Source organism: Mesorhizobium sp. WSM4312 (assembly GCF_002294875.1).
In the GTDB taxonomy this organism is placed as follows: Bacteria; Pseudomonadota; Alphaproteobacteria; order Rhizobiales; family Rhizobiaceae; genus Mesorhizobium.
This window is the reverse complement of the sequence record NZ_NSFU01000029.1, coordinates 1-57671: the sequence shown is the minus strand read 5'-3', so window position 1 is coordinate 57671 and position 57671 is coordinate 1. Positions and strand designations below refer to the sequence as shown.

Genomic DNA, 57671 nt, shown 5'->3' with positions numbered 1-57671 from the left:
GACATCGCGGAGCACCGCACGGACCCCAGCTCTATGGAGCTTGCCGGCGACTATTTGCGTATTGAGCCATTCTCATAGTCTCATTCATGAGCAGTCCTGTGCGCAAGCATTGCTTTGCTAAATTCCCACCACAAGCGCGCCGCCGCTGAGACCCGCACCCGCTGCCGCCAAGAGGACTTTCTCGCCAGGCCGAAACGGCTGCGCCCGATGGGCCAGCGACAATGAGAGCGGGATCGTCGCGGCGGAAGAGTTGCCATATTCGGCGATCGTCTTGACGATCGAGTGATCAGCGATGCCGAGGTTCCTGCCGACCGCGTCGAAAATGCGCGCATTGGCCTGATGCGGCACGAAACGATCGAGGTCTTGCGGCCTCAGTCGGGCAGCAGTGAGCGCATCTCTCGAGCAGGCGGTCATCATCTCCACGGCCTTGCTGAATACTTCACGGCCGTCAGTGATCGTCATCCGTGTCTGCGCGAGGTCGAGGTCGGCATGGAACGGAGTGTTGCTTCCCCCGGCGGGAATCTGGATTAGCCCGTAGCGCGAGCCGTCGGAATCCACCGAAGCGCCGAGAATGCCTCGATCCGGGTCATCGCAAGGACTGATCACCATGGCGCCGGCGGCATCGGCAAACAGCACGGCGCTGGCGCGCTCGGCCAAATTGATGCGGTGGCTGAGGATGTTGGCGGCGATGACAAGGCTCGCTTTGCCGTGCAGGCGGGTGAACCCGTCGGCGAACATCAGCGCATAGATGAAGCCGGCGCAGGCGCCGGTCAGGTCGATCGCTCCGGCGCGGCCTAGCCCCAGCCGATGTGCGACCAGCGGCGCGCTTGGCGGCAGAAGGTGATCGGGCGTCGACGTGGCGAGCAAGAGTAGACCGACGTCGCCGCGGTCGATACCGGCATTGGTCAGCGCCATGTCGCCGGCAGAGGCGGCAAGGCCCGACAGCGTGTCTTCGTCTGTTGCCCAGAAGCGCGAGCGAATTCCGGTGCGCCGCTCGATCCAGCCGGGCTCAAGCCCGAGCCGGTCTTCGATTTCCGGGTTCTCGACCTTGCGCGTCGGCGCATGATGGCCGAAGCCGAGAACGCGCGACGATAGGTTCATGGCCGCGAGCCGAAGCGTTCGCCGGCCTCCTCTATCGCGTCATAGAGCCCGTCCAATTCGTCGCTGGTGATGCAATAGGGCGGCAGAAGATAGAGGACATTGCCGAGCGGGCGCACCAACAGGCCGCGCTCAAGGAAAAAAGCGCGCAGTTTTGGCCCGATCTCGGCCAGATAACCGGCTGAGCCGGTGCGTAGGTCGAGTGCCGCGATGGTGCCGGTTGTCCGGCAGTCGGTGAAATATGGATTGTCCCGGAAGCGTTGCAGCCCCGCGGCCTGCCTCGCGCTCAAGACCGCGATCCGCTCGGCCACCGGCTCGTCACGCCAGATCTCGACATTGGCAAGTGCTGCCGCGCAGGCGATCGGATTGGCGGTGTAGGAGCTCGAATGGAAAAACGTCTTCTTGCGATCCTCCGAAAAGTGAGCGTGGAAGATGGCATCGGTGGCGATCGTGGCGGCCAGCGGGATGGTACCACCGGTCAGACCTTTCGAGGTGCACAAGATGTCGGGCGAGACGGACGCCTGTTCGCAGGCAAACATGGTTCCGGTGCGCCCCCAGCCGGTCATCACTTCATCGGCGATCACGAGCGTGCCGGAGGCTTCGGCGATCCTCTTCAATTCGGCAAGAACCCAGGCCGGATACATCAGCATGCCGCCGGCGCCAAGCACCAGCGGCTCGACGATCAGCGCGGCTGCGCGCCGGTCGCGGCTAACGGCCTCGAACCGATCCAGCGTTTCCTGCTCGCGCCCGGCGGCCGGGAAGGGGATGGTGTCGACCTCGAACAGCAAAGGCTCATAGGCGGCGTTGAAGACGCCACGGGCGCCGACGCTCATCGTGCCGATGGTGTCGCCATGATAGCTGTGCTCCATGACGGCGATGCGCGAACGCGACGCGCCGATGTTACGGAAATAGCCGAGCGCCATCTTCAGCGCGACTTCGACTGAGGTCGAGCCACTGTCGGAATAGAACACCCGGTGGAGGCCGGCGGGTGCGATGCCTACAAGCGCCTCGGCCAGCCGTTCGGCCGGCTCGTGGGTGAAGCCCGCGAAGATGATCTGGTCGAGGCTCGAGGCGGTCGTCTCGATGGCCTTCATGATGCGGGGGTGGCGATGGCCATGGGTGACGACCCACCAGGAAGAAATCGCATCGAGGATGCGGAAGCCGTCGGCCTTGTGGAGATAGGCGCCTTCAGTCAGCACGATTTCAGGGAGCGAGGGCTCTAGCGCGTGCTGCGTGAACGGATGCCAGACTCGAGACTCCGCCATCAGTCGCCTCCGGCAATCATGGCCAGGTCGAAGCCGGAAATCATTGCATCTCTCAACGTTTCACCCGTCAGCGGACCGAGGTGCGGCAGCCTGCCCAGCTGCGGCACGCCGCCGAATTCCACGATTGTCCTTTGTGTATCGGCCACCTCTTCGCCAATGAAGGCAATGCCGATGAGCGGGATGGAGCGGGCTCTCAGGGCCTCGATCGACAACAGCGTATGATTGATGGTGCCAAGCGCGGTGCGGGCGCACAGTATGACCGGCAGCCGCCATTGTTCGAATATGTCAATGAACCTTGTCTGTCGATTGAGCGGCACCATCAGCCCGCCGGCGCCTTCGATGACGAGCGGTGTCGGCAGGACCGGAAATGAAAGATCGTCGGCCTCGATCGCGACGCCGTCGATTTCGGCTGATCGATGCGGCGACAGCGGCATCGTCAGTCGATAGACTTCGGGCAGCACGCGTCCGTCGGGCAAGCCGGAAAGCCGGGCGACGACCTCGCTGTCGGTCTCCTCGTTGAGGCCCGATTGCACCGGCTTCCAGTAGAAGCCGTCGAGCAGCCCGGCAAGTCCGGCCGAAAACACTGTCTTGCCAATTCCAGTGTCTGTTCCGGTGACGACGATGCGTTTGGTCATGCTGTGGCCAACACTCCGACGAGAGCCTCGACCATGGCGGAAATGTCGGCTTCGTCGACGTTGAGAGTCAGCGAAATGCGCAGGCGCGACGTACCCTCAGGCACTGTCGGCGGGCGAATGCCGCGTATGTCGAAGCCGCGTGCCTGCAGTCCTGCCGCCACCGCCATGGTGCGGCTGTTATCGCCGATCACAAGCGGCTGGATCTGCGAGCCGCTGGGCATCACGCCGCAGCGTTCGGCCAATTGCCGGCTCGCGAAAGCGACACGCTCGTGCAACTGAGCACGACGCATAGGCTCGTCAGACAGAATAGTCAGCGCCTCACGTGCCGCGACTGCCATCAGCGGCGATGGTGCGGTCGCATAGATGAATGGCCGGCACCGGTTGATAAGATAGTCGCACAGTGTTCGCGGTCCGGTAACGAGCGCGCCGGATGCGCCAAGCGCCTTGCCGCATGTGTGGAGCGTGACGATGTTGTCGCGGCCTTCATACGCGGCGGCCAGTCCCCGGCCGTCCGGTCCCCAGACGCCGGTGGCATGCGCTTCATCGACGACGATGAATGCCTGGTACCGATCAGCCAGCGCGACCAGGCTCTCCATCGGCGCACGGTCGCCATCCATGCTGTAAAGGCTTTCGAAGGCGATCCACACCCGCCCCATGCCGCCTTCGGCGCGCCAGCGGGTGATTGCGTCCTCGACAGCGTCGACGTCGTTGTGCGCGGCCAGCTTGAACTCAGCGCGCCCGGCCTGGGCACCCTCATGCATGCTGGCATGAGCGAGCTCGTCGAGGACCAGCAGGTCGCCTTTCTGCGGCAGGGCCGTCAGCAGAGCGAAGTTGGCGATATAGCCGCTGCCGAAGAACAGTGCACGCTCGGCTCCGAAAAATGCCGCTGCGTCCGCCTCCAGTTGCTCATGTTCCGGTGCATTGCCGCGCAACAGCCGCGATCCGGTGGCGCCCACTGGCGTGCCCCGCGCAATCGCCGTCGAAACCGCATCGCCCAGTCTTTTGGAGGCGGCAAGTCCGATATAGTCGTTCGACGAGAAGTCGAGCCCGGCGCGCGGTGCGAGCGTCCGCAACCGGTCCTTGCGCCCCAGTCCCCGCAAGGTTGCGTCATAGCGGGCAAGAATTGCCTCCTTCATTGCGTGGCGAGTTCCATAGGCTCAATGCCGAGGCGCCGGAACAGAAGGGTATCCTTGTCCTCGCCGGGATTTCCCGCCGTCAGCAGCGTGTCGCCGACAAAGATCGAATTGGCGCCGGCAAAGAAGCACAGCGCCTGCGTTTCGTCGCTCATCGCCGTCCTGCCGGCGGACAGCCTTACATAGGATTTCGGCATCATCACCCGCGCGAGCGCAACGATGCGGACGAAATCGATCGGATCGATGGCGTCGGCCGCGGCAAGCGGCGTGCCTTCGATGGGAATAAGCATGTTGATCGGCACGCTTTCCGGCGGCTCGGGCAGGTTCGCGAGCGTGACCAGCATGTCGATGCGATCGGTCTTTTCTTCTCCCATCCCGACAATGCCGCCGCAGCAGACTTTCATCCCAACCGCGCGCACGTGCCCAAGCGTTTTCAGCCGGTCGGCAAAAGTCCTGGTTGAAATAACCTCGCCATAGTAGCGCTCAGAGGTATCGATGTTGTGGTTATAGTAGTCGAGACCGGCCTGCTTCAGGCGAGCAGCTTGCTCAAGATCGAGCATGCCGAGCGTCATGCAGGTCTCCATGCCGAGGGCCTTGACGCCCTCAATCATGGCGACCACAACGTCCATGTCGCGCTCCTTGGGACTTCGCCACGCCGCGCCCATGCAATAGCGCGTTGCGCCGCCATCACGCGCCTTGGCCGCTTCGTCGATGACATGCTTGACGTCCACCAGCTTCGACGCCTTCACACCGGTTTCGTAATGCGCAGACTGGCTGCAATAGCCGCAATCTTCGGGGCACCCGCCGGTCTTGATGCTAAGGAGCCGCGACAGCTGCACTCGGTTTCGATCGAAGTTCTGGCGGTGGATCGTCTGAGCCAGGAACAGCAGATCGTTGAATGGCATGCCGTAGATGGCCTCGGCCTCTTTGCGGTTCCATCGCGGAGGCGTTCCGTCGACCGATTGCATGGTCTGGTTCACGTCGAACTCCGAGTTCATTCCAATCGTCATCGTCAAACCTTTGTTTGCTAGTCCGGTACGCCTTCTTGGCTTTGGGGCGCACTCGCTAAAGGCGAGCTGCGGCACGTCTTTCCAGCACCTCCTACGCCTGCCGAGCTGATGTTGCTCCTCACGCCGTAATCCTCAGTTCAAGTGCTTGCAGATGTTCTGGTGGTCCGGCATGTCCAGGCCGATGTCGAGGATCGGGGCGCTGTGCGTCAGCCAACCCATGGAGATGAGATCGACACCGGTCGCCGCAATCGCCGCCGCCGTTTTCGGCATCACCCGACCGGACGCCTCGGTGATCGTACGGCCATCCACTATAGAAACCGCGCGGGCAAGATCCTCGACCGACATATTGTCGAGCAGCACCGCGTCAACACCAATCGCGAGCGCTGCATCGAGCTGCTTCAGCGTGTCGACCTCGACCTCGACCTTCACCATATGCCCTGCTGCGGCGCGCGCCCGCTCTATTGCTGTGCGCATATCGCCGGCGATCGCGATGTGGTTGTCCTTTATGAGCACGCCGTCATCGAGGCCGAACCGGTGATTGGCACCGCCGCCGACGCGCACGGCGTATTTCTCCAATGCCCGCAGCCCGGGCGTCGTCTTTCGCGTCGATACAATCCTCGCCTTGTGACCGCGCACGGCCTCAACCATGGCCGCTGTGGCAGTGGCAATGCCGCTCAGCCGGCATAAGAAATTGAGGGCCGTGCGTTCGGCCGTGAGCAGGCCTCGTGCGGGTCCGGACAATCTTGCAATGGTTTCCCCGGCCCCAACCTCGCTGCCATCAGGGCGCCAGATCTGGATGTTGATCGCCGGTTCCACGAGAAGGAAGGCATACGAGACCAGATCGAGCCCGGCAACGACGCCCGCCTGCCTCGCTTTGAGCACCAACGTGGCAGTGCAATCATACGGGATAACCGCATCGGTGGTCAGGTCGCCGGATCTGCCCAGGTCTTCGAGGAGCGCAACGCGCACAATCGGTTCGATCAGGGTCGCGGGGAGGGGGGAGAATGAAGTCATATCAAGTGCTCCGTATGGTAGCCCGGCAATCGAGTGCGGCCGCGGCCCGCATTGCGCTGTGCAGTGTCAGCCGTGATGGGCGCACGTTGGCATCGTGGAGCGGGAAATCGGACCGACAGTGCGCGCCTCGACTCTCTTCCCGCCTCAGGGCCGCCGCGGCGATCATCAGTGAGACCAAAGCCGGACCAGAGGCAGCGACACTATTGGCTGCGATCGGCAGCAGGGTCGCCACCGCTTCGCGCATTGCCTCGCCGTCGCGGATGATACCCAGGGCGGCGGAGACAATCGGGCGGACCACGGAAGCGTCTGGTCGTGGAGGGACGAATGTGGAGCATCTGCGCGGTCGCCGGGTATACGACGTGCCGGCAACGCTTTCGGCAACCCAGCTCGCGGTGACCGCCGCTTCGGTGAGCGAGTTGCTGGCCAGGCGGTTGGCGCCGTGCAGGCCGGTACAGGCCACCTCACCGCAGGCCCACAATCCCTCGATGGAGCTGCGGCCGGCGCTGTCTACGGCGACGCCGCCCATGTGATAATGTGCCGCCGGGCGCACCGGGATCAGGTCGGTCGCTGGGTCGATTCCTGCGCTCCGGCACAATTCGGCGATGCCTGGAAAACGCTTGCCAAATCTCGGGCCGAGACTTTGCCGTGCGTCCAGGAATACGCGGCGTCCAACGGCAAGCTGGTGCCAAATGGCGCGCGCTACGACGTCGCGAGGCGCAAGTTCACCGCCAGGTGTGTCGGCGAGGAAGCGCTCTCCTCGCTCATCGATGAGCACCGCGCCTTCGCCACGCACGGCTTCGCTCACCAGCGGCATCGGCCGGCGCGGACCGTCGAGCGCAGTTGGATGGAACTGTATGAATTCCAAGTCGGCGAGTTCCGCCCCCGCCCATGCGGCGAGCGCCAGCCCGTGACCCCATGAGCCAGCGGGGTTTGTCGTGTCGCAAAACAGCCCGCCGACGCCGCCGGTCGCCAGCACCGCGCGACGCGTGGGCAGAGCGAGCGCGCCGGCTCGTCCTGCTGCGACCACGGCGATGACCGACCCGTCCTGCACGACCAGCCGGCGGACCTCCACATTTTCGATAATGGTGATCGAGGCTGTACGCCGAACCGCGGCGACGAGCGCGCGCACCAACTCGCGACCGGTGGCGTCGCCGGCTGCATGCACAATCCGCCGTCGCGAGTGTGCCGCCTCGAGCCCAAGTCGCAACGCGCGGTCAGGGTGCTGGTCGAAGTCGACGCCGAACCTTTGGATCGTCCTAATCGCTTCGGGTGCAGCTCGTACCACTCGCCGCACCGTGGCCTCATCGCAGAGTCCGTCGCCGGCAGCTATCGTGTCGCAAAGGTGAAAATCTGGGCCGTCGTCGCCCCCGAGACTTGCCGCAAGACCGCCCTGGGCAAGTTCACTGCAGGCTCCGGTTCCAAGCGGCGCGTTGGTCAAAAGCACGACCGGTTCCGGCGCCAGATGAAGCGCCGTCATCAGGCCGGCAATGCCGCCGCCGATGACGACCGGCGCCCCCGCGATTTCGCGAACCTCCAGACTCATAGGGAAAGCATGCGCTCGACCGCGCGGCGGGCGGGGCCGGCAATTTCGGGATCAATCCGGACCTCATGCCGGTTCTGCTCGAGTGCGGCGCGAATGTTGGCCAGGTTGATGCGCTTCATGTGCGGGCACAGATTGCATGGGCGAACGAACTCGACGTCGGGATGCGCGACCGCGACGTTGTCGCTCATCGAACATTCGGTCAGAAGGACGACACGCTTCGGTTTCTCACGCTCGACATAATCCGACATCGCCGCGGTCGAGCCGGAGAACTCCGCCTCCGCGACAACGTCTGGTGGGCATTCTGGATGGGCCAGCACGATGACGCCTGGATGGGCATCGCGCAGTTCCCGGATGTCTGCTGCGGTGAAGCGCTCATGCACCTCGCAATGGCCTTTCCAGGCGATGATCTCGACGTCTGTATCGGCTGCCACGTTCCTCGCCAGATATTCGTCCGGGAGCATCAGCACACGCGCCACGCCAAGCGATTCCACCACCGCCTTGGCGTTGCCGGACGTGCAGCAGATGTCGGACTCCGCTTTTACGGCGGCGGAAGTGTTGACGTAAGTAACAACGGGGACCCCCGGATACCGCAGCCGCATTAGCCGCACGTCGTTTGCCGTGATCGATTCGGCCAGCGAGCAGCCGGCGCGGAGATCCGGGATGAGCACGGTCTTGTTCGGATTGAGCAGTTTTGCCGTCTCGGCCATGAAATGAACGCCGGCAACCACGATGATGTCGGCGTCGACCGTCACCGCCTTGTGGGCCAACGCCAGGCTGTCGCCGACGATGTCTGCCACGCAATGAAAAATTTCGGGCGTCTGGTAATTGTGCGCCAGCACCACCGCATTGCGCTCACGCTTCAGCGCTAAGATGGCTTCAATATCGCCGGCGAACGCGGGCCATTCAACGGGTGGGATCACCCGCCGGACACGCTCATACAAGGACGCAGCCATAGGTAACGCCCCAGTCATTGGCGCCTCGATTATATTCGGTTTGACAATAAGGGAATATATCTACCTTGACTATAAGTATGTCAAGCCCGCGCCAGCGGTAATTTTGTCCCGGCGATAGCCCTGTCGTCGAGGACGGCATGCCGGAAGCGATAAAGCTTCGCCGGTCGGCCGCCCGTGTCGAGGGAGGTCTCCCCGGTCTCCTCAACAAGTTCCTGCTGCTCGACCAATCTCCGGAAGTTCGGCTTGTTGATCAGCCTGCCAGCCAAAGCTTCCACGGTTCGCTGCAGTTGCAGCAGCGTGAAGGAAGGCCGCATAAGCTCGAACACGACCGGCCGGTATTTGATCTTCGAACGCAGCCGCGCGATCCCGGTTGCCAGAATACGACGGTGGTCAGCGACCATTGGTTTGCCAGCCGCGGCCGCAATCGCGTCCCTGCCGCCACCGGCCTCCTCAATCAGAGCAGCTTCATAGAGCAACTCGTAGCGTTGGAGCGTGAGTTCCTCGTTCCAATGGCGGTCGTCGAAGCCGAAGGCTATCGCAGCGCGCTGCCGGCGCTCGCGTTGAGTGGTCGGCTCGCTGGCGCCGCCGGCCCACTCAATCAGGCGGGGCCGCAATCTATCGAGCAGCACAGGCGGCGTGCCGAAGCGGTGGTCCTCCCAGGGAAAATATTCGTACCAACTTTGCCAGCCGCACGCGGCCGAGTTCGTTGCCTGTTCCTTCCTGGTCAATGCGAGATAGCTGATTGAGATGACGCGCTGGTGGCGCTCAGTGCCGATGCGATCGCGATCGGCGAAGGTGTAGAGTTGCTCGATGTATCCAAGTGCATGGCCGGTCTGCTGCTCCACCCACCCCCTCAAACCCGACTGCAGTGATCGATGCTCAAGGGCAAAAGGTCCAGAAGGGAGGGTGTCCGCATGACCGACTGTGAGGACACAGGGCTCACTGTCGTTTACGGCGACCACGACGGCAGTCAGGTCCACTTTGGCTTCGTCAGCTTTGACGGCGGCTTTGCCTTTCTTGGTTCTTCTTGTCTGAGGATCCATGTTTGCGAAAGCGGGTTGGCCCAACGGAGCGCCTTAATCGATTGAATGTAACCTTGGAAGCCAGCACGTCAACACCGGAGTACTCAAGCGCTGTTTTTAGCTCTTCGCAGTCGCACAAAAATATGCCAAACGCGACACCCGCTGTTGGTAACGTAAGGGAAGGGGCCTCGGTTGAGCGCGGCTGGTGAGATAAAAGGGATGACTCCTCCAGATATTCGATCGCGAAAAGGCCAGACGCCACTTGTATGCTTGACGGCCTACACCACGCCGGTCGCGAGGCTGCTCGATCGCCACTGCGACATCGTTCTTGTCGGCGACAGCGTCGGCATGGTGCTGCACGGCCTGTCGTCGACGCTGGGGGTCACGCTCGACATGATGATCATGCACGGACAGGCCGTTCGCCGCGGCCTTGAACACGCGCTGATGGTCGTCGACCTGCCCTTCGGTTCCTACGAGGAAAGCCCAGAGCACGCTTTCGGCAACGCTGCGCGCGTGATGGGTGAGACCGGTTGTTCAGCGGTAAAGATCGAGGGCGGCGAGACCATCGCGGAAACCATCCGCTTCCTTACCGCGCGCGGCGTACCTGTCATGGCCCATGTGGGCCTGACGCCGCAGGCGGTAAACACGTTTGGAGGCTATCGTGTGCAGGGCCGGGGAGCCGATGCAGAGCGGATCAGGCGCGACGCCAGGGCGGTAACTGAAGCTGGCGCCTTCTCCTTGGTGCTGGAAAAGATACCGGAGCAGCTTGCACGGCAGATAACCGCCGATATCGACATACCCACCATCGGCATCGGTGCCTCGCCAGCTTGCGACGGCCAGATTCTGGTGAGCCACGATATGCTCGGGCTCTTCACCTCATTTCGGCCGAAGTTCGTCAAACGCTATGCCGAGCTCGGTGAGCAGGCTGAGGCGGCAATCGCCGCTTACGCCACCGATATGCGGAACCGGCACTTTCCGGCGGTCGAACATCTCTATGTCAACGCCTTGAAGGCCGGTGACTTCACATGAGCGTGCCGATCGCTCGAACCGTGAGCGAGCTGCGCGGCGTCGTTGCGCAATGGCGTCGCTCGGGTGCCACGATCGGTATTGTGCCGACCATGGGAGCCTTGCACGACGGGCATCTGAGCCTCGTGCGGAAGGCGCTCGAAAGGGCCGAGCGGGTGATCGTGACGCTGTTCGTAAACCCCAAGCAGTTCAACAGCCCCGCCGACCTGATTGCCTACCCTCGGACGGAAAGCGACGATGCTGCCAAGCTCGCTCTGCTGGGCACGCATCTGCTCTATGTGCCGGACACAGAGGAAATGTACCAGGTGGGCTTCGCCACGGCCGTTTCAGTGTCCGGCATCAGCGAATGCCTTTGCGGCGCATTCCGGCTCGGCCATTTCAATGGCGTGGCGACGGTCGTGGCCAAGCTCTTCCTGCAGGCCGGCGCTGACTTCGCCTTTTTTGGCGAAAAGGATTTTCAGCAACTTCAGCTTGTCAGGCGCTTGGTCCGGGATCTCGACATTCCGATCACTATTGTGCCCTGTCCGACAGTCCGCGAAGCCGATGGTCTTGCGCTATCGTCGCGTAACGTGCGGCTCTCCCCAGCCCAACGCGCCATTGCCCCAAAACTAGCATCGGTCCTGCTCGATACGGCCGAGCGGCTTGCACGCGGCTCCCCCATCCTGCCTACGCTTGATGAAGCGCGTGCAGCAATTCTGGCTGCCGGCTATCGCGAGCTCGAATACCTGGAGCTTCGCGGAGAAACAGACCTGCAATCGTTAGCAAGCCTTGACCGACCGGCACGCTTGCTTGCTGCGGCTTGGCTTGGCGACACGCGGCTCATCGATAACGTCGCAATATCACCCATCGGTAGTTGGTCAGGTGGGCGGAGCTCTCTCCAATCGGAAGCAGCACAGCAATTGCGGTGATGACGGCGGCGCGTCGTATGCCCTGCAGGGACAGGCCATCATTTAGAACCACGTCTCCGTCGGCTTCCAGCAACCTCCGCGAGGTACGCTAAGCGCAGATGCATCGCGTATTTGAAACCTTGGTCGAGCAACTCTCTGCAAGCGTCGATGCCGTCGATCTCCATGAGGCAATGGCGTCCGCCGCAGCCGGGTTCGACTTTCCGCTCTTCGCTTATTTCACCTACCCATCCGCTTCCGGCGACAGGCCGCGATTGATCTCGAATTATCCATCATCATGGACATCACATTACCTGCAACAGCGCTACCACAGCGTGGATCCCGTGATCCTGCGGGGACTGCGGGGCTGGGATACCTTCGACTGGGGTGTGGACCGCGATCACCGTTATTTGCCGACCTCTCAGCAGGAAGTCCTGGAAAAAGCAGCTGAGTTCGGCATTCGCGGCGGACTGACCATGTCGATGCATGATCATCGCGGCCGGTTCGCCGCACTGACCTTCGCCTCCAACGAGGCGCATCCGCCATTTCTGAGGTCGCTGACGCGCTACGAAAAAGCAATGCAACTGGTTGCGATCAACGTTCATATCCATGCCCGGCGCAGGCTCGCCGAAGATTGCGTGGTAGATGGCATAATGCTCACCCGGCGGGAGTTCGAGTGCCTGAAATGGGCGGCGTGCGGCAAGTCGGCCTGGGATATCAGCCAGATTCTCGGTGTCTCGAAACGCACCGTGACCTTCCATCAGGAAAACGCCAAGGCGAAGCTTGGCGTGCGAACCATCAACCAGGCCGTAGTGCGGATGGCTGCTCGGGCGAGATCCTGATCCTCTCCAAGTCTAGCTGTAAAGGTCTACAGGCTGCATTCATGACGGCTTTGCCCTTCGATTGCGTGGACACATCCCGCACGGAGACGACAATGATGCAGCTGATAACACCCGACTGCTACGCCGAGTTTGCGAGCGAACTCAAGGAAATGCACGGACTTAGGTATCGGGTTTTCAAGAAGCGGCTCGATTGGGAAGTGCAGACCGAAGGCGAAATGGAAACGGACTCGTTTGACAGCCTGAACCCCGTCTACCTGCTTCTCAAGGGGTCCGATTGGCGAACTTGCGGCTGCGTCCGCCTTTTGCCGACCACCGGACCGACAATGTTGCGCGATACGTTTCCGACGCTGCTGGATGAGATGGTGGTCCCTGCGAGTGCCGATATCTGGGAGAGTAGTCGTTTCGCGCTCGATCTCCCTGCGACAGCGCCGAAGGCAGCTGGCGGCCTGGCCCAAGCAACCTACGAGCTCTTCGCGGGGATCATCGAATTCGGCTTGGCCAACAATCTCTCCGGGATCGTAACGGTGACAGATACGCGCATCGAAAGGATCCTTCGTCTCGCGACCTGGCCGTTGTCACGTATCGGACAGCCCAAGCAGGTCGGCAACACCGAGGCAGTCGCCGGCTTCCTCGATATTTCCTACGCCAGTCTCTTGCGCATCCGCTGGAGGGGACGCCTCAACGGGCCGGTGTTGTGGCAACCAGTTCTCATCCAATCGGCATAGCGCCTGCGGATGCTCAGCCGTGACTTGAGTTAAGTCTGCTCACGGCCGCCACCGCCGCCGTGAGGGTGAGCGGACCCGCCCCACGAGCTTTCGACTGTTCCGGTCGATTGGCTCGCGCGGCCGGACTTTGGATTTCCGTAGGCGCAACCCGCAGTCCAGCGTGAGCACGCCAAAATGGCGCCCCTCCGCTTCGTCCAAAGAAGCCAACGTGGCTTCTGAGGTCGTCTTAGAATATTGGACCGGCCGCCGTGAGCGATCGCAACCTCAAAGCTTTGCCGGTATGCCGGTTTGGCCGGACCGTCGGCCAGTCGGAGCAGTCCCCCGATAAGGACCCGAGCTGACGCGCGGTCCAACAGCGCCCGAGCCTATGCTTTGTGCATTACCGTTCGGTTGGCCATGTCGTCCAAGACCGCATGAAGAAGGCTTCCAACCTCCTGCGCAGCGAGCTCTGGCGCAATTCCTACATCGGACAATTGAATGAGCATTTTCTTGGCGGCACAGCGCCAGAACGCGCTCGCCGCCTCGCCGTTCTTGGTCTCGAGGGCCTGGGCGATACTTTCGACCAATATACGTCGCCGATGCAGCGGAAATACGCAAATGTTTGATTCATGCATCAATCACCTCACAGATTCAGTTCCACAAAGAAAAACACCGGCGTCTTCAAAAGAGCCCCGCTAGCGCGGTGACGGTTCGCGGCGACATGACGAGTTCCACTTCCCCATCGACAAGCCATTGGGAGATGAGCCGCCGGACCGCATATCCGGGACCGCACATAAGGTGAACCACCATTGCTCATCCGGCTGCATTTTCCTGGGCCGTTCGACGAGGCGTTCCAGCCGAATTGACGTCCAATGACTTGATCTCTGAAAGGGCAGGGCGGTACGAATCACCCGACTGTTCCGCTGCTTACATTCCTGCGAGCTTGTGTATGAACGATTAAAGCGTGCCCGAGCCGTTCTTGGTGGCCGCCGCAGAAGGGAATCATGTCATCCGCTGCCTATCGTAGGCGGCGCGACTTCTAGCATGACTGCACTGCCCCGACAGGGCTTTGCAATCGCGCGTTTCGAAGCCTATGCTTTGGCATCGGCCGGCATTTACTTCGGTGCAGCCGACAGTAAGACGTACGCGCTCTTGCCCCGTTGGAAGAGAGCCTTGCCCGATCCCTCTTTCGCGACCAGGTGCTGAAGCCCTCACCCCGCAGGACTTCGCGCTTTTGCGACCATCGCTGCATCACGTCGAACCGGGCATCAAGGACAAGTTGGAGGTCGCGCATCAGCCGATCAAGAACGTATATTTTCCCGAGAGGGGCATCGCGTCGGTGGTCGCCACCATGACCGGCGGGCGGCAAGGTGAAGTCGGCATTGTCGGCTATGACGGGATGAAAGGAATTGCCGTCATTCTCGGAAAGGAAAGCACTACCTGGCGCCTGCCGGTTGAAAACCTTCGCCCTGCGATTAGCCCGTCGCTTCGCACCTCAGTGCTGGACTATGCCCACGCGTTCCTCGTCCAATCATGCCGGACGGCACTGGTCAATGGCCACTCCAAGGTCGAAGAACGGCTGGCCCGCTGGCAGCTGATGGTCCACGACCGTGCGGAAGGAGATAAGATCCTCCCGACGCATGAATTTCTGGCGACCATGCTCGCGCCCACCGCCCGGGGTCACCACGGCCCTGCAAATGCTTGAGTATCGAGGACTGGTGCACGCCAAGCGCGGCGAGATCACGATCATCGACCGTGCCGGATTGATAAAGCTCACACATGGCGCTTATGACAAGGAGGAGCAGCGTTATTTCGGCCTGGCCGCTGCCTGAAGCATGTCGGTTGAAACGGGTTCAGCCGACGTCTCCTTGCCCCTCACCAGGTCGCCCAAAAGCATCAGCGGTTTTGAACGAATCGCAGCGATTGTCCGCAATCGGACATAGGCTTGAAGGCGGTCGAATTCGTGCCATAAGTCGGGTTGGTCAGGGTTCAGGGAGGAATTCGTCATGACCAATTCGTTTCACACCGTCACCGTCGAAAAAGCCGCAGAAGCCTATGTCCTTTCCAGGGGAAGGGTCCGCTTTCTCTCCATGGCGCAGGCGATCCGCGCCATCCGAACACTAATGCCGGCATGCAAGGCCACCGACCGCGAGTTGGAGGAACTGTTGGCGGCCGCTTCCTTCGTTCATGGCGTGCCCGTCGCCTTCGACACAAAAACAGCCGATGGTGTAGAACCACGGCTGCATTCCTAAGAGGGCATGCCGCGCCATGCAGACTGTCAGAGGGCATTCGTCAGATGGTAGTCCGCTAACTTAACTGCAGAGTCTAAAGGACGTGTTCCAGCATTGCGAACTCACCGATCGCTTTGTTGCCAAAGCTGCCAGCAAGCGATCGCCTCATCCAGCCGTTTGCACCATCTCATCACAGACATCATCGCGATGCTACCTGTCCAGCATATGTCCAGCATTTCGCAAGGCGGCCAGAAGGAGCCTCGCATAGCCTGTGACATCGATCTGGGCCTGCATCGAAAGGGGCATGCTGGTCCAGTTCTCCAACGGTGCAATGAAAGGTGAGAAGGTGCCATTGACAAGGCAACAACAGCTAACAAGGCCCTCTCGGTCCAATGCCACCACACCGATCTTGTCGCCTGGATATCCAATGGCTGCGACTCGCTGGACCTCCAGGTCACCGTCCACCCGCACGTCAAAAAGAAGGCTACCACGGCTCCTCGTGGCTATCTCAGCCGCCTTCTCATCAAAGCTTGAAGAGAGCAAGCGGACGCTTTCCACCGCCATCTGGAAAATCACCAAATCCAGTTCATTCACGGCCATATGGGCATTTCCGCGCAACGGGTGGTGATTGCAATGACACATACTGCTTGTTCACAGATGTCGGTCACGAACGATCATTCGTCGGGTTCCGGTTCCGACCAACGGTGTCGCCACCTGATCGTGCTGCGGTTCGAACCTTCCGAACGCGAGCCGAGCGCGCTATGAGGTTGGAGTCTAGGTCTCGGACCCTGCCTCGCGGCCTGCTCATCTTTGGCAGACCCGTTGCAACGCCGCCGCGATGGCGCAAACGCCAGATGACGCTGATCCATCGCTTGATCGTGAACTGAGCTTCTGAACACCATTGGGACAGCAGGGTGGAAGGGCTTGACCAACGCTGCCCCCGTTTTCCAAGAGGACCCGTCCTCGATTGAATCTTTCGAGCCCCGTGCAGCGCGCAGCCAAATGATGACCATCTGGACCCAGCTCGCAGACCGCAAGGCAAAGAGGGAACCTTCCAGGCAGCCAAGCTGCGTCGACGCAAAGAGCGGCCTTTGGAGTTCCCAGAATCGACCCTTCCATAGTTGCGACAGGCAACCACTGCACGAGTGTGGGAGAGCGAATCGCAAGCATTGCGTGAGGTCCTGCGCGTTTTCCCCTCTTGCTATTTGGCACATCGTTTGCGCCGAAGTGGGCGCAGCGTTCGACCGGAGCACTGCATGGGAGAGGGAGGAGCCCCACCCCGATCCGGTCAAGGAGAGAGACGGTGTTGGTTCCAAGAGTTCCCCGCGCGATCTTAGCGCCCCGCAAGCGCCATTTTGCCCGGACCTACGTGCAGGTACTTGCCGCCATAATCCTGGGTGCCGCAATCGGCTATTTCCATTTGGAGACCGGCCACAGCCTGAAGCCGCTCTGCGATGCCTTCGTCGATGTCGTCAAGATAATCACCGTACCTGTCATCTTCCTGACAATGGCGACCGGCATTGCCGGCATGAGCGATCTGCAGAAGGTCGGCCGAGTTGCCGCCAAGGCGATGGTTTATTTCCTTACCTTCTCGACGCTAGCACTCCTTGTCGGGCTGATTGTCGCGAATATCGTTCAGCCTGGCGCCGGCCTCAACATCGATCCGGCCTCGCTCGATGTCGAAGCCGTTAAGGGCTATGTGGCCACGGCTCACGAGCAGTCCGTGACCAGCTTCCTGATGAACATCATCCCGTCAACGATTGCCAGTGCCTTCGCGGAAGGCGACATCCTGCAAGTCTTGTTCCTCTCGGTCCTGTTCCTCTCGATCCTGTTCGGCGCGGTCTGCCGCTACAACGGCCGCTCGCTCTTCTCTCTCGTCCGATACATCAAGGACGAGCTGCTGCTCGCAATGTCCTCCTCAGAGGCCGCGCTGGCCTCGCTCATGGAGAAGATGGAAAAGGCCGGCGCCACGCATTCGGTCGTGGGTCTCATTCCATTCAATCTGGACGGCACGAATATGATGCTCGCCGCCCTTTTCATCGCCCAAGCGACGAAAACTGATCTCCCGATCGGCTGCCGGATCCTCATGCTGTTTGTCGCATTGTTCCCTTCGAACGGAACAACCCGCATTACCGGTGCAGGCCTCGTCACAATGGCTGCAACGCTCTTTCTTGTTCCGGCCGCACCGGTCACCTCCGTGGGGCTTATTCTTGGCGTCGATCAGCTTATGTCCGAATGCCACGCGCTGACGGTTTTTCTCCGCAGCGTAGCGGCAACGCTGGCTGTCACCCGGTCCGGGGCGAGCGGGATAAACGACGATTCGGGGAGCGCCTCACTAGCGGACCGTTCAGCGCTCTGGCGGTGGACGGTCAAGTCGCCCGGCGTGGTGAACACAATTCCCCGTGCGAACGACGCTCAGCTATTGGGGTGGACCCGATGGCGCAAAGCCGTATTTGAGAAACCGCCAGATCGCACCGGCACCTGTGCGCCTGTAGCAACTGCGGGGCACGATCAAAACTGACCCATTTTACACCAAAAAGGCGGCCGTTGCTGCCACGCCGTCCATGGATTGGAGACTCATGTCTAAGCCGACTGCCATCACTGTCGCAGCTCTTCTTTTACTCCTCGCCTTGCTGGCGAGCCAATATAGCGCGAACCTGCACCGGCAGGCGTGGTCGACCGACAGGCAAAAGTGGAGCGGCGCATTCGACAACGATCTCCTTCGCCAATCGCCGGCAACCCGCAAGGCGATGCCGTTCTGGTCATATTCAATGACTACCACAACTGTCCGCATTGCAGACTGGCTGATATCAACTACCAAAAAGCCTTCAAGCATGAGCCCAATCTGAAGCTTGTGATCAAACAGTTCCCGGTCCTGGGACCGGATTCCCAATTCCCAGCCTTCGCCGCACTCGCCTCGAGAAAACAGGGAAAGTTCGACGAATTCCACCGCGCCCTTATGATTTCCCCCAGTTGAAGGGTCACTCTCAAGATCGCAGCGCGTGTAGGCCTTGACGTTGAGCAGCTCAAGCGGGAATGCAAGATCCGGCCATCGCAGATGAAATGCGCGCGTCCGCGCACTCGCGAAAGGTCTGCACTTAGACGGTACGCCCGCGTTGGTGGTCGGCGATATAGTGGTCGCCGACCTTGTGGACATGGCCAGCTTGCAACGCTTGCATCGCCGATGCGCGCTCAAAGCGTGCTGGCTCTCGTGCGGGGCAGCATCTGTAGACCGGCCACGCTGTTGTTGCCGGAGCGTGCCGTTTGTGGCAGCTGGCTTTGCTGTCGCTCCTCGTAATCTTGTTGCGGTCATCCAGCTGCCGTGGGCGCCAACAACAATCCTGAGCGCCCGCGCCTGAAGTCGCTGGCCGGGTGCTCGTGAACCGAGCCCGCTTTTCTTCGGCAAGCTCAGGCGGTCTTGGCCCTGCGGCATCGCCCCCTGGCGCGGGGCAGCCTTCGGCTGCTGACGGTCGCCGGCCTGTCGGCCGGCGTCTTTCTATTGTGGCCTTCCCCCTGGCGCAGGGTGGGCAGCACTCCCTTCTAGGCCCGCCGCGGCGTCCCGCAACCCTTCGCTTGTCGCTTTCGGGTCCTCCACTCCGTTCCGGTCCTGCTGATGCAGTCCGCCTCCGACGGCGGGCCTTTCCGGTCGCTTTTGCCGCCCACCCCGCTTCCGGGGAGGGCGCGCGATTGTAGAGCGGAGGACATCACGATGCGTGCAAACAACAAACGTTGCGGCAGCCGACAGGCTGGCGCAGACAGCGGCGGGCGCACCGGCGCCAGCCTTTATCAGGAAATCACCGACCGCATCATTGCCGAACTGGAGCGCGGCACCGTGCCATGGGTCAAGCCGTGGGGCAGGGCAAGGACAGGCCTCGGCCTGCCGCGGAATGCGGCCACCCAGCGCCGATATTCCGGCATCAATATCCTGATCCTGTGGGGCGCGGTCATCGAGCGCGGTTTCCCCAGCCAGAACTGGCTCACCTTCCGGCAGGCGCTTTCGCTTGGCGGCAATGTCAGGAAGGGCGAGCACGGCACCACCATCGTTCACGCTGACCGCTTTGTTCCCAAGAACGAAAAGCAACGCGCCGACACCGATGGCGACGAACCGCAGGCGGTGCCCTTCCTGAAGCGCTTCACCGTCTTCAATGTCGCGCAGTGCGATAATCTGCCCGAACATCTTTACGCCGCCGGCGAGCCTCTGCCTGAGCGCGAGATGGTCCCGCAGGCCGAGGCGCTCATTCATGCAACCGGCGCTGATTTTCGCGTCGGCGGCGAGCGCGCCTTCTACATGCCCGGCAGCGACACCATACAGGTGCCGCCGCAGCCGGCTTTCTTCCACCAGATCGACTATTACCGGACCTGCTTTCACGAGCTTGGCCACTGGACCGGCCACCCGAGGCGACTCGCGCGCGACCTGTCCGGCTCCTTCGGGTCCAACACCTATGCGCGCGAGGAACTGGTCGCCGAAATCGCATCAGCCTTCATCTGCAGCAGTCTCGGCATCGAGCCGACCGTGCGCCATGCCGACTACATCGGCTCATGGCTGACGGTTTTGCGCGAGGACAACCGCGCCATCTTCCGCGCCGCAAGCCATGCCTCGAAAGCCGCCGATTTCCTGCTTGGCCGCAATGTCGATGTCGAAGGCGAGGCACATGCCGAAACCGCCTATGGGAGCGCGCAATCCTCACACGCGACCGCCTTGCGCCTCTGATGACGCAAAGCCGCGCGCAACCAACTCGACAGTTCTTTTGAGGTTGCCCTAACGCCGATGGCCGGCGTTGGCGTCGATCGTTCATCGGACCGAGGTTCGCAAAAAAAGAGGGCGGCATTGATGCCGCCCTCTCGTTGCGAAAGCTGCCAGAGCTGGATTAGAAATCCATGCCGCCCATGCCGCCCATGCCGCCGCCGCCCATGCCGCCAGGCATGCCGCCGCCAGCCGACTCCTTCTTCGGAGCCTCCGCGATCATGGCTTCGGTGGTGACCAGCAGGCCGGCGACCGAGGCCGCGTCCTGAAGAGCCGTACGGACAACCTTGACCGGATCGACGATACCCATGGCGATCATGTCGCCATACTCGCCGGTCTGGGCGTTGTAGCCGAAGGTCGCGCCCTTGTTCTCAAGGATCTTGCCGGCAACGATCGATGCTTCCGCACCGGCGTTGGCCGCGATCTGGCGGGCCGGAGCCTGCAGCGCACGACGCACGATGTTGATGCCGGCGGCCTGGTCGGCATTGACGCCGGTGGCCTTGATGTTGGCCGAAGCGCGCAGCAGCGCGACGCCACCACCAGCAACGATGCCTTCTTCGACGGCCGCGCGGGTCGCGTTGAGGGCGTCATCGACGCGGTCCTTCTTTTCCTTGACTTCGACTTCCGTCGCACCGCCGACGCGGATCACCGCAACGCCGCCGGCGAGCTTCGCCAGACGTTCCTGCAGCTTCTCCTTGTCGTAGTCCGAAGTGGTCTTTTCGATCTGCTGCTTGATCTGGGCAACGCGGCCCTGGATCTCGGCCTTCTTGCCGGCGCCGTCGACGATGGTGGTGTTCTCCTTGGAGATCGACACCTTCTTGGCGCGGCCGAGCATGTTGAGGCCGACGTTCTCGAGCTTGATGCCGAGGTCTTCCGAGATGACCTGGCCACCGGTGAGGATGGCGATGTCTTCCAGCATGGCCTTGCGGCGATCACCGAAGCCCGGCGCCTTGACGGCGGCGATCTTCAGGCCGCCACGCAGCTTGTTGACGACCAGCGTGGCCAGAGCCTCGCCTTCGACGTCTTCCGAGATGATGAGCAGCGGCTTCGAGGTCTGCACGACGGCTTCGAGAACCGGCAGCATGGCCTGGAGGTTGGACAGCTTCTTCTCGTGCAGGAGGATGTAGACGTCCTCGAGTTCGGCAACCATCTTGTCGGCGTTGGTGACGAAGTAGGGCGAGAGGTAGCCGCGGTCGAACTGCATGCCTTCGACGACTTCGAGTTCGGTCTCGGCGGTCTTGGCTTCCTCAACCGTGATGACGCCTTCGTTGCCGACCTTCTGCATCGCTTCGGCGATCATCTTGCCGACCGAAGCATCGCCGTTGCCGGCGATGGTGCCGACCTGGGCAACCTCTTCGGAGGTCTTGATCTTCTTGGCGTTCTTGATCAGGGTCGCAACGACGTCGGTTACCGCGAGGTCGATGCCGCGCTTCAGGTCCATCGGGTTCATGCCGGCGGCAACGGCCTTGTGGCCTTCCTGGACGATCGACTGCGCCAGAACGGTCGCGGTCGTGGTGCCGTCGCCAGCGATGTCGTTGGTCTTCGAAGCAACTTCGCGGACCATCTGCGCGCCCATGTTTTCGAACTTGTCCTCAAGCTCGATTTCCTTGGCGACGGTGACGCCGTCCTTGGTGATGCGCGGGGCGCCGAACGACTTGTCGATGACCACGTTGCGGCCCTTGGGGCCGAGCGTGACCTTCACCGCGTCAGCGAGGATGTTGACACCGCGCAGCATGCGCTCGCGGGCATCGCGGGAGAATTTTACGTCTTTGGCAGCCATTTTTAGCTCCTGGCAGGGGCTTCAATCGAGCCCGGGAATTCAGTTGACGAAAGGGCCTGATATGAGCCGATGATGCCCATGATGTCGGATTCCTTCATGATCAGAAGGTCTTCGCCATTGAGCTTGACTTCCGTGCCCGACCACTTGCTGAACAGGATGCGGTCGCCGGCCTTGACGTCCAGCGGGACCAGCTTGCCAGCTTCGTCACGAGCGCCGAAGCCGACAGCGATGATCTCGCCTTCCTGCGGCTTTTCCTTTGCCGTGTCGGGGATGATGATCCCGCCAGCGGTCTTGGATTCGGATTCGACCCGGCGAACGACCACGCGGTCATGCAGCGGGCGGAACTTCGACTTTGCCATTTTCGGATTTTTCCCTGGTGCGCTGTTGAGGGGTTTTTGTTAGCACTCGCGATGGACGAGTGCTAACGCGATAGTGAGGTAGGCTGTAAGCGGGCACTCGTCAAGACGGACGAGGGCAGGCGAGGAGCTCTGGCCCCCTCCCCGGTGGAACCCAACGCATACGCGGCATCCGCGTTGATGGCTGCGAGCCCCACATTTCCATTGAATTCGGCGTCATGACGCCAACTTGCTCGCGCCGCTTCCAAGTCGTCAGTCGTGCTGCCGTCAGCACGAACATAGGGCTGCGCTTCACTTCCCGTCGAAGCCGCGGCAAGCAGCGTCGCCGTCAGCACGCTCCTTTGCAGATGCTTGCCAAAGGTGGACAGTGAGCGCACCTGCGCCGGGCTGTTGGTGCGAACGTAAGACGTCATTGACAACTCCTTTTTGCAAGTCGAGCCCCTTCTCCACCTTCGGCCGCCGTCGACGCGAAGAAGTCCGCATCGCGTTGAAGACGAGCTGCGAAAAAGAGAAAGATGTGTTTGATGGCTGCGGCCCCAACGGTGCCTTCAGATTTGAGATCACTTCCGCCGCGAGCGGCTGAAGCTCCTCGCAACGTCAAATCGAATCTGCTGCCAAGCCTCCAGGAAAGGAGAGCATTGCTCATCTCGCGCTTGTGCATGCAGTCAACCTTCGATCCGTGTTGCCACATCAAGAGCAAATGCCGTGCCAAAGCTCACTGGGAAGTGAACGCATGGCTCTCCCTGAAAACCTCACAAATCCAGCATGGTCAATTGTGCGGAACCCGACATGCGTCTTCTGCCACTGTCAGCTTTCGGACAGGCATGACGCGTTTCGCGCCGACCACCGGTCGATCGGTTTTGGGGCCGGTCTGTTCGCCTCATAAGAGCGCGTTACATTGCGTAGCGGTTTCCCGAGCGCCGCCACATGACACTGGACCTGCAGGTAGCACCGGCTTCTCATCCAGCCTTACTTTGGCCCCCTCGCGTATCAAATTCCCGCTGGCGAGCCCTGCTTTCATAGATCGCACCATGCCGGATGTCTGCTCTGGCGCCCGACCCGCTGGCACGATCTCGATCCGGCATAAGGGCGCAGCATCTTTGCAGGCCGTTTCATCCCGGCGTCCTGCTTGGCTGACAGACCGCACTTGGCGAGCGGTCTCCATGCTCTCTCCAAGGACCATCCCTGCGGCTGGCTTGTCGACCTATGGGCGGGTCCGGCCGCCCGAAACCCTCGCGCCATCAGCTTTTTTCCCCGCCGCCTGCGGCGGCTTCCTCGCGCCGCTTCGCTCACAAAAAAGCTGCCCGCTCGGGTCCTTCACTGTCGCTGCGGCCCTGTCGGATTCAGGCGGTCCTGACGCGCCCATTACGGTGCGCCATCGCAGGGGATGGTCCCCGGCGAAACCACAAAAGGAGACTTCGAAATGACCGCGATCGGTTACGTCAACAAGCAGGAAAACGGCGCCTACAAGGGCCAGTTCAAGACGCTCAGCGTCCGCGCCGACATCGATATCGTCCCCAACCAGGCCAAGAGCGCCGATAACCATCCCGACTTCCGGGTGCTTACGCAAGGGGTCGAAGTCGGCGCTGGCTGGATCCGCACCGGCGAGACTTCCGGCAAGGATTATGTGAGCCTGTCGATTGCAGCGCCGGAGTTCGGACCGCGCAAGCTCTACGCCAATCTCGGCCGAGCCGCCGGCCAGGACGATCACGACACCTACGCCATCATCTGGAACCCGGCCGACTGACCGGCCGAGATAAGAGCCTCGCGCCGCAGCCCCGGCGCGGGGCTCATTCCCAGGAGTTCCACCCAAACCCCGTCCGCCCTAAAGGGCGGCGAAAACTCTCCCCCGACTCTTCGCCCGTCCCCGAGACGATCTCCCTCGCCCATCCTCGCCCTCGCTTGTCCGAAGCGAAACGAGGATCATCATGGACGACGAAAACGAACGCGCGGCCCGCGCGAAAAAGGGCAGCCCGTTTCTCAGCACAGCCCAAGCCGCCTTCTATATCGGGCTCTCCCAGCGCACGCTCGAAAAGATGCGGCTCAAGGGCGGCGGCCCGAAATTCCGCAAGCACGGCCGCTATGTCCGCTATCACATCGACGAACTCGACCATTGGTCGAAAGGACACCCGCAGCACTCCATCGCCGGCGATGGCAAGGCCGGTTCCGGCCAGGGCGGCACGGGAGGCCGTTCATGAGGCGGCGCCCTTCCATCCATCTGATCGGCAGCCGCCTGAGGCGTGTTCGAGCCCGTAAGACGGTCGCCTTGGCCGCGGCCGGTCTCGGTCTTTTGGGCTTCACGGCGCTGGGAAAGCCCGCCCCTTGGCTGGTCTGGAACGCCTCGGCCAGCGCGCCGATCGGCCTTTACCGCATCGCTGCGGGAGCGCTGGCGCGTGGCGATCTCGTGCTCGTGCGCCCGCCTGAATACGCGGCGTATCTCGCCGCCGAGCGCAGCTATCTGCCTCGCAATGTGCCGCTGGCAAAACGTCTTGCAGCGCTGCCGGACGATAATGTCTGCGCCTTCAATGACGCCATCATCATCGGCGGCGACATCGTCGCGCGCCGGCTCAAAATCGACGCCGAAGGCCGACCTTTGCCATGGTGGAACGGCTGCCGAGCGCTCGGGGATAACGAGGTTTTCCTGCTCGGCAGCGACAAAAACCGCTCCTTCGACAGCCGCTATTTCGGGCCTGTTCCCACTCAAAATGTCATCGGGAGGCTCGTACCACTATGGACCGAGTGACCCTCCTCTTGTTGGGCATGATCGCCATTGCGCCATGCGCCTGTTCCGCCTCGACCGGCGCTGAGCCGGTCGCCATCTCCCAAAGTCCGCAGCTGCGAAAGTGGCAGACGTTGGTATCGGAAGCAAGCCGGCGCTTCCATATTCCCCAAGCCTGGATCTATGCCGTCATGGCTGCCGAAAGCGGCGGCAAGACAATGCGCGGCGGCCGCCCCATCACCTCCCCCGCTGGCGCCATGGGCCTCATGCAGGTGATGCCCGGCACCTATGAAGAGATGCGGGTCGAACACGGCCTTGGGCCTAACCCCCACGATCCGCGCGACAATATCCTGGCCGGCACGGCCTATCTCAGTGCCATGTATGACCGCTTCGGATTTCCTGGCCTGTTTGGCGCCTACAATGCCGGTCCCGAGCGCTACGACGAGCATTTGAAGCGTGGCAAACCGCTGCCAGAAGAGACCGTCGAGTACCTCGACCAACTCAAGGCGGCCGGAGTTTCGGCGGCCGACATCGAGGCGTTCGAAAGCCAATCTGTCGCTCCAAAGGCGCAAATCGCTCCTCTCGGACGGTCGCTGTTCTTCATTCATGACGGTGTTCACTCAGGCGTGCGAAACGGCGATCTCTTCGTGCCGCTCGGCAAGGACGGCGCGCAGCCGAAGGAGCCGGTGCGTTAGCCATGGCGGACGGGGGCGCGTCTGGCGGGGCTGGGCGCGGAAGGCAAGATAAAGGTACCGCCTCCAGGAGGCGGTTAAATCTTTGTCTGCACATCGTTTTTCCGGGAGGCTGCCGCCGGTGCCAAGAGGGTTTGACGTGTAAGTGTCTGATTTTGCTTGATATGTCTGGGAGGCTCGCATTAAGGATGACGAGTTCAGGCCGAAGCTCGGCAAAATCGGGTCGCGCGGCTCGAAGGCCGGCAAACGCTATGCCGGCCAGGTTCGTGCGGCGATCAACCGGGCTGGCGGCCGGCCGCAACGCGGTGGTCGCTTCACAGGAAGCCGGACAGGGCGCGGCGGGGCGGCCGCCGCACTGCTGAAATCGCGCGACCGGTATGCCGCCTTCCGCCAGCGCCGGGTGATCGTCAAGGCGCGGGTCGTCAAGCTCGCCGGCAAGGGCGCGGACGGGGCGCGTGCCCATCTACGCTATCTTCAGCGCGACGGGGTCACCCGCGAAGGTGAACCTGGCGAGCTCTACGGCGCCGACAGCGGCCGCGTCGACGGCAAGGCGTTCATCGATCGCGCGGACGGCGACCGCCATCAGTTCCGCTTCATCGTCGCTGCCGAAGACGGCATCGAGTACGACGACCTCAAGGCGCTGACGCGGCGGCTCATGGCGCAGATGCAGGAAGACCTCGGCACGAAGCTCGACTGGGTCGCGGTCGATCATTTCAACACCGGCCACCCGCACAGCCACATCATCGTCCGTGGCAGGGACGACCGTGGCGAGAACCTGGTCATCGCGCGCGAATATATCTCATCTGGCATCCGCGAGCGGGCGGCCGAGCTGGTCAGCCTCGATCTCGGTCCGCGAACCGACCGCGAGATTGAGCTTCGCCTGCGCCGGGAAATGGAGCAGGAACGCTTCACCAGCATCGACCGTCGGCTGCTCAGCATGCGTGATGATGACGGCCTGGTCTCGCCGGGCGGTCCCGACGCCATTCGCCAGACGCTGCACCAGGGACGGCTGCGCAAGCTCGAGCGGATGGGTCTGGCCGCGGAGGTCGGCGCTGGCTCCTGGCGCCTCGACGATGAGCTCGAAGCCACGCTGCGCCGCACCGGCGAACGCGGCGACATCATCAAGACCATGCACCGCGAACTGACCGGCAAGGGGCTTGCCCGCAGGGCCGCCGACTGGGTGATCCACGATCGATCCGGCGAGCCCGTCCAGTCTCTCGTCGGTCGCGTTGTCGCGCGTGGACTGGCCGACGAGATCAATGACCGCCATTACATGATCGTCGACGCCGTCGACGGTAAGAGCCATTGGATCAACATCGGTAGAGGCGAGGCGATGGAAACGATGCCTAATGGCTGCATCGTGCGTGTCGCGCCAAGGAACACCGAGCCGAGGCAGGTCGATCGTACCATCGCCGAAATCGCCGCCGCGCATGGCGGCCGTTACGACGTCGATATGCACCTGAAGCATGACCCATCCGCCACCGAGAGCTTTGCGCGAACGCATGTGCGGCGGCTGGAGGCGATCCGCCGCGCGACCGGCGGCGTTGAGCGAGAGCCGAACGGCACCTGGCTCATCGCGCCGGACCATCTCGATCGCGTCGCGAATTATGAGGGCCAGCGGGCCAGGGCCGAGCCTGTCGTTGCCGACAAGCTCTCCTCAATGGCGCTGGAGCGACAGGTCAGCTTCAACGGCGCCACCTGGCTCGACCGGGAGCTGGTTGCCGATAGACCCGAGCCTTTGCACGGATCCGGCTTCGGCCGCGACGTGAGAGAGGCGCAAGCTCGCCGGCGGCAGTGGCTGATCGCGCAAGGCCTCGCGCATAAAGAACAGGATGGGATCGTCTATCGAGCCAACATGCTTTCGATCCTGCGCCAGCGAGAACTGAACCGTGTTGCTGGCCAACTGTCGGAGGAACTTGGCCTGCCCTATGCCGAAGCGCGATTCGGAGGACGAGTAGAGGGTACGCTCCGCCGCTCCGTCGAGCTTGCCAGCGGAAAATATGCCGTCGTTGAAAAGTCGCGCGAGTTCACGCTGGTGCCATGGCGGCCGGTGCTTGAGCGCCATGTGGGCAAGGAGGTCTCCGGTGTCGTGAGTGGGGAGGGGATTTCATGGACCGTCGGCCGGCAAAGGAGCGGACCTGGTGTTTCGTGAGATGGTGTACAGCTTTTTAGCCAGCGGCGCGGGCAGCCATGCGAGCCCGCGTAGACCTTATGGCCGCACGCCCGCAATCGGTCGCATGGACCTGCCAGGCGGGGCGGCTTTGGAGCGTTCGGACCCGACACGCTGCGTGAGTGGCCAGACTTCGAGCGCTCGAAGATGCGGACTGTTGTCTGCTGGCCGGCGTTATTCCGGCTGGCCTATGACCGCGGCGCAACAGTTCACCGCTGAAGTTGCCACGGGCGAACATCGACAAGAGAAAAAACACCATTGCGCGTTACAAATCGCCGTTGAAAGCGTTTAGGTTGCATGCGCTTCGCCAAGTAAACGGATACCCCAGAAGAGAGCCATGACCACGGCCCGCCATATCGTGACGCTGCTTAAAAGCCACATTGCCGGCGACGAGGATCGTTTCCTCTCTATCGCGATGCAGCTTGCTGCGCATGAGGCACGTCAAGGCCATGGCAAGCTTGCTCAGGAGCTCAAGGATCTGGTCGACGCAGCCAAGAGCAGGGACGCCCGGATTGCCAAGAGCAGTCGGCCGGTTCCCCTTTTTCAGCCAAAGGGCGAACTCGCAGGCCTCCTGCATGTGCGCTATCCGGACCTGCGACTGACGGACATGATTTTGCCGGACAGTCTGCGCTCGCGCCTGCACCGCGTGCTGGGAGAGCAGCGCCAACAAGCAAGCTTGCGCGAGCACGGGCTTGTTCCCCGTCGCAAACTGCTTCTGGTCGGCCCGCCAGGATCAGGCAAGACGATGACCGCATCGGCATTGGCCGGGGAGCTTCATCTGCCCCTTTTCATGATCGTCCTCGATGGTTTGATCACCAAGTTCATGGGAGAGACTGCCGGAAAGCTGCGGCTTGTTTTTGATGCAATGCAGGCGACGCGGGGCGTCTACTTCTTTGACGAATTCGATGCCATCGGCGCGCGTCGAGGCGAACGCCAGGATGTTGGCGAGATTCGGCGCGTGCTGAATTCGTTTCTGCAGTTTCTCGAGCAAGACGACAGCCACAGCCTGATTATTGCGGCAACAAATCATCCCGAGCTGCTCGACAGAGCTTTGTTCCGCCGTTTCGACGATGTCATCGAATACGCCGTGCCCGATCGGCCGATTATCGAGGCGCTGCTTCGGGCTCGACTCGACCGCTTCGACACCAGAGGGCTTGCCTGGAACGAGGCGATCTCTCAGGCAGAGAGACTGTCGCAGGCCGAGATCACCCGCGCGGCCGACGACGCTGCAAAAACCATCATATTGCGGGGGGGGAAGCGGATCACCTCGGAAGCGCTCATCGACGCTCTGAAGGAACGCCGGCAGGCTTCGCTGTCTGAGTAGCGACAGCACAGATCATAATGGCAGACGATTTTCCGCGCGACCGCGCCCATATCCACCTTCGCAACAACGGCATTCGGGAAGCCTATCGGCGGCCCAACCAACTTATACATGCACCGCCGCTGCCGGCGCGTGATCGGGCGTCGCATGCTGCGGCCTTGACGCAATCCATCGAACAAGCGGTCGAAAGTGCACGCCAGCAGATTGCGGCGCGTGACCCCCAGCTGTCGGTCGGCACGCCTGGCTTTTACCTCGAGATCGATCTGCCCATGTCCGGACGGGCGGCCCTCGACCAGTTGGCCGATCGTCGCCAGCACATGGAGCTGGTCGCCGTCCATGAGCCAACTCAACCCGGTGCTCCCATCACAGCGTCGGTGTTCCTGCCGCAAAGCGCGCAAGCCTATTATTTGCGGAAAGTCGAGGCGTATCGAGACGTTGACACTGACCGCGGCAGACCGCGCAACGAGCCGCTCGTCTCCCGCATGGAGACAGTCAGGCTGGCGACTGCACGATCGTTGTTTACCGACCACGACGACCTCTTCCCCCAGGCCGCTGACGAGCAGGTGTGGTGGGAAGTCTGGCTGCGCGACGGTCGCCGCGAGAACTTCGAGCACATTGCCGAAGCCCTGAACATCACTTTGCGCACGCATGCGGTCAGGTTTCCGGAGCGGGTGGTCATGCTGGCACTCGCCAGCACGGCAATGCTCGACCGCATGATTGCGCACAGCGATGTCGTCGCCGAGCTGCGGCGCGCGAAGGATACGCCGTCCTTCTTCATGGGCCTTGGCGGCGCGGAGCAAAGGGACTGGAGCGACGAGCTTCTCGGGCGCGTCAGACCGCCTCAATCCGATATTGCGGTCTGCATTCTCGACAGCGGCGTACGTCGCACCCACCCGTTGATCGAACCCGCACTTGCCGTTGAAGACTGGCACACCGTCAAACCGGCATGGGGCAGCGACGACACACCTGCGTGGAGCGGCCACGGGACGCGAATGGCAGGTGTCGGCCTGTACGGTGATCTGGTCCCGCTCCTGGTCGGAGGCGATCCAGTTCCATTGCCCTTTCGGCTGGAGAGTGTCCGTATCCTTCCGCCAGAAGACGAGGCAAACGATCCAGAACTCTATGGCTCGATCACCGCGGAAGCGATCGCCCGCGCCGAGGTGCAGGCGCCGGAGCGCCGCCGCGCGATCGCAATGGCTGTGACAAGCGCCAGTCCGGCGCGTGGAAGGCCCACATCGTGGTCTGCCGCTATCGACCAACTCTGTTTCGAAGAGGAGCAGCGACGCTTGATCGTTCTCTCTGCCGGCAACATCGGCGATGACCTCATGCCGGCCGAGCATTTGACGCGCAACGATCTGGAAGCAGTCGATGATCCTTCTCAGGCCTGGAATGCGCTGACGGTCGGCGCTTTCACAGAAAAGGTCGATATCATTGACACCGACTTTGCGGGCTACGCTCCGATCGCGCCGGTCGGCGAGCTCTCGCCGCGCAGTCGCACTTCGGTCGTTTGGGACAGGCAGTGGCCGGTGAAGCCCGAGGTCGTCTTCGAAGGCGGCAATCTCGCCCATGACGGTGTGTTGCCTGGCGAGCCGATCGACGATCTGCAGATATTGACCACTTTCTATCGACCCGAACTGCGCCACTTCACCACCCTCGGAGATACGAGCGCGGCAACGGCCCATGCCGCACGGATGGCGGGACTAATTCTATCAGCGCGCCCCGAGCTGTGGCCTGAAACGGTTCGCGCCCTGATCGTCCACTCGGCCGAATGGACTCCGGCGATGCGCGCACGCATCGATGCGTGCAACGGAGCGAAGGGCGAGATCCAGGCGCTCGTGCGGCGCTATGGTTACGGCGTGCCAGATCTTGGGCGCGCGCTTCTGTCAACGGTGAACGACCTCACGCTTATCGTTGAAGATGAGCTTCAGCCTTTCCAGCGCGAGGGCGGCGCGGCTGCCAAAACGCGTGACATGAAGCTGCATCGCCTGCCTTGGCCGAAGGAGCAGCTCGCGGCGCTCGGCGCTGCCCAGGTCGAGCTCCGCGTCACGCTGTCCTATTTCATCGAACCCAACCCCGGTGAACGCGGATGGACCCGCCGGCATCGTTACGCGTCCCATGGTCTTCGGTTCAGAGTAAAGTCAGCGACCGAGACAGTCGACGAATTCCGAGCCCGCATCAATCAGGCCGCTCGGGACGAGGAGGAAGGGGCGCCTGCTGGAGGCGGAGAAGAGTGGCTGCTCGGCACCTTCCGCGATCGCGGCTCGTTGCACGCCGATTTCTGGTCGGGCAGCGCCGCCGATCTCGCCGAGCGTGATGCGATCGGCGTGTTCCCGGTCGGGGGCTGGTGGAAGGAGAAGCCTTACCTGGAACGCGTCGACGCTCTGGCTCGGTACGCCCTGATTGTGACGATGCGGGCGCCTGGGGTCGATGTTGACATCTTCACACCCGTCGAAGCAGCCCTGACTGTCGAGACGTCGGTCGAGACCTGATGCAGCACTGTCCAAATCGGCCAACAACGGAGGTTTGACCAGCCTCTGGTGCCATGGCGGCTGGTGCTGGATCATCACGTCGGCAACAGGGATCATGCGCGGAGGACGATAGGCCGGCAAAGGAGCGGGCCAAGCGTGTGATAATGGCGCCCATGGTCACGCCCACAAGCCGCGCCCCCTGCGTCTACGGAGAGGTGCGCGTCTGTTTAGGCGGCCGAGACATCGCTTACCTGATCAACGCGCTCGCCGTATTTGCGCCTGTAAGCGGCAATGAAATCGTCGTCGCTACAGATGCAGCGGCCGCTGGAGTCCTTGGCCTTCGGATCGTGCAAGTGAGAGCCAAGGGGGCGCAGAAGATTCACCCGAGTGCTCGTCGTCGGGCTCATGGGAAACCCCGCACTATGTTTGACCAAATCCGCGGCAAGCATAATCCCGGCAAGCACCGACTGAAAGGCCATCGGAACCACAGTTCGAACGCGGCGACTTCCTTCGCTAAGCTGGAACACCAGACCGCCGCAGATAGCCTGCTGATAAAAGGAGCGCAGGGGCTGGCCGACAAACGGGGCTAGCGGTTCAAACGGCACAGCCATCGCTGTAGCCACGCGAACTACAAAGTCGTTGGGAACTCCGGCATTGGTCTGCAGGAGCGTTTTCACCTGCTCGTGTGCTTCCGGTATTCCGAGTTCCTCGGCAATCAGCTGGTGCTCGTCCTTGGATTTTCCGGATGGCAGGTACATGCAACAAAGGCAAGCCTGGCCGTCATCGAAACCATGCCGGGAGATACCGAGATCGTGCTCCTGCGTCCAAGCGTTTGCGATCCATCGCGGCAGTGCACCTTGGACAGCCAGACGGTCGGCGGCGGTGTCAAGCGCCACACCCACTTGGTCGAAGACCCAATTGCCCCGGCGCGCAACATATTCTGCCCACGTCAGAGGGTGCGCCTCGACCTCAAGGGCAGTCGATCTAAGGGCGGTGGCTGCAAGAACCGCTTTGGACATACCAATCTCCGCCTGGCCAGCCAATGCGTAGCGCTGCAGGTTTGAGAGTTCGATCGCTTCGTGATCGATTACATGCAGACGACCTTTGAGATCGGGTTGTCTCGCTAGCGCCCAAAGCGAGCCATGGCCTATCGCACCGAGCCCAACGAGGTGGGTTTCGCCAAGGTCGACTGGGAAGTCGATCGGGCCAGGCTCTCCGGCTTTGGTCTTGTCGTAGCTGCATAGCGAGAGGTCGATGGTTTCGTCCAACTCGGCGCCGGTCAACTGGGCAGCGAAGATAGTTCGAAAGACGTTGGCGGCGCCGAAGCAACTGGCGGCGCCAGCTCCATAAGGCAGCAGACTTGGGCCAGAGCCCACCGGGTCCGTACGCGACAGCTTTGCCGCCCAACCGTCCGATCCCACGAAAAAGATCGGGCACCGGAGTGATGGGCGCGTTACCCCTGCAACGACGCAGACGGTGGCAGACTTGCCGGAACGCCGGATGCCGACTTTTGGATTGATCGACTTTGCCAAGCGCTCCAGCGCTTGGGCTTGAGAGCTCGCCGCGCTGTCCAGCGGGAGTATCGCCAGAACCGGGTAGAGCCTAGCGAGCAATCTCACCGCAAGATCTAGTGTCGCCTGGCCTTCGGCGCAGGAAGCGGCCTGATGGTCGAAGGCGACTGCCACGACCTGCTTTTCAAGAGCTGCTTTGAAGTCTCCCAGATGAAAATCGGCCAGGACCTGAGATGCCGCCGTGGCGGCGCGATCGATGAAGTTAGCGAATGCCATTGTTCAACTCGATATCATGATCATTCGCGACAGTGCCGCGGGAGGGAGCGCATTCCATTTGGCCTTTTCGTCAAGCCGATAGGCGGCGACCCGAGCAAAATCGAAAGGCTCGCGGGCGAAATTCGGCACTACCAGCGACAGACACCCAACCGTGGTAGCAACCGCATAAGCGTCGTCCGTCGTCGAATGGTAGGCGCGGCCCGGATGGCTGTGAATCTGGGCCAAGAGTTTCAGGCCGCTTTTGTAGAGCCAGACATTGAGCCGGTGCAGTTCTTCGGCCGCAACGATCACGCAAACGCCATCGTTTGTCCGAATGTGACGCTGCGCCGGGATAACCGTCTCTGTTACGGCAAAGTGCCGCTCTTGCTGAACGCCGACCCAGAGCGCCATCCCCTCATTGCCCTCGCGACCAACTGAGCGCAGATGCCCATGCGTGGTCGAGATGCAGCCGCGCGGGAGAGTCACGATCGTTACATCTCTCAAACCAGTCATTCTTGTATCGCCTGAGGGGATACCACCATTCCTACGATTGTCGGTTGGAGTTGAATCTGCAACTGCTCTATAGGAACGATTCCGTACTTGATGATCTTGTCCAGGATGAAGGCCAAACAGCCTTCGCCAGAACCCCGATGAAGCAGCCATGGATCACCTGAATGGGCTGGATTGTCGTGGTATTCCCGGACGCCCGCCATGCACAGGAATGGTTCGTCCTCGGGACTGTTGGCCTGGATGAAGTCCGTCAGCGGCACGGCGTTCTGCTGGATGAGAGCTCCTATCATCTCCGGCGGCGTTCCGGGCAGCGGCGGACGTCTAAGCATTTTCAGGTATAGATCTTTCCGGGCAATCGGATGACGCGTAAACGGATCGACGAAGACCACGGACGGTGGTCTTAAGTCGTAGTCGGTGAAGTCGACCTCGCTCGCTGCGCTGACCACCCGTGGCTTTAACTTGGGGCTGGCGAAAATGAAGAAAGCGCGCGGAAAGGTCGCCTCGATCAAGAAGCAGCCCTGAGCCCGATAGACATCAGCATATGGCCGGAACCGGCCGATCTCCCGATCAAACTTCGCTCGGGAGACCTCCGGATCCACACTTTGGTGTTTAGGCACCTGCGACGCCCGCCTTCAGGCTGAGGAACAGGGTCACAGTATTCGGGAAACCGAAGTCGCCAAGCTTCTTGTCGACATCGAGCAAGTTGCCGGCCTCATCCTTGAATTCCCAATTCTCGGCTGGTTGGGCGACATTCTGCGTGTTCTCAAGGGCTTTGGTACGAATGACGTGAAGCGGCTGGTTGGGATTGGCTTCGACCTGCGTGGGCTGGCCGTTCACCACCACCGTGATCTCGATCTTGCCCGGTCCGCCGCCGTGATTATCGCCCTTACCCGAATCCTTCGACATTGTCCTACTCCTGTGGCTTGCCAACCGCCCCACGCCCTGGCGCCCACCTGCGAGTGAGACCGGCGGTCTTCAATCGTTCACCCGGCGCCACGGCCGCGAGTACGCGAAAGACAGGGGATAAGCTACCGAATCGGTGCTTGCCTTCTTTTATGGGTGACTTGAGCCGCAAGTAAATGGTCTCAAATTGCTCCTCACAACTATAATCGATTAGAGCAATGCAAAAATATTGGCGACACGCCTATTCATCTGCTCTCTCACTCGCCTGCTCCGTGCTTGGCAAGGGGAGCTTTGACTGCGTCACGCGTCCCCCAAGCAGCCGATTGCGCCGGCAGCGCCGTAGGAACCGTCGTTCAGAGTCTTCACCACTCAAGCAGCCGCATGGATGCAGCCGACGCTCGTCTCCACAAACAGCGCAAGTGGTGCCTTGTTGGATAAGGTCGCCTCGTCCCTGGTGCAGCATCTGTCGGAACGGGTCCGCTGCGAGACCATGCCTCATCATCGCGCATGCGCAGCAGCCGGCGGTCGATGCTCGTAAGGCGTTCTGCTCATTTCGTGGCGAAGGCGCTGCTCGACTCGCGGACATATGCGGGCACCGAGGCGGAGGCTGACCAGTCGGCGCCGCGTTCGCGGATGTCGCTTGCAATGTGCTCGCGTGCGTTTGCCGCCGGCGACCTTGCCGTCCTCGCCTGCTATGGCGAGCCGGCGCAAGCGGATTGCTCGATACTGCCGGCGAGGCTGCGGGCCGGTCCTAACGGCCGTTCACAAGAGCTTGCATCAGCAACTGGCAATCGGATCGATAACTTCGCGATCGCCGTTATGGCGCGGAGATGCGGTCTCGCCGGGTTGTGGCTGGCGCTTCGTTGTGGGCGGCGCGTCGTAGCCGAGGGAGCAGGGGCGGCGCCATGATCCAGACCGAACGCGCGCTGCAGCAGGTGCTTGAGTGGGGGCGTGCCCTGACCGGTTTCGCGGATGAGCATGCTGAGGAAGCGGTAAGGGGCGGCCAGTATATCCTGCAACGCATTCACCCGAGCCTGCGCGACACCAGCGCCCGCACCGGCCGCGATCCGCAGGACGAAACGCTGATCGTGGCGTTCTATCGCGAACTGGCGCTGCTGTTCTGGCTAGACGATTGCAACGACGTTGGCCTGATCGCGCCGGAGCAGCTCGCCGCCCTGGAGCAGGCGCTGGGGCACGGCGTACCGTGCGTGCTCTCCGGATTCGAGGGCTGCGCTCAGCTGCGCGCTTCGCTGGCTGCGCTCGCTTACGATCGTCACGACTATGCTCGGCTTCTCGACTATACCCGGTGCTACTGCGCGGCGCTGCGCGCCGGACACGCGCAGGCGGCAGGGGCGCGACGCTGGTCTTACGCCGAGTACCTGCACAACGGCATCGATTCGATCGCTTACGGGACCGTGTTCTGTTGCCTGTCGCTGCTGTGGGGGCTGGACATGGCGACCTTGCGCGCGCGTCCAGCGTTTCGCCAGGTCCTGCGGCTCATCTCAGTGATAGGGCGCCTGCAGAACGATCTGCATGGACGCGACAAGGACAGGTCGGCCGGCGATAACGCGGCGATCCTGCTTCTGCAGCGCTATCCGGCTATGCCTGTGGTTGAGTTCCTCAACGACGAGTTGGCCGGCCATACGCGCATGCTGCACCGGGTGATGGCGGAAGAATGCTTTCCCGCGCCGTGGGGACCGTTGATCGAGGCGATGGCGGCGATCCGCGCGCAGTACTACCAGACTTCGACCAGCCGCTATCGCAGCGACGCTGCAGGGGGAGGCCAGCGTGCGTCGGCCTGGACGCGCCGGAGGCGGCGGCTTGGGCGCGCTGCCGTCGGTTCGATCCGACGCAACGCCGTCGCCCGCTGCTACGGATGGAGCGAGCATGAGCGACACCGCCCTGAGCCGGGGAAGGACGAACATCTGGACATCGTGCTGGATCGGCGAACGGCGCCGGCCACGGTGGCCGCTGGCTGGGAGTACATCCATCTCGAACACTGCGCACTGCCCGAGTTGGACCTGACGCAGATCGACCTGCGCGCCTCGCTGCTGGGCAAGGCTATGCGCGCGCCGCTGCTGATCAGCTCTATGGCCGGCGGCATGCCACGGGCCGAGGCCATCAACCGGCATTTGAGCGAGGCAGCGCAAGCCTTGGGGATCGCCATGTGCGGTTCGCAGCGTGTGAGCCTGCAATCCCGCAACTCCCAGGGGCTAACGCGCGCGCTGCGCCGCCTGGCGCCAGACATTCCCTTGCTGGCCAATATCGGCGCCGCGCAACTGCGGGAGGCCGACGGCCTGGACCTGGCGCGTCGCGCGGTGGACGCGCTGGAGGCCGATGGGCTCATCGTCCATCTCAATCCGCTGCAGGAAGCGGTACAGCCGGAGGGCGACCGCGAACTGGCGCGGCGTCCTGGCGCTGATCGCTGGCGCCGCGCGCATCGTGGGCGTGCCGATGGTGGCCAAGGAAGTGGGGGCGGGCCTGTCCGCCTCGGTGCCTGTGCGCTCGTCGAGGCGGGCGTGGCGGTAATCGATGTCGCCGGCGCCGGCGGCACCAGTTGGGCCGCAGTGGAGGGCGAGCGCGCCCGCAATGCCGCCGACCGTGCAGTGGCGATGTCATTCGCCGATTGGGGGATTCCACCCTGACCAGCGTGCAGGCGGTGCGTCGGGCGCTGCCAACGGTGAAGCTGATCGCGTCGGGCGGGATCCGCGATGGCGTCGACGTGGCCAAGGCCATCCGCCTGGGCGCGGACATCGCCGGGCAGGCGGCCAGCGTGCTGGGCGCGGCGACAGTGTCCACCGGGGCCGTTGTCGCGCATTTCGAGATCGTCATCCGCCAGTTGGCCGTCGCCTGCTTCTGCACGGGCTCGGCTGATCTGGCGGCGTTGCGTCAGGCGCGCTTGTTGCCCTCGTCGCATTTGTCCGCCGGTTGATGTCGGCGTCGTCCGCACGCTAACAGCAGGCTGCTGAAATACCTACGCCAAAGACAGACTATTGATCCCCCTGGCGAGACGGCTCGATTGACGGGAGCGATGTGTTCATGGAGCAGCTGTTCACGATGAAGCGGTTGGAAGATTTCGTTCCAGCCGGTCATCCTGGTGCCCGCACCGGCTGATGATCAATGGAGCGCTGGTGCGGCTAGACGGCATCCTTTCCGGCATGTACGCCTGCAGTGCCAAAGGCGGTCGCCCCAGCGTTGCGCCGGAGAAATTGCTGCGGGCCGTGTGTTGCAGGTGTTCTACAGCGTCCGTCGGAATTGATGCAGCAGGTGCTGCTGTGGCAAGGCCAAGACCCGGGAATGCCGTCAGCTTTGATCAGGCGCTTCGGGCCGTCGGAAACGCGCGAAGAGTCCGGCTTTCGAAAAAGGCCGAACGCCTCAGATAAAGCCAGAACTCCTTGGGTCACCATCAAACCAATTTGACGCCCCGGGACAATTTCGTCCGGCATTGTCCGGTGTGCGACGATGTTGGGGATGCGACATAGGCGGATTGCCGTGTATTTAAACCGCTTTTCCTTTGGCACGCATATTGCGCCCTATCGGTAAACCTCGTCATGGGCCGGCGGCAATCGCTCGGAGATTGTCGAAATAGCACAATGATTTCTGCCGGGGTGACATCCGGCCCGACTAGAGCAGGACCTTTCAGATGATGCAGAAAAGCAAGCGGCCATACTCGCGGGGAAATAGTCGCGTCAGGGCTGCATGGACGCTCTTTCCTGGTTGTTTCGGCGGCGGACGCCAACTCTTCAATCGGCACCCGAACCAGTGCCTGGATGTCCAAGGAGCGCCCCTGTTGCGCGTGCCTGGCTGCACCCGCGTGCTGGCTCTCCTCCAAGGCGACGCTTCGGCGCTGCTGCAGACCGGCGACGAGAACCCAACTTCAAAATTAGCATTCCGAAAACCGAAAGAAGTGAACAGGTATGTCCAGGATCGGCGCTTTGACGCGCGCCGCATGGCGATCGGCAACTCAGACGCTGGCCAAGGGTTCGAAAAGTTTACACCCGACGCTAGCGCCGGCCGATTTCAAGCGCGCACTTACGATCAACGATCGATATGGCGGGCTCACTGTCAATGTCCCCAAAATGCCTTTCTGGCTGACCGGGGGTGAAGCCTTCGTCTACCGCCGGACTAGCCACGGCGAGCAGCAGTTCATGCAGGTCGATGCTGCCACGGGTTTCAAGCGGCCCGCTTTCGATCAGGCGCGTCTGGCGGCAGCGCTAAACAAGGTGAGCCATGAGAGCTATCAAGCCGGCAATCTTCCGTTCGACCGTTTCGAACTGAGTGAGGATGGTCGCAGGCTCGACTTCCAGATTGAAGACACCCGGTGGAGCTGCGACCTTGCAAGCTATGACTGTACCAGCACCACATTCGATGCAAGGAAAGGGGACCGTAGGGAGCTCAGCCACCGCTACACGCCGCCAGCGGAGAACAACCCCGACAAGAGCAACGCGTCGCCCGACGGCAAATGGATCGCCTATATCAAGAACTGCAACGTTTTCCTGCGCAGCGAGGACGGATTGCAGGATGTTCCTCTGAGCCGGGACGGAGCCGAAGGCAATTGCTACGTCTTTTCGACGCTGAGCTGGTCGCCGGACTCGCGCCACCTCGCCGCTTACCTTGTTCGCCCCGGCTATAGGCGAGAGGTCCGCTACCTCAATTCTTCGACGGACCAGTTGGAGCGGGAATATTCAACAAAATTCTATCCCAGGCCGGGCGATGTCCTTCCGCTGCCCCAGCCAGTCCTGTTCGACATTGCCGGCCGGCGCCAGATCGTGATTGACGGTGCCCTCTTCTCGAACGTCTTCGAACTTTCCCCTCTCCGGTGGTGGGCGGACAGCCGCGGCTTCACTTTCGAATATAACCAGCGCGGGCATCAGCTTTATCGCCTGGTCGAGGTAGACGCCGCCTCGGGCCGCGGGCGCTCCCTGATCGATGAGACCAGCGAGACATTCGTTGATTATTTGCCGCTGGGGCATGGCCAGGAGGATGCCGGAAAAATCTTCCGTTACGATGTCGATGACGGGAAGGAGATCATCTGGGCATCAGAGCGCGACGGGTATGAGCATTTGTATCTTTTCAACGGCCGGACAGGCGCGCTCGAAAACCAGATCACGCGAGGTGAGTGGGTCGTCCGGAGGGTCAACCATGTCGATCCGGTCAAGCGTCAGATCTGGTTCGAGGCGAGCGGGATGAACTCGCAGGAGGACCCCTATTGGGTCCATGCTTACCGCATCGGCTTTGACGGCAAGGGACTGACTGCACTGACGCCCGAACCGGCCAACCACCATATCGAGTTCTCGCCTGACAGGCGCTATTATGTCGATCTCTGGTCACGCATCGATCTGCCCCCGCGCATGGCACTCTACCGCGCCAGCGACAATGCCAAGCTCCAGCAGATCGAGACGGCCGACATTTCTGAGCTCGTCGCCGCAGGCTGGCAGCCGCCGCTCAGTTTCCATTCCAAGGGGCGCGACGGCAAAACTGACATCTGGGGCGTGCTCCACCTGCCAGCCAACTTCGACCCGACGAAGAAATACCCGGTTGTGGAGAATATCTATGCTGGACCCCACGGCTCCTTCGTCCCAAAATCCTTCTCGCGGTGGACAGAGCCGCTCACGCAGCTGGGCTTCGTCGTTGCTCAGATCGACGGCATGGGCACCAACAACCGCTCCCGCGCCTTCCATGATGTTGCTTGGAAGAATCTGAAGGACGCAGGATTTCCCGATCGCATTCTGTGGCACAAGGCGGCGGCCGCGCAATATCCATGGTACGACATATCCAACGTCGGCATTTTTGGCGCATCCGCCGGCGGCCAGAGTGCAGTCAGCGCGCTGCTCTTTCACCCCGATTTCTACAAGGTCGCCGTCGCCAAAAACGGCTGCTTCGACAACAGGATAGACAAGACCTGGTGGAACGAACTTTGGATGGGGTGGCCGGTCGGCATTGAATATTCGCAATCCTCCGCCGTTGACAATGCTCACAGGCTGCAGGGCAAGCTGATGATCGCGGTCGGCGAAATGGATGATAATGTCGATCCGTTTTGCTCGTTCCAGCTTGCCGATCGACTCATCAAGGCAGGAAAAGATTTTGACATGGTCTACGTTCCTGGTGCCAATCACCATACTCTAGGCACCTACACCGAGCGCAAACTCCTAGACTTCTTCGTTCGCAACATTCTCGGTCAGACCCCGCCCGACTGGAACACCAAACCGATCGAGCTGGAATAGCTTGTGGCTCTTGCAATTGTTAGCTCGCCTTATCAGCTGTAATCAGGGCGAGGCGCGAGCAAATCTGCACCGAAGGACGATCGTGGAGTCTAGGACTTGCGCTGCGTATTGAGGATCGGCTCGCCGCGACGTTGGTCTGAGCAAACTGCTTGATAGGCACGCCTGCAGACCGCGTGTGTGCGATTGCAAGATCCCCTATCAGCCTGGTGTGAAGCGTTCAGGGGAAAAGCCGCACCCAACGCCGCTTCCGCTCGCCGTAACGCTACGGCGGTGCGGCCCACCGATCCGCTCGACGAGCATTGGAACACATAGGTCCCCGAACGGACGATTGCCTTGGCAATAGAAGACCCTCGTCGGTCATCGCCGCTGTGGGTGGCAGCCCGTCGGTCTGGAGCTGCCACGATTCTCATCCTCGCGTCACATATGAGCTGAAGCTTTCCGGATCGGGTATCCAATCGGCATCCAGTTGCTCGGCGATATGGTTGAATTCTGCCCTCAGGACAAGAGTGAGTAGAGCAGCCCCGCTACGAAAATCCCATCCTGGTTCGTTTGACGCATCGACTATTCAGATTGATTGGCGTGATACCCGGCGCGGCCGCAACACGCGAGGCCGTCAACCGCTGAGCAGAAAACCAGCCTTCGCCTTCCGCGGCGGCGGACCTCGTCAGCCTCTCGAAAGCTTGCCTGAGTAGGTTGCTCATGTGATCTGTGGAAGTGAGGATAGCGTGCACCCGTACAAACTAGACATTCATCGTGGCAGCTTGGCTGCAGGTGCAGCACGCCGTACCGCACGAGCAAGCGGACAGGCCGGCCAAGCCGGTTTTGAGCAGCACTTGGGCGAACTGCAGGCGGCGGACGAGTTGATGGGTGCGCTAGGCGAGGAGGTCCTCGTCAATGGCTCGCATGGTAAAGGTGAGTTGAGACCAACGAAGAGGCAGAGGATCCAAAGCAATCTGCAGCATGCTGTCACTGAGCGGCAACCAGGTGAGGTTGGCAACTCAGGCGCTCGCGTGATGATGCAACTCCCCACCGATCAGGTGGGTACATCGGAACGGGAGGCGCAACTTGTGATGCAGGGGGACGAGCACGAATACACCCCAGCACCGCATCTCGACGGGTCGATGCCCTCGACAGTGCAGCCGGATCGTCCAATTGTGGTCCCCGACGGTGCCGACAAGCGTCCTGTTTATTCCAACGATGCCACCGCCATCGAAGGGCTGAAGTCAGCACTCCTTGCGGGTAAAGCCAGGCCGGACACGGTCACTCGCAGCACAAATTCTCTTTTCGGCTTTAGTCGTTGGCTCTTTCAAAACAACAAGCCAGGGCTTGCTGCTCGGCTTTACCATCCGTCGCTGAGCCAGGATCTCGAGGAGTACGAGAGTAGGGGTGGTTCCTCCACCGTGGCTGGCGCACTGCGTCAATTGATGAAGTCGATGGGCGGAGCCGGCCCGATTGTGGGTCGCGCTGTCCTGAACCCCCATCCTGACGACGCCGCGCTCACCAGACATTTCAGATCCGCGAGCGGCTACGCAACTGCTCTTAACCATTTCAGTCATTACCTACGTCAAAATGACAAGCTCGGAATTGCGGGTCGCATTTACGATAAATCGCTGGATAAAGATGTTGAGAGCTACAAGGCCGCCTCCTCTAATGGTGGAGCTCCGATCGAATCTGCGCTGGTTTATCTCCGCAAGAACCCGCCGCGCGTTATACTCGGGAATCATCTGGAAAACGCGGTCAGCATGGAGGCTCGTCCCCGTGGCGACGCTGCTCAGCATACCGCACCACAGCAGGGATTCGATTGGCCAGAGGAGCTCCTGCCGGTAGGTTATAAGGAGGGCACCGATCTACCATTGTCTCTCGCCCCAACCGCGCACCAACACCAAGCGCCCGACTTTGGAGAGGCCGTCCCTCACTTGAACTGGCGCCACGGCGACCAGGGCGCCCCGGAGGAGCTGGTAGCTGCACGGGACAGGAGCAGCCCGCTGCCAAGCGAGGCGGTGCCACATAAATCTGGACGGGGACTCGCTACGCAGCCCAGATTGTGGGCGGAGAAATCCGCCTCGCCAGAGCTCTTTCGACGGCGGGCGGAGCAGGCTCTGCCGGCGTCCGCCAGAGGTGTGGAGACATCCTCCGCGGTTGATGAAGCCGCGCAGGCCGCTCGCCAAGCTTTGGCTTGGTTGCAGCAGGAGATGGAGGGGATCGAACCGATGCAGGATCCTCATGAGGTGGCTACACCGGAATGTGAGGCGCAGCTCGTCAGGCAGAGGGATGAGCACGAATCCACCCCAGCACCGCATCCCGGAGGTGGTGGGTCGATGCCCTCGACAGTGCAGCCGGATCGTCCAATTGTAGTCCCCGACGGTGCCGACAAGCGTCCTGTCTATTCCAACGATGCGACCGCTATCGAAGGGCTGAGGGCAGCATTCCACGCGGGTAAGGCCAAAGCGAACACGGTCACTTACAATGTAAATTCTCTTTTCGGCTTTAGTCGGTGGCTCCTTCAAAACAACAAGCCAGGGTTTGCTGCTCGGCTTTACCATTCGTCGCTGGATCAGGATCTCAAGGAGTACGAGAGTACGGGTGGTTCCTCCACCGTGGCTGGCGCACTGCGTTACCTCAAGAAGTCGACAGGCGGAGCCCCGATTATGGCTCGCCCTGTCGTGATCCCCTATCCTGACGATGCCGAGCTCATTAGAAATTACAGAGCCGCTTCGACCAAGGAGTACCTGGCAGCGCCTGCGACCGGACGGAATCCAGATACCGTGGGCGGCTATACAAATTTTCTTAGACATTTTAGTCAGTACCTGCGTCAAAATAACAAGCTTGGGATTGCGGCTCGGATTCACGACAAATCGCTGGATAAAGATGTTGAGAGCTTCAAGGCTGTCTCCTATGGTAATAGGCTAAGTATCAGTTCTGCATTGGCTCACCTCCGGGATATCCTGCCGCGCATTGTGCTCGGGCGCGAAACTGTCCTTTCTGCTCATCCGGCAGACGCAGTCACCAGGCGCGTTGGGGCCGCTGCTGAAGCTGGGCCAGCGGCACCGGCAAGAGCTCCCCAACCCGCCTCGCCAGCAACCGCTAGGCTGCCAGGCACCTACCGCGGCCTTCCACTGGTTGATGTGACCACACTGACTACCAGTTCCTCTGGGGCTCAGATCGGGGCGCTCGATCCGACAGCCCCGTCCAACGTTGCAACGGGGCGGGTGCTCGGCGCCGCCGAATGGCTGAGCGACGCCCATATCCAGAGAGATTACAATTTGCTGGAGGGGCAACTGCAGGGGATCAATCCGGCGCTCGCTGCCCGGACTCGGCTGGTGGATCCTTCCGTATCCCATCTACTGCGACACACGTCGCCGCAAGACGCTCGAGGCATATTGCAGTCCATCTATAATCAAAACAACGCCACAGCCGACTTCCTGTTCTTGCCAGTGAATAATGGCACGGCTACTAGCCCCGGCACCCATTGGTCGCTGCTGCTCGTTGATCGCCGCGACCCGGAAAGGCGGTTCGCCTATCACTACGACTCCCTCCAGCGAGAGGGATATAACGACGTGCCTGCAAAACAGCTCGCAGGACTGCTGAATGCCACCTTGGCGCCAGCCCCCATGGCCAGACAGACGAACCATTATGATTGCGGCGTATTTGTCCTGGAGGGCACGTGGGCGCTGGTTGAACGATTGGTGAAAGGGCAGCGGCCAGACCACGAGCCGCTGCCCCTCGACAACCTCGTTGCCGATCGGCAGGCGCTGCAAGACCGGCTAAGGAGGCGCTTGCCGCACGAGGAAGAGCCGCGGCAGCTGCTGGAGGATGAACCCGCCTCCCCACCGATGATGGCATTCGAGCCAGGGGAACTGCGGCAACTGTTGGAAGACGAGCCTGCCTCCCCACCAATGATGGCGTTCGAGCCAGGGGAACTGCGGCAACTGTTGGAGGACGAACCTGCCTCCCCACCAATGATGGCGTTCGAGCCAGGGGAACTGCGGCAACTGTTGGAGGACGAGCCTGCCTCCCCACCAATGATGGCGTTCGAGCCAGGGGAACTGCGGCAGCTGTTGGAGGATGAACCCGCTTCCCCACCGATGATGGCGTTCGAGCCAGGGGAACTGCGGCAACTGTTGGAGGATGAACCCGCTTCCCCACCGATGATGGCGTTCGAGCCAGGGGAACTGCGGCAACTGTTGGAAGACGAGCCTGCCTCCACTTGGGCACAAATCAATTCGACCCCACATGCGCGAGCGGACGGTGTTCATCAGCCAGCCCAGGCGCCGTGGCTCCCTGAACGCAGAAGATAACTTTGCGGAGGAGCGGTCACGCAACTGTCGGCGGCGCCGGGCCTCAGGGTGAATGGAAAGGATGGAGTGGCGGATGGTGTCGCGTGAAGGCGCAACACGCGTGCTGACCGACCTGCATACGTAGGAAGTCGTTCATTGCTCCCAAATCGTATGTGAGGAACATTCCTGTCCCGGCTGCGCCGCGCGATGCTAGGTCGCGTTGTTCAGCGGGCCAAGCCGATGACACCTACGAAGCTACTGATCGGGCAGATCGCCGTTGTGTGCGCAATTGTCATTATCGGCGTATGGACGGCAACCCAATGGTGCGCTCAAATGCTGACCTACCAGACGCCTCTCGGCGCACCATGGTTTCTCTTCGCCGGCTGGCCAATCTACAAGCCGTGGAAGCTGTTTGAATGGTGGTTCCACTTCGATGCTTATGCGCCGGAGGTCTTCGACAAAGCCGGTACGCTTGCAGGCGCCAGCGGATTCCTGGGTTGTGCCGCCGCAATCGCTGGCTCGCTTTTGCGCGCGCGACAGCGCGGGTCGGTTACGACCTATGGGTCTTCACGGTGGGCCACGACTCATGAGGTCGAGACGGCAGGGTTGTTACGGCCGGCGGGCGTTTTCCTCGGTAGGCTGAACGATCGCTATCTGCGCCATGACGGCCCGGAGCACGTCATGGCATTTGCGCCGACGCGTTCGGGCAAGGGCGTGGGGCTGGTTGTTCCAACGCTACTTTCCTGGACCGGGTCTGCCATCATTCATGATATAAAAGGCGAAAATTGGCAGTTGACCTCCGGCTGGCGGTCGAAATTCTCGTACTGCCTTCTGTTCAATCCGACCGACCCGAGATCGGCACGCTACAACCCGCTGCTGGAGGTGCGCAAAGGCCCAGATGAGATCCGGGACGTTCAAAACATCGCCGACATCCTCGTCGATCCCGAGGGCGCGCTGGAGCGACGGAACCACTGGGAGAAGACCAGCCATTCACTCCTAGTTGGCGCCATTTTGCACGTGCTCTACGCTGAAGAGGACAAGACGCTGGCCCGCGTCGCCACCTTCCTGTCGGACCCGCAACGCTCGTTTGCCGCAACGCTACGGCGGATGATGACGACAAACCATCTCGGGACGGGGCATAACCCTCAGGTCCATCCCGTAGTGGCCTCGGCGGCTCGCGAACTCCTGAACAAGTCGGAAAACGAGCGCTCAGGCGTCCTCTCGACCGCCATGTCCTTTCTCGGGCTTTATCGTGATCCAACGGTCGCGGCGGCCACTTCGTCCTGCGACTGGCGCATCGCTGACCTAGTGGATGGAGAGCGACCGCTGTCGCTCTATCTGGTCGTGCCGCCTTCGGATATCTCGCGCACCAAGCCTTTTGTGCGACTGATCTTGAACCAGATCGGCAGGCGGTTGACGGAGCGTCTGGAGGGGGACCCGAAGAAGAGCCGTAAGCATCAGCTGCTCATGATGCTGGACGAGTTTCCGGCGCTCGGTCGCCTCGACTTCTTCGAAACGGCGCTCGCCTTCATGGCAGGTTATGGCATTCGCTCCTATCTGATCGCACAATCTTTGAACCAGGTTTCAAAGGCCTATGGCGAGAACAATGCTATTCTCGACAATTGCCACGTGCGAATTGCCTTTTCCTCCAATGACGAACGCACGGCCAAGCGCATCTCGGATGCCCTCGGCACCGCAACCGAACTTAGGTCGATGCGCAACTATGCGGGCCATCGGCTTGCGCCCTGGCTTTCACATGTCATGGTGAGCCGCCAGGAAACCGCGCGCCCGCTCCTGACGCCAGGCGAGGTGATGCAATTGCCGCCGTCAGACGAATTGGTCCTGGTTTCTGGGTTGCCGCCGATCCGCGCCAAGAAGCTGCGCTATTATCAGGATCAGAATTTCACAGATCGGGTGCTGCCTGCGCCGGTGCTGCACGACGGACCCTATGCGGACTGCCCTGCATCACGCCCGGACGGCTGGACTGGACAAGTGTGCAGCGTCGATAGCCGACTTGCTGCGGACGAGGAAAGCGCCGACGCGCCAGTTGAAGACGAGGGAGGCGTTCAGCAGCAACGCCATCCAAGCCTGCCCGAAGAAGACGTTGTTGTCTCTCAAGAGCCCGATCAGGCCGATCTGTACAAGCCCGCAGACGATGACAGCGAAGCGCTCGCGGACAAGCGTGTCATGGATCGGATTTCCACTGCGGCCCGCGTCTACGGTATCAACGAGGGCAGGGGCGACGATGTCATTCCCGGCTTCTGAAGTCCGCTGAGTTGCAGAGCGCACCTCAGCGTAGATAACGGCCATAAGCAATTTTGAGCGTCTGGCCGATGCTTCTCCCGTCGCCGGCGCAACGCCGGGCCGTCGGAACGATCCGCATGAAGCCGCACCGCATTCGCCATCAGTTTCTGCTTGAGCCGGAGCTCAGCGAGAAACTGGACAACCTCAGTCGCGATCCGTCAACGACCAAATCAGCGATCGTGGGGAAGGCGATCGAGGCGTTCATCGAGCGGCGTGGCGAGAGCGAGTTCGATCGGCGCTACGGCGTAAGGCTTGACCGGCTCTCCCGCGATCTTGCCCACGTCAGGCGCGATTCCGAGGTGATCCTGGAGAGCCTGGCGCTCTTCATCCGCTTTTCGATCACCCTTCACGCCCACACGCCGGTCCCGGATCGGGCAACGCAGGCTATTGCCCAAGAGCGTTTCGAGAAATTCGTTGAGAAGGTCGGCCGCCAGATCGCTTCCGGCAAAAAGTCGCTTAGCAAAGACAATGGTGGGGGAGGGGAAGGATGAGCTCTCATCCCGAGGCCGACCACCGGCGGCGTGTCATGCTGCGCACCGCCATGGGTCCGGCAATCACCGAAGCCCTGGCCGATCCGTCCGTCATCGAGGTGATGGTCAATCCCGACGGCGCGCTGCGACTCGACCGGTTAGGCGAAGGTCGGGTCGATACCGACGTTCACATGCACCCGTCCGAGGCAGAACGTATCATCCGCCTGGTTGCTTCGCACGTGCGCGCCGAGGCGCACGCCGACAACCCGATCGTCAGTGCCGAATTGCCGTCTGGCGAACGCTTCGAAGGCCTGCTGCCACCTGTGGTGTTGGCGCCATGTTTTGCCATCCGCAAGCCCGCCGCGAAAGTCTACACCCTGGCCGACTATGTTGCCGAACGCATCATGCTGCCGCTGCAGGCCGATGCGCTGAAAAAGGCCGTCCGCGAGCGGCGCAACATGCTGATCGCCGGCGGCACTTCCTCGGGGAAGACAACACTCGCCAACGCTCTGCTGGCTGAAGTCGCCGAATGCGACGATCGGGTGATCCTGATCGAGGACACACGCGAACTGCAGTGCGCGGCCAGGGACTGCGTTGCCCTGAGAACAAGGCGGGGCTCGGTCACCCTTGCCGATCTCGTGCGCTCGACGCTGAGGCTCAGGCCGGACCGCATCATCGTGGGCGAGGTGAGGGGCGCGGAAGCGCTCGACATGCTGAAGGCATGGAACACCGGGCACCCAGGCGGCATCGCTACCGTACACGCCAATTCCGCGCGCTCGGCTCTCTATCGCATTGAGCAACTCGCCCAGGAAGCGGTGGTCACCGTTCCCCGCCGGCTCATCGCTGAGGCGATAGATCTGATCGTCTTCATAGCGGGACGCGGCTCGTCGCGCCACATCGACGCAATCGCCGAGGTCACCGGTCTCGACGGCAGCGGCGATTACGCCGTTGCCCCGCTCACGCTTTCGCAACTCCAGCAGCTTTGAAAGGCCTTCCTCATGCGCAAGAAGCTTCGCTTTCTTTCGTCCACAGCGCTCGCGTTTCTTATCACGGCCCCGGTTTATGCCGCCGGCTCCGGCATGCCGTGGGAGCAGCCGCTGCAGCAGATCCTGGAGTCCGTGCAGGGACCGGTCGCCAAGATCGTTGCGGTGATCATCATTATCACCACCGGCCTGACGCTTGCCTTCGGCGACACCGCCGGTGGTTTTCGGCGCCTGATTCAGATCGTCTTCGGTCTGTCGATCGCCTTCGCGGCATCGAGCTTCTTCCTCTCCTTCTTCTCCTTCGGTGGTGGGGCGCTCGTCTGATGGCCGCCGGGGAGCAGCATATCGAGGGCTTCGCAGTACCGGTCCACCGGGCGCTGACCGAGCCGATCCTGCTCGGCGGGGCTCCGCGCGCGGTGGCGATCCTCAACGGTACAGTGGCCGCGGCCATTGGCTTCGGCTTGCAGCAATGGATTGCTGGTCTGGTGCTTTGGATCGCAGGCCACTCGTTAGCGGTGTTTGCCGCAAGACGCGATCCGGACTTCGCCAGCGTGCTTGTGCGCCACCTACGTCTGAAGGGGTGGCTTGCATGCTGAACCTTTCGGAATATCGAAGCAAAGCCGACCGGCTTGCCGACCATCTACCCTGGGCTGCCTTGGTGGCGCCCGGCATCGTGCTCAACAAGGACGGCAGCTTTCAGCGGACGTTGCGGTTCCGCGGCCCGGATCTCGAAAGTGCGACGGAGGCTGAACTCGTCGGCATTTGCGCCCGGGCGAACAATGCTCTCAGACGCCTTGGCTCTGGCTGGGCATTGTTCTTTGAGGCCGAGCGCACAGAAGCGCTGGGCTATCCGAACTCGCATTTTCCTGACGCCGCGTCGTGGCTGGTCGACGAAGAACGCCGCGCTGCTTTCGAGGGGAAGGTAGCGCACTACGAGAGCCGCTATCATCTGACCTTGGTGTTTATGCCACCGCCGGACGCCCAGGCGCGCGCAGAAAGCACGCTCGTCGACTCTCATTATTCCCGAGGAGAAAGAGACTGGCGCCAGGATCTGGCGAGGTTCCGTGACGAGACCAACCGCGTGCTCGATCTCTTCTCGGGTTTCATGTCCGAAGTACGCGTCCTCGATGATGCTCAGACGTTGACCTACCTCCACGGCACGATTTCGCCTCGTCGCCATCCTATCATGGCCCCGGAAACGCCGATATATCTGGATGCAATCCTGGTCGATGCGCCGCTTACCGGTGGCCTGGAGCCGATGCTGGGTGAGCAGCATCTTCGCACACTGACCATCCTCGGCTTTCCGAACCTCACCCGGCCCGGAATCCTCGATACCCTCAATCATCAGGATTTCGCCTATCGCTGGATGACGCGCTTCATTCCGCTCGAGAAAACGGAAGCCACGAAGACGCTGACGCGATTGCGCCGGCAGTGGTTTGCCAAGCGCAAATCGATCGTGGCAATCCTACGCGAGGTCATTACCAACGAGCCGGTCCCGCTTGTCGATAGCGATGCCGACAACAAGGCGCTCGATGCCGACGAAGCCCTTCAGGCATTGGGCGGTGATCATGTGAGTTTCGGCTATCTCACCACCACCGTGACGGTGTGGGGCGAGGATCGCCAAGCCGCTGCAGAGAAGCTTCGCGCGGTCGAGCGCATCATCAATGGGCTCGGCTTCACCACGATCCGAGAAGGCGTCAATGCGGTCGAGGCTTGGCTCGGCTCATTGCCTGGCCATGTCTACGCTAACGTTCGCCAACCGCTCGTTCATACATTGAACCTTGCCCATCTCATGCCGCTGTCGTCGGTTTGGGCCGGTCCTGCGACAAACGAGCATCTCGCGAAAGTCACCCAAACCGAAGCGCCACCGCTTTTCGTTGCCGAGACCAGTGGGTCGACACCGTTTCGGCTTTCCACCCACGTCGAAGATGTCGGCCACATGCTGGTTGTTGGTCCGACCGGCGCCGGCAAGTCGGTTCTGCTTGCTCTGATTGCTCTGCAGTTCAGGCGCTACGCCGGCGCCCAGGTTTATGTCTTCGACAAAGGCAATTCGGCCCGTGCTGCAACACTTGCCATGGGTGGAGAACACCACGCGCTAGGAGCGGACGGTTCCCTTGCCTTTCAGCCACTGCGCAGCATCAACGACCAGGCTAGCCGAAGCTGGGCGGCCGAATGGATCGCCAGCCTTGTTGCCCACGAGAACGTCACCGTCACGCCGGAGGTGAAGGAGGCTATTTGGTCAGCGCTGGCCAGCCTTGCCACCGCGCCGGCGCAGGAACGCACACTGACCGGTCTTTCGGTCCTGCTTCAATCCAATGCGCTGAAGACCGCATTGATGCCCTACACGCTCGACGGTCCCTTCGGCCGCCTGCTCGATGCCGATCATGATGGGCTGGCCTTGTCGGATGTGCAGTGTTTCGAGACCGAGGAGTTAATGCACAGCCAAAGCGCTTTGCTGCCGGTGCTTACCTATCTGTTCCAGCGACTTGAGGAACGGTTCGACGGACGGCCCACGCTGATCATGCTCGACGAGGCGTGGGTCTATCTCGACAATCCGCTGTTCGCCGCCCGCATCCGCGAATGGCTGAAGGTGCTGCGAAAGAAGAACGTGTCGGTTGTCTTCGCTACGCAGTCGCTGGCTGATATCGCGGGCTCTGGCATAGCGCCGGCAATCATCGAAAGCTGCCCGCAGCGCATTTTCCTTCCCAATGATCGTGCCGTGGAACCCCAGGCGCGCACAGCCTACGAGCGCTTCGGTTTAAGCGAGCGGCAGATCGAATTGATCGCCCGCGCCACGCCGAAGCGTCAGTATTATCTGCAATCGCGCCGCGGCAACCGTCTGTTCGAGCTCGAGCTTGGCCCCATCGCTCTTGCGCTTTGCGGTGCTTCCGATCCGGCCACGCAGACTCTGATCGACAGGATCATGTCCGAAGACGGGCAAGGCAGCTTTGCCTCGCAGTTCCTGATCGCGCGCGGCCTCGATTGGGCCGGCGAACTTCTCAAGCAATTCCCTCAACCAGACAAGGAGCAATTCTCATGATGCGGCGACGCCTTCTCTCCGGCCTGATCACCGTTTCCCTGATCGCCAAGCCTATGGCCGACTATGTGCAGCCCGCCTACGCCCTTATCGTGTTCGATCCGTCCAATTATGCGCAGAACGTGCTGACGGCCGCGCGCGCATTGGAGCAGATCAACAACCAGATCCAGTCGCTGCAGAATCAGGCGACCATGCTGCAGAACATGGCGCGCAATCTTCAGCGTCTGGATTTCTCTTCCGTTGGCCAACTCACCGGTTCGCTCCATCGCATCGACGGCTTGATGGACCAGGCGAGTGGCCTCAGCTTTGATCTGGGCAAGCTTCAAGACCAGTGGCGCAGCCAATATCCGGAAAGCTACGACGCCACGATCAAAGTCAGCGATGTGGCGAGTGCTGCGCGGGAGCGTTGGCAAACCGCCATGCAGGCGTTCCGCCAGACCATGGGTGTCCAGTCGCAAATCGTCGAGAACGTCCGCGCCGACGGCGATCTGCTCGCCGATCTCGTCAACCGCAGCCAAGGGGCGGCCGGTGCGCTTCAGGCAAGCCAGGCCACCAACCAGCTGATGGCGCTTTCGACAAAACAGCAGATGCAGATCCAGACGCTGCTCGCAACGCAGTTTCGAGCTGAGGCCGAGGATGCCGCCCGCAAGGCCCAGTCAGACGAAGCCGCCCGCGAGATGACGAAGCGATTCTTGGGTACCGGCTCGGCTTATCCCGGCAATTAATCACGAGTTCATCACGACGAGAAAGGCAGCGGCATGAACGACCTTGGCGTCATCGATCGCTTCATGGAGACCTTCATCCGCTACATCGACAGCGGGTTCGGTCTGCTATCGGGCGACCTCGCCTTCCTCACTACCATTCTGATCGGCATTGACATCACACTTGCCGGCCTGGCGTGGGCGCTCGGCGACGAAACCAGCGTTCTCGGCCGGCTTGTCCGCAAGGTGCTCTATGTTGGCGTCTTCGCCTTCATTCTGAACAATTTCAAGAACCTCGCCGATATCGTTTATCGTTCTTTTGCCGGTCTCGGGATTAAGGCGTCGGCCGGCAATCTGTCGGCAGACAATCTCTTGCGCCCGGGCCGCATTGCCGCGACCGGTTTCGAAGGTGCTTGGCCAATGCTTGACCAAGCCAGTCAGCTCCTGGGCTTCCCGGAAATCTTCGGCAACGCACTGACCATCTTCGTGCTGCTGATGGCCTGGTTCCTGGTCATCATCGCCTTCTTCATCCTTTCCATCCAGCTTTTCATCACCATCCTTGAGTTCAAGCTCACCACGCTGGCAGGTTTTGTTTTGGTTCCATTCGCACTTTGGAACCGTTCAGCGTTCCTGGCCGAACGCGTGCTCGGCCATGTTATCTCGTCAGGCATCAAGGTGATGGTGCTCGCCGTCATTGTCGGTATCGGCTCCACGCTCTTCGGGGAGTTCGCTTCCGCATTGCAAGGCAAGGAGCCGGATCTTGCCGGTGCCATGTCCCAGGTACTGGGCGCACTGGCATTGCTTGGCCTTGGCATTTTTGGGCCGGGGATCGCGTCGGGTCTTGTCTCAGGCGCACCGCAGCTTGGGGCGGGCGCCGCCCTCGGCACGACCGCGGCGGCAGCGGGTGTATCACTCGTTGCTGGAGGCACAGCATTTGCTGGCGCGCGTATGGCAACCAGCGGCGGTGTCGCCGCCATCCGAGCCGGCACAACAATGGGATCGGCTGCTTCCACGTCATGGCAGATCGGGCGCGCAACCTCGCCCGACGCTGGCCTCTCCGGTGTGGCTGCTGGAATGCATGGTGTAACCAGTGCAGCTGGCGGCGCCGCTATACGCATAGCGCGATCCGCCACTGCAAGTGTTGGGCGCAACGCCGATGCCGGGCGCGATGCCGCGTGGACCGCGACCGGCGGCACGCCGACAGCGCCAATGACCGAACGCTCTGCCGGTTCGGCCACTGTTTCGGCGCCGACGTGGGCAAGGCGCCTACGTTCTGAACAGACCGCCCGTGCAAATCGCCACGCTGCCATGCAAGCTGTCCGAGACGGAGACCGGCCGGGAGGCAGCGCCACCCCCTCTCTCAACGACAAGGATGACTAGATGCTCTTCAAGCGACCCGTGCACCGTTACGGCAAAACACCCGAACCGGTCACGCCGTATCAAAAAGCCGCCCAGCTGTGGGACGAGCGCATCGGCTCATCTCGACTGCAGGCCAGGAACTGGCGGATCATGGCCCTTGGCTGCCTGGCCTTGGCGACCGGGCTTTCCGGCGGACTCGTATGGCAGTCGATGCAAAGCCGTGTCGTGCCTTATGTCGTCGAGGTCGATGGCTTCGGCGAGACGCGCGCCGTCGCGCCGGCGATCCGGAATTATGAGCCCTCGGATGCTCAGATCGCCTGGCATCTCGGCCGCTTCATCCAGAATGTCCGTTCCGTTTCCACCGATCCGGTTTTGGTACGGCAGAACTGGTTGGCAGCGTACGACTTTGCTAGCGATCGCGCAGCGCTCTTCCTCAACGAATACGCCAAGGCGAACGACCCCTTCGGTCAGATCGGAACGCGCAGTGTTTCGGTACAGGTCACCAGCGTGGTCAGAGCCTCCGAAAGTTCATTCCAGGTCAAATGGACCGAGCAGGTGTTTGAGCGCGGAAGCCTTGCCAGCACGATGCGCTGGACTGCGATCCTCACGATCGTGATTCGCTCGCCAAGCAATACGGATCAGCTGCGCAAGAATCCGCTCGGCGTCTTCATCAATGCCATTGACTGGTCACGCGAGCTCGACAGCGCCGTCCCAACCCCCCTTTCTCCGACGGAGTCCACCAATGAAAGGTAAAATGTCACCGATTCGTGCCGTGCTGATCCTATCGGTGTCGGCAGCGGTCGTTTCCGCTTGTGCATCGAAGAAGGTGCCGCCGCCTGAGATTTCCTATGACGCTGCCGACTTCAAACCGGCCGCGATCGAAAAGGCGCCGGAGAGGCCGATTAGAATTGTCGAGGTGCCAAAACCACTGCCGCTGCCTGGCCAAATGCAGCCCGAGCCCGGCAAGGCCGAGGACAAGCGCCCCCCTGAAGAACGCGTCGCTGATGCCAACAAAGCCGCGACCCAGCAACCCACCAAGTACGGGTATGTTAATGCCGTGCAAGTCTACCCCTTCACCGATGGCGCGCTTTATCAACTCTATGCCGCGCCGGAGCGCGTGACCGACATCGCTCTGCAGCCGGGCGAGAAACTAACCGCCGTGTCGGCTGGCGACACCGTGCGCTGGGTCATTGGCGATACCGCAAGCGGCACCGGTGACAATCAGCGCACCCATGTTCTGGTAAAACCCTTCGCGCCGGGTCTTGCCACCAATGTCGTCATTACGACGGACCGGCGGACCTATCATTTGCAGCTTCAAAGCACCGAGAAGACCGCAATGGCGGCAATCTCCTGGACCTACAGCCAAGACCAGATCATCGCGCTTCGCCAGCGCAATGCTCAAGCCGAGGCAGTTACACCGGTCGCGTCGAATATCGCGCTCGAAAACCTTCGCTTTCGCTACTCAATCAGTGGCGACACACCGCCCTGGAGACCGACGCGAGCCTTCGACGACGGCAGCAAGGTCTATATTGAGTTCCCTCGTCGCATAGATCAGGGCGAGGCGCCACCACTCTTCATCGTCGGCGCAGATGGGAGCAGCGAGCTCGTCAACTATCGCGTGCGCGGCAACTATTACATCGTCGATCGGCTCTTCGCCGCGGCCGAACTTCGCCTCGGCACCAAGCGGCAGCAGGTGATCCGCATCAGCAGGATTGACGGCAGGCAACCGCAACGGCGGATCTCGCTCTTTCGCGGCAGCCGGCGAGGTGAGGACTCATGATCGAAAATTCCCGCTCTGGCATCCCGCCGAAACTGGATCCCGAGGAACTGCAGCTTCGGGCCTCTCCCCGCCGCGTGGTGCGGTTCAGGCGCGGTGTGATCATCGCGATCGCAGCGCTCGGATCCGGCGCTGTCTTCGGCGTTACCATGATCGCCCTCCAGGGGCCGGCCCTTCGCATCAGGGATCAGGCGGAAGATCTCTACAACACTGAGCGCAAACCAACCGCCGAGGGGCTCGATACGCTTCCCCATGACTATTCCGGCATGAAGCCGAAGCCTCCCGTCCTTGGGCTACCTTTGCCGGGCGACCTCGGCCGCCCCATCCTCGAGCGGCAGCGCCAGCTCGGCATCGTGCCGGGCCAAGACATCTCGGCCGAGGAGCAGCGTCTAGCGCAGCAGGCGATCGAAGCGCGTGAATCGCGGGTGCTTTTCCGCGTCGAAAATCGAGCTCAAAAGACAGATGTCGGAGAGAGCGTGCAAACTGCTCAGCATCCATTTGAGGCGCTTCCCCAATCCGAAGCAGGACGCGCGTCAGCCTCGGTGGCGGCGGCGGAAGGCGACCAGAACAATCAGCAGCGAAAGCTTGATTTTCTCAGCCAGCGGAGCACTGGCGGGATCTACAATCCGCATGCGCTGCAGACGCCGATCTCGCCATATCAACTGATGGCTGGCAGCGTGATTGCCGCCAGCCTGATCACCGGCATCAATTCCGATTTGCCGGGCCTTGTCGTCGCGCAAGTCACCGAAAATGTGCACGACACGGTCACGGGCAACATATTGCTGATTCCGCAGGGCTCACGTCTTATCGGCGTCTACGACAGCGTCGTCGCGTTCGGGCAAAAGCGAGCGCTGCTGGTCTGGCAGCGCATTCTGCTGCCCGACGGCTCGTCGGCCGAAATCGACAATCTGCCCGCGAGCGACACCGCCGGCTACGCAGGGCTGGAAGACGAAGTCGATTTCCACACTTGGCAGATGATCAAGGGAGTGGCGCTTGCCACATTGCTCGGTGTCGGCACAGAATTCAGCCTCGGCGAAAACGAGAGCGATCTGGTCAAGGCGATCCGGGAATCAGCCCAGCAGAACGCCAGTCGAGCCGGCCAGCGCATCACCGAAAAAAACCTCAATATCCAGCCCACCATCGTCGTCCGCCCAGGTTGGCCACTGCGCGTCATCGTGCACAAGGACATCGTGCTGCGGCCATACGCCAGTTGAGCAGGAGTTATCATGGCTGACCTGAAACTTGGAAAACTTCCGGACCGAACAGCTTCGAAGATCACCATTACCGTCAGCGCGGAGCTGAGCCAAACACTCAAGGAGTATGCTGCACTTTACCGTCAGACCTATGGTCAGTCTGAAACCGTGGCAGAACTCATCCCTTTCATGCTGGCGGCGTTTCTGGAAGGCGACCGAGCCTTTGCCAAGGCCAGAAAGGAACGTCTGCCGACGGAGCTTGCCGGAAAATCGTGACTCCTCCGCTAGGGCAGCTGGAACATTGCCTAGCTGTCGCGACCTACCTGCTCCTCGCGAAGCATAGGATCAAACACCTTGGAATGCAGGTATGCGCAAGAGATGATGTGGAAGGAGATACCGCGCAACAGCCTAAGTTTGCATTTTCGATTTGGTCGGCCGTGAACTATCCGCAAGCCATTGATCTGGCCTGTTGATTGAGGCGGATAGCGGCTTTGGAATTGCAGGATTAGCGGTATTTGGACGCTGTTTTCCTGCAATTCGGTTTTGCGATTCCCTTG

At 61.6% G+C, this 57671-nt stretch carries 49 protein-coding genes and 4 pseudogenes; 34 read left to right on the top strand and 19 right to left on the bottom strand.

The features are described 5' to 3' along the window. Positions 1-117: 117 nt before the first annotated feature. The 9 genes from CK228_RS31860 to CK228_RS31820 form a co-directional block, all read right to left on the bottom strand. The gene (locus CK228_RS31860; protein ID WP_063169256.1) at positions 118-1101 is read right to left on the bottom strand and encodes a beta-ketoacyl-ACP synthase III; all 984 of its coding nucleotides are present in this window, start codon (positions 1099-1101) and stop codon (positions 118-120) included. After that, on the bottom strand, positions 1098-2363 hold the full coding sequence (locus CK228_RS31855; protein ID WP_063169255.1) for an adenosylmethionine--8-amino-7-oxononanoate transaminase: 1266 nt from the start codon (positions 2361-2363) through the stop codon (positions 1098-1100). The genes CK228_RS31860 and CK228_RS31855 overlap by 4 nt, the downstream gene beginning before the upstream one ends. Further along, positions 2363-2998 carry a dethiobiotin synthase gene (gene bioD, locus CK228_RS31850; RefSeq protein WP_063169254.1) on the bottom strand — a complete coding sequence of 212 codons (636 nt, stop codon included), beginning with the start codon at positions 2996-2998 and terminating at the stop codon, positions 2363-2365. The genes CK228_RS31855 and bioD overlap by 1 nt, the downstream gene beginning before the upstream one ends. Continuing rightward, complete coding sequence (locus CK228_RS31845; RefSeq protein WP_024505572.1) at positions 2995-4134, bottom strand: 8-amino-7-oxononanoate synthase; 1140 nt, start codon at positions 4132-4134, stop codon at positions 2995-2997. The genes bioD and CK228_RS31845 overlap by 4 nt, the downstream gene beginning before the upstream one ends. Then, positions 4131-5099: a biotin synthase BioB gene (bioB, locus tag CK228_RS31840; RefSeq protein WP_224570943.1), complete on the bottom strand. Its 969-nt coding sequence runs from the start codon at positions 5097-5099 to the stop codon at positions 4131-4133. Before bioB ends, CK228_RS31845 begins: the two co-directional genes overlap by 4 nt. A 174-nt stretch (positions 5100-5273) precedes the next feature. Further along, a complete protein-coding gene (gene nadC / locus CK228_RS31835; protein WP_063169252.1) occupies positions 5274-6155 on the bottom strand; it encodes a carboxylating nicotinate-nucleotide diphosphorylase in 882 nt (293 codons plus the stop codon). Position 6156: 1 nt separating this feature from the next. Next, entirely contained in the window at positions 6157-7698 is a 1542-nt protein-coding gene (locus CK228_RS31830; RefSeq protein ID WP_063169251.1) for an L-aspartate oxidase, read from the bottom strand. After that, a complete protein-coding gene (nadA, locus tag CK228_RS31825) occupies positions 7695-8669 on the bottom strand; it encodes a quinolinate synthase NadA (protein ID WP_063169250.1) in 975 nt (324 codons plus the stop codon). Before nadA ends, CK228_RS31830 begins: the two co-directional genes overlap by 4 nt. 62 nt (positions 8670-8731) lie before the next feature. Further along, positions 8732-9694, bottom strand: a complete 963-nt coding sequence (locus CK228_RS31820; RefSeq protein WP_024505567.1) for a membrane protein — start codon at positions 9692-9694, stop codon at positions 8732-8734. A gap of 171 nt (positions 9695-9865) precedes the next feature. Between CK228_RS31820 and panB the strand changes: the two genes are divergently transcribed. The 4 genes from panB (at position 9866) to CK228_RS31800 (ending at position 13150) form a co-directional block, all read left to right on the top strand. Continuing rightward, positions 9866-10702, top strand: a complete 837-nt coding sequence (gene panB / locus CK228_RS31815) for a 3-methyl-2-oxobutanoate hydroxymethyltransferase (protein ID WP_063169249.1) — start codon at positions 9866-9868, stop codon at positions 10700-10702. After that, complete coding sequence (panC, locus tag CK228_RS31810) at positions 10699-11607, top strand: pantoate--beta-alanine ligase (RefSeq protein WP_063169248.1); 909 nt, start codon at positions 10699-10701, stop codon at positions 11605-11607. The genes panB and panC overlap by 4 nt, the downstream gene beginning before the upstream one ends. Positions 11608-11705: 98 nt before the next feature. After that, on the top strand, positions 11706-12425 hold the full coding sequence (locus CK228_RS31805; RefSeq protein WP_063169247.1) for a LuxR family transcriptional regulator: 720 nt from the start codon (positions 11706-11708) through the stop codon (positions 12423-12425). 92 nt (positions 12426-12517) lie between these two features. After that, complete coding sequence (locus CK228_RS31800) at positions 12518-13150, top strand: acyl-homoserine-lactone synthase (RefSeq protein ID WP_063169246.1); 633 nt, start codon at positions 12518-12520, stop codon at positions 13148-13150. Positions 13151-13515: 365 nt separating this feature from the next. Here the strand turns inward: CK228_RS31800 and CK228_RS36150 are convergent, their stop codons facing one another. Further along, entirely contained in the window at positions 13516-13764 is a 249-nt protein-coding gene (locus CK228_RS36150; RefSeq protein ID WP_063169245.1) for a DUF6074 family protein, read from the bottom strand. A gap of 599 nt (positions 13765-14363) precedes the next feature. On the opposite strand from CK228_RS36150, the gene CK228_RS31790 reads away from it, so the two are divergent. From CK228_RS31790 to CK228_RS31780, 3 genes are all read left to right on the top strand, one after another. Then, a complete protein-coding gene (locus CK228_RS31790; protein WP_224570941.1) occupies positions 14364-14834 on the top strand; it encodes a hypothetical protein in 471 nt (156 codons plus the stop codon). Continuing rightward, positions 14827-14961: a hypothetical protein gene (locus CK228_RS36405; protein WP_256754986.1), complete on the top strand. Its 135-nt coding sequence runs from the start codon at positions 14827-14829 to the stop codon at positions 14959-14961. The genes CK228_RS31790 and CK228_RS36405 overlap by 8 nt, the downstream gene beginning before the upstream one ends. 174 nt (positions 14962-15135) lie before the next feature. Beyond that, complete coding sequence (locus CK228_RS31780) at positions 15136-15381, top strand: hypothetical protein (RefSeq protein ID WP_063169243.1); 246 nt, start codon at positions 15136-15138, stop codon at positions 15379-15381. A 189-nt stretch (positions 15382-15570) separates the two neighbouring features. Here the strand turns inward: CK228_RS31780 and CK228_RS31775 are convergent, their stop codons facing one another. Next, positions 15571-15960 carry a hypothetical protein gene (locus CK228_RS31775; RefSeq protein ID WP_024505560.1) on the bottom strand — a complete coding sequence of 130 codons (390 nt, stop codon included), beginning with the start codon at positions 15958-15960 and terminating at the stop codon, positions 15571-15573. 706 nt (positions 15961-16666) lie between these two features. On the opposite strand from CK228_RS31775, the gene CK228_RS31770 reads away from it, so the two are divergent. The 3 genes from CK228_RS31770 (at position 16667) to CK228_RS31760 (ending at position 20071) form a co-directional block, all read left to right on the top strand. Then, the gene (locus CK228_RS31770; protein WP_210326676.1) at positions 16667-17881 is read left to right on the top strand and encodes a cation:dicarboxylase symporter family transporter; all 1215 of its coding nucleotides are present in this window, start codon (positions 16667-16669) and stop codon (positions 17879-17881) included. Positions 17882-18031: 150 nt separating this feature from the next. Next, positions 18032-18337 carry a thioredoxin domain-containing protein gene (locus tag CK228_RS36145; protein WP_126057771.1) on the top strand — a complete coding sequence of 102 codons (306 nt, stop codon included), beginning with the start codon at positions 18032-18034 and terminating at the stop codon, positions 18335-18337. 732 nt (positions 18338-19069) lie between these two features. After that, the gene (locus CK228_RS31760; RefSeq protein WP_063169241.1) at positions 19070-20071 is read left to right on the top strand and encodes a zincin-like metallopeptidase domain-containing protein; all 1002 of its coding nucleotides are present in this window, start codon (positions 19070-19072) and stop codon (positions 20069-20071) included. 157 nt (positions 20072-20228) lie between these two features. On the opposite strand, the gene groL is transcribed toward CK228_RS31760, so the two are convergent. The 3 genes and pseudogenes from groL to CK228_RS35045 form a co-directional block, all read right to left on the bottom strand. After that, positions 20229-21884, bottom strand: coding sequence for a chaperonin GroEL (groL, locus tag CK228_RS31755; RefSeq protein ID WP_063169240.1), 1656 nt, complete (start codon positions 21882-21884; stop codon positions 20229-20231). Positions 21885-21949: 65 nt separating this feature from the next. Then, positions 21950-22243 (bottom strand): annotated as a pseudogene (groES, locus tag CK228_RS31750) (co-chaperone GroES); the annotation flags it as partial. A gap of 62 nt (positions 22244-22305) precedes the next feature. Continuing rightward, the gene (locus tag CK228_RS35045) at positions 22306-22653 is read right to left on the bottom strand and encodes a hypothetical protein (protein WP_063169239.1); all 348 of its coding nucleotides are present in this window, start codon (positions 22651-22653) and stop codon (positions 22306-22308) included. A 1010-nt stretch (positions 22654-23663) separates the two neighbouring features. Between CK228_RS35045 and CK228_RS31745 the strand changes: the two genes are divergently transcribed. The 7 genes from CK228_RS31745 (at position 23664) to CK228_RS31715 (ending at position 31631) form a co-directional block, all read left to right on the top strand. Then, positions 23664-23987, top strand: coding sequence for a DUF736 domain-containing protein (locus CK228_RS31745; protein ID WP_024505644.1), 324 nt, complete (start codon positions 23664-23666; stop codon positions 23985-23987). A gap of 181 nt (positions 23988-24168) precedes the next feature. Then, positions 24169-24438 carry a helix-turn-helix domain-containing protein gene (locus CK228_RS31740; protein WP_024505645.1) on the top strand — a complete coding sequence of 90 codons (270 nt, stop codon included), beginning with the start codon at positions 24169-24171 and terminating at the stop codon, positions 24436-24438. After that, the gene (locus tag CK228_RS31735; RefSeq protein ID WP_024505646.1) at positions 24435-24983 is read left to right on the top strand and encodes a S26 family signal peptidase; all 549 of its coding nucleotides are present in this window, start codon (positions 24435-24437) and stop codon (positions 24981-24983) included. The genes CK228_RS31740 and CK228_RS31735 overlap by 4 nt, the downstream gene beginning before the upstream one ends. Further along, positions 24971-25654: a lytic transglycosylase domain-containing protein gene (locus CK228_RS31730; protein WP_024505647.1), complete on the top strand. Its 684-nt coding sequence runs from the start codon at positions 24971-24973 to the stop codon at positions 25652-25654. The genes CK228_RS31735 and CK228_RS31730 overlap by 13 nt, the downstream gene beginning before the upstream one ends. Positions 25655-25832: 178 nt before the next feature. Further along, a complete protein-coding gene (gene rlxS / locus CK228_RS31725; RefSeq protein ID WP_063169238.1) occupies positions 25833-27803 on the top strand; it encodes a relaxase/mobilization nuclease RlxS in 1971 nt (656 codons plus the stop codon). 355 nt (positions 27804-28158) lie between these two features. Continuing rightward, positions 28159-29145, top strand: coding sequence for an ATP-binding protein (locus CK228_RS31720; protein ID WP_024505649.1), 987 nt, complete (start codon positions 28159-28161; stop codon positions 29143-29145). 17 nt (positions 29146-29162) lie between these two features. Continuing rightward, positions 29163-31631 carry a S8 family peptidase gene (locus CK228_RS31715; RefSeq protein WP_063169237.1) on the top strand — a complete coding sequence of 823 codons (2469 nt, stop codon included), beginning with the start codon at positions 29163-29165 and terminating at the stop codon, positions 31629-31631. Positions 31632-31837: 206 nt separating this feature from the next. Here the strand turns inward: CK228_RS31715 and CK228_RS31710 are convergent, their stop codons facing one another. Genes CK228_RS31710 through CK228_RS31695 form a run of 4 tightly spaced genes read right to left on the bottom strand, consistent with a single transcriptional unit; the run spans position 31838 to position 34792 of the window. After that, positions 31838-33397: an E2 ligase fold family C protein gene (locus tag CK228_RS31710; RefSeq protein WP_024505651.1), complete on the bottom strand. Its 1560-nt coding sequence runs from the start codon at positions 33395-33397 to the stop codon at positions 31838-31840. Positions 33398-33400: 3 nt separating this feature from the next. Next, complete coding sequence (locus CK228_RS31705; RefSeq protein WP_024505652.1) at positions 33401-33889, bottom strand: Mov34/MPN/PAD-1 family protein; 489 nt, start codon at positions 33887-33889, stop codon at positions 33401-33403. Beyond that, positions 33886-34503, bottom strand: a complete 618-nt coding sequence (locus CK228_RS31700; RefSeq protein WP_024505653.1) for a putative metal-binding protein — start codon at positions 34501-34503, stop codon at positions 33886-33888. Before CK228_RS31700 ends, CK228_RS31705 begins: the two co-directional genes overlap by 4 nt. Further along, on the bottom strand, positions 34496-34792 hold the full coding sequence (locus tag CK228_RS31695) for a DUF2604 domain-containing protein (RefSeq protein WP_024505654.1): 297 nt from the start codon (positions 34790-34792) through the stop codon (positions 34496-34498). The genes CK228_RS31700 and CK228_RS31695 overlap by 8 nt, the downstream gene beginning before the upstream one ends. Before the next feature lie 902 nt (positions 34793-35694). Between CK228_RS31695 and CK228_RS31685 the strand changes: the two are divergent. The 17 genes and pseudogenes from CK228_RS31685 to CK228_RS31610 form a co-directional block, all read left to right on the top strand. Continuing rightward, positions 35695-36588: pseudogene (locus tag CK228_RS31685) on the top strand (hypothetical protein); the annotation flags it as partial. 88 nt (positions 36589-36676) lie between these two features. Further along, a pseudogene (fni, locus tag CK228_RS31680) lies at positions 36677-37721 on the top strand (type 2 isopentenyl-diphosphate Delta-isomerase). An 86-nt stretch (positions 37722-37807) separates the two neighbouring features. Beyond that, positions 37808-38039 (top strand): annotated as a pseudogene (locus CK228_RS36140) (IS5/IS1182 family transposase); the annotation flags it as partial. A gap of 667 nt (positions 38040-38706) precedes the next feature. Next, positions 38707-41013 (top strand): S9 family peptidase, encoded by a 2307-nt coding sequence (locus CK228_RS31675; protein WP_063169235.1) that lies wholly within the window; start codon positions 38707-38709, stop codon positions 41011-41013. An 833-nt stretch (positions 41014-41846) separates the two neighbouring features. Further along, positions 41847-45311 carry a Ulp1 family isopeptidase gene (locus CK228_RS31670; RefSeq protein ID WP_063169234.1) on the top strand — a complete coding sequence of 1155 codons (3465 nt, stop codon included), beginning with the start codon at positions 41847-41849 and terminating at the stop codon, positions 45309-45311. Positions 45312-45530: 219 nt separating this feature from the next. Further along, a complete protein-coding gene (locus CK228_RS31665; protein ID WP_063169233.1) occupies positions 45531-47555 on the top strand; it encodes a conjugal transfer protein TraG in 2025 nt (674 codons plus the stop codon). Between the two features lie 116 nt (positions 47556-47671). Then, positions 47672-48085, top strand: a complete 414-nt coding sequence (locus CK228_RS31660; protein WP_063170364.1) for a CopG family transcriptional regulator — start codon at positions 47672-47674, stop codon at positions 48083-48085. Next, positions 48082-49050, top strand: a complete 969-nt coding sequence (gene trbB / locus CK228_RS31655) for a P-type conjugative transfer ATPase TrbB (RefSeq protein WP_024502850.1) — start codon at positions 48082-48084, stop codon at positions 49048-49050. The genes CK228_RS31660 and trbB overlap by 4 nt, the downstream gene beginning before the upstream one ends. 12 nt (positions 49051-49062) lie before the next feature. Then, positions 49063-49371: a TrbC/VirB2 family protein gene (locus CK228_RS31650; RefSeq protein ID WP_024502851.1), complete on the top strand. Its 309-nt coding sequence runs from the start codon at positions 49063-49065 to the stop codon at positions 49369-49371. After that, positions 49371-49643, top strand: coding sequence for a VirB3 family type IV secretion system protein (locus CK228_RS31645; protein ID WP_024502852.1), 273 nt, complete (start codon positions 49371-49373; stop codon positions 49641-49643). The genes CK228_RS31650 and CK228_RS31645 overlap by 1 nt, the downstream gene beginning before the upstream one ends. Beyond that, a complete protein-coding gene (gene trbE / locus CK228_RS31640) occupies positions 49637-52087 on the top strand; it encodes a conjugal transfer protein TrbE (protein ID WP_063169232.1) in 2451 nt (816 codons plus the stop codon). Before CK228_RS31645 ends, trbE begins: the two co-directional genes overlap by 7 nt. After that, positions 52084-52809 carry a P-type conjugative transfer protein TrbJ gene (trbJ, locus tag CK228_RS31635; protein WP_024502854.1) on the top strand — a complete coding sequence of 242 codons (726 nt, stop codon included), beginning with the start codon at positions 52084-52086 and terminating at the stop codon, positions 52807-52809. The genes trbE and trbJ overlap by 4 nt, the downstream gene beginning before the upstream one ends. A 33-nt stretch (positions 52810-52842) precedes the next feature. Next, positions 52843-54165: a P-type conjugative transfer protein TrbL gene (gene trbL, locus CK228_RS31630; protein WP_063169231.1), complete on the top strand. Its 1323-nt coding sequence runs from the start codon at positions 52843-52845 to the stop codon at positions 54163-54165. Further along, on the top strand, positions 54166-54897 hold the full coding sequence (gene trbF, locus CK228_RS31625) for a conjugal transfer protein TrbF (protein WP_063169230.1): 732 nt from the start codon (positions 54166-54168) through the stop codon (positions 54895-54897). 1 nt (position 54898) lies between these two features. After that, entirely contained in the window at positions 54899-55924 is a 1026-nt protein-coding gene (gene trbG / locus CK228_RS31620; protein WP_164548809.1) for a P-type conjugative transfer protein TrbG, read from the top strand. Next, positions 55921-57135, top strand: coding sequence for a TrbI/VirB10 family protein (locus CK228_RS31615; RefSeq protein ID WP_063169228.1), 1215 nt, complete (start codon positions 55921-55923; stop codon positions 57133-57135). Before trbG ends, CK228_RS31615 begins: the two co-directional genes overlap by 4 nt. Positions 57136-57147: 12 nt before the next feature. Continuing rightward, the gene (locus tag CK228_RS31610) at positions 57148-57390 is read left to right on the top strand and encodes a DUF2274 domain-containing protein (protein WP_024502859.1); all 243 of its coding nucleotides are present in this window, start codon (positions 57148-57150) and stop codon (positions 57388-57390) included. 29 nt (positions 57391-57419) lie between these two features. Here the strand turns inward: CK228_RS31610 and CK228_RS35655 are convergent. Beyond that, positions 57420-57671 (bottom strand): hypothetical protein (locus CK228_RS35655; RefSeq protein WP_206516445.1); only part of this gene is annotated, 252 nt, incomplete at its 5' end.

Bases quoted from the DNA above. Each gene is read 5' to 3' on its own strand.
- CK228_RS31860 (WP_063169256.1), bottom strand. From the start codon at position 1,101: ATGAACCTATCGTCGCGCGTTCTCGGCTTCGGCCATCATGCGCCGACG.
- CK228_RS31855 (WP_063169255.1), bottom strand. From the start codon at position 2,363: ATGGCGGAGTCTCGAGTCTGGCATCCGTTCACGCAGCACGCGCTAGAG.
- bioD (WP_063169254.1), bottom strand. From the start codon at position 2,998: ATGACCAAACGCATCGTCGTCACCGGAACAGACACTGGAATTGGCAAG.
- CK228_RS31845 (WP_024505572.1), bottom strand. From the start codon at position 4,134: ATGAAGGAGGCAATTCTTGCCCGCTATGACGCAACCTTGCGGGGACTG.
- bioB (WP_224570943.1), bottom strand. From the start codon at position 5,099: ATGCAATCGGTCGACGGAACGCCTCCGCGATGGAACCGCAAAGAGGCC.
- nadC (WP_063169252.1), bottom strand. From the start codon at position 6,155: ATGACTTCATTCTCCCCCCTCCCCGCGACCCTGATCGAACCGATTGTG.
- CK228_RS31830 (WP_063169251.1), bottom strand. From the start codon at position 7,698: ATGAGTCTGGAGGTTCGCGAAATCGCGGGGGCGCCGGTCGTCATCGGC.
- nadA (WP_063169250.1), bottom strand. From the start codon at position 8,669: ATGACTGGGGCGTTACCTATGGCTGCGTCCTTGTATGAGCGTGTCCGG.
- CK228_RS31820 (WP_024505567.1), bottom strand. From the start codon at position 9,694: ATGGATCCTCAGACAAGAAGAACCAAGAAAGGCAAAGCCGCCGTCAAA.
- panC (WP_063169248.1), top strand. From the start codon at position 10,699: ATGAGCGTGCCGATCGCTCGAACCGTGAGCGAGCTGCGCGGCGTCGTT.
- CK228_RS31805 (WP_063169247.1), top strand. From the start codon at position 11,706: ATGCATCGCGTATTTGAAACCTTGGTCGAGCAACTCTCTGCAAGCGTC.
- CK228_RS31800 (WP_063169246.1), top strand. From the start codon at position 12,518: ATGATGCAGCTGATAACACCCGACTGCTACGCCGAGTTTGCGAGCGAA.
- CK228_RS36150 (WP_063169245.1), bottom strand. From the start codon at position 13,764: ATGCATGAATCAAACATTTGCGTATTTCCGCTGCATCGGCGACGTATA.
- CK228_RS36405 (WP_256754986.1), top strand. From the start codon at position 14,827: ATGCTTGAGTATCGAGGACTGGTGCACGCCAAGCGCGGCGAGATCACG.
- CK228_RS31780 (WP_063169243.1), top strand. From the start codon at position 15,136: ATGACCAATTCGTTTCACACCGTCACCGTCGAAAAAGCCGCAGAAGCC.
- CK228_RS31775 (WP_024505560.1), bottom strand. From the start codon at position 15,960: ATGGCCGTGAATGAACTGGATTTGGTGATTTTCCAGATGGCGGTGGAA.
- CK228_RS31760 (WP_063169241.1), top strand. From the start codon at position 19,070: ATGCGTGCAAACAACAAACGTTGCGGCAGCCGACAGGCTGGCGCAGAC.
- groL (WP_063169240.1), bottom strand. From the start codon at position 21,884: ATGGCTGCCAAAGACGTAAAATTCTCCCGCGATGCCCGCGAGCGCATG.
- CK228_RS35045 (WP_063169239.1), bottom strand. From the start codon at position 22,653: ATGACGTCTTACGTTCGCACCAACAGCCCGGCGCAGGTGCGCTCACTG.
- CK228_RS31745 (WP_024505644.1), top strand. From the start codon at position 23,664: ATGACCGCGATCGGTTACGTCAACAAGCAGGAAAACGGCGCCTACAAG.
- CK228_RS31740 (WP_024505645.1), top strand. From the start codon at position 24,169: ATGGACGACGAAAACGAACGCGCGGCCCGCGCGAAAAAGGGCAGCCCG.
- CK228_RS31735 (WP_024505646.1), top strand. From the start codon at position 24,435: ATGAGGCGGCGCCCTTCCATCCATCTGATCGGCAGCCGCCTGAGGCGT.
- CK228_RS31730 (WP_024505647.1), top strand. From the start codon at position 24,971: ATGGACCGAGTGACCCTCCTCTTGTTGGGCATGATCGCCATTGCGCCA.
- CK228_RS31720 (WP_024505649.1), top strand. From the start codon at position 28,159: ATGACCACGGCCCGCCATATCGTGACGCTGCTTAAAAGCCACATTGCC.
- CK228_RS31715 (WP_063169237.1), top strand. From the start codon at position 29,163: ATGGCAGACGATTTTCCGCGCGACCGCGCCCATATCCACCTTCGCAAC.
- CK228_RS31710 (WP_024505651.1), bottom strand. From the start codon at position 33,397: ATGGCATTCGCTAACTTCATCGATCGCGCCGCCACGGCGGCATCTCAG.
- CK228_RS31705 (WP_024505652.1), bottom strand. From the start codon at position 33,889: ATGACTGGTTTGAGAGATGTAACGATCGTGACTCTCCCGCGCGGCTGC.
- CK228_RS31695 (WP_024505654.1), bottom strand. From the start codon at position 34,792: ATGTCGAAGGATTCGGGTAAGGGCGATAATCACGGCGGCGGACCGGGC.
- CK228_RS31675 (WP_063169235.1), top strand. From the start codon at position 38,707: ATGTCCAGGATCGGCGCTTTGACGCGCGCCGCATGGCGATCGGCAACT.
- CK228_RS31665 (WP_063169233.1), top strand. From the start codon at position 45,531: ATGACACCTACGAAGCTACTGATCGGGCAGATCGCCGTTGTGTGCGCA.
- CK228_RS31660 (WP_063170364.1), top strand. From the start codon at position 47,672: ATGAAGCCGCACCGCATTCGCCATCAGTTTCTGCTTGAGCCGGAGCTC.
- trbB (WP_024502850.1), top strand. From the start codon at position 48,082: ATGAGCTCTCATCCCGAGGCCGACCACCGGCGGCGTGTCATGCTGCGC.
- CK228_RS31650 (WP_024502851.1), top strand. From the start codon at position 49,063: ATGCGCAAGAAGCTTCGCTTTCTTTCGTCCACAGCGCTCGCGTTTCTT.
- CK228_RS31645 (WP_024502852.1), top strand. From the start codon at position 49,371: ATGGCCGCCGGGGAGCAGCATATCGAGGGCTTCGCAGTACCGGTCCAC.
- trbE (WP_063169232.1), top strand. From the start codon at position 49,637: ATGCTGAACCTTTCGGAATATCGAAGCAAAGCCGACCGGCTTGCCGAC.
- trbJ (WP_024502854.1), top strand. From the start codon at position 52,084: ATGATGCGGCGACGCCTTCTCTCCGGCCTGATCACCGTTTCCCTGATC.
- trbL (WP_063169231.1), top strand. From the start codon at position 52,843: ATGAACGACCTTGGCGTCATCGATCGCTTCATGGAGACCTTCATCCGC.
- trbF (WP_063169230.1), top strand. From the start codon at position 54,166: ATGCTCTTCAAGCGACCCGTGCACCGTTACGGCAAAACACCCGAACCG.
- trbG (WP_164548809.1), top strand. From the start codon at position 54,899: ATGTCACCGATTCGTGCCGTGCTGATCCTATCGGTGTCGGCAGCGGTC.
- CK228_RS31615 (WP_063169228.1), top strand. From the start codon at position 55,921: ATGATCGAAAATTCCCGCTCTGGCATCCCGCCGAAACTGGATCCCGAG.
- CK228_RS31610 (WP_024502859.1), top strand. From the start codon at position 57,148: ATGGCTGACCTGAAACTTGGAAAACTTCCGGACCGAACAGCTTCGAAG.